This is a genomic window from Sphingomonas sp. So64.6b, from assembly GCF_014171475.1.
Classification (GTDB): domain Bacteria; phylum Pseudomonadota; class Alphaproteobacteria; order Sphingomonadales; family Sphingomonadaceae; genus Sphingomonas; species Sphingomonas alpina_A.
Genome location: NZ_CP048817.1, coordinates 2337862 through 2395532 on the forward strand (window position 1 = coordinate 2337862; position 57671 = coordinate 2395532).

The 57671-nt window shown below is 64.0% G+C and carries 46 protein-coding genes (2 of these 46 only partly in view); 23 read left to right on the forward strand and 23 right to left on the reverse strand.

The window, feature by feature from the left end; genetic code table 11:
- Together G4G27_RS11155 and G4G27_RS11160 are read right to left on the reverse strand one after the other, a co-directional pair.
- Nucleotides 1-681 carry the start of a DUF5597 domain-containing protein gene (locus G4G27_RS11155; RefSeq protein WP_183113383.1) on the reverse strand. 930 nt of this gene lie to the left of the window's left edge, so the window shows 681 of its 1611 coding nt (coding positions 1-681); the start codon lies at nt 679-681; its stop codon lies off the left edge, out of view.
- Nucleotides 681-2918 (reverse strand): hypothetical protein, encoded by a 2238-nt coding sequence (locus tag G4G27_RS11160; protein WP_244624651.1) that lies wholly within the window; start codon nt 2916-2918, stop codon nt 681-683. Before G4G27_RS11160 ends, G4G27_RS11155 begins: the two co-directional genes overlap by 1 nt.
- A gap of 208 nt (nt 2919-3126) precedes the next feature.
- Between G4G27_RS11160 and G4G27_RS11165 the strand changes: the two genes are divergently transcribed.
- From G4G27_RS11165 to G4G27_RS11185, 5 genes are read left to right on the forward strand one after another with little or no spacing between them, the layout of a single operon-like run.
- Nucleotides 3127-4149, forward strand: a complete 1023-nt coding sequence (locus G4G27_RS11165; protein ID WP_244624703.1) for a fumarylacetoacetate hydrolase family protein — start codon at nt 3127-3129, stop codon at nt 4147-4149.
- A 17-nt stretch (nt 4150-4166) separates the two neighbouring features.
- Nucleotides 4167-4952, forward strand: a complete 786-nt coding sequence (locus tag G4G27_RS11170) for an SDR family oxidoreductase (RefSeq protein WP_183113384.1) — start codon at nt 4167-4169, stop codon at nt 4950-4952.
- Entirely contained in the window at nt 4952-5812 is an 861-nt protein-coding gene (locus tag G4G27_RS11175) for an SMP-30/gluconolactonase/LRE family protein (protein WP_244624652.1), read from the forward strand. Before G4G27_RS11170 ends, G4G27_RS11175 begins: the two co-directional genes overlap by 1 nt.
- A 38-nt stretch (nt 5813-5850) precedes the next feature.
- Nucleotides 5851-7254, forward strand: coding sequence for a sugar porter family MFS transporter (locus G4G27_RS11180; protein WP_183113386.1), 1404 nt, complete (start codon nt 5851-5853; stop codon nt 7252-7254).
- Nucleotides 7251-8081, forward strand: coding sequence for an aldose 1-epimerase (locus G4G27_RS11185; RefSeq protein ID WP_183113387.1), 831 nt, complete (start codon nt 7251-7253; stop codon nt 8079-8081). The genes G4G27_RS11180 and G4G27_RS11185 overlap by 4 nt, the downstream gene beginning before the upstream one ends.
- Here the strand turns inward: G4G27_RS11185 and G4G27_RS11190 are convergent, their stop codons facing one another.
- A complete protein-coding gene (locus tag G4G27_RS11190) occupies nt 8082-9167 on the reverse strand; it encodes a LacI family DNA-binding transcriptional regulator (protein ID WP_183113388.1) in 1086 nt (361 codons plus the stop codon).
- A gap of 124 nt (nt 9168-9291) precedes the next feature.
- Here G4G27_RS11190 and G4G27_RS11195 point away from each other — a divergent pair, with 124 nt between their 5' ends.
- The 4 genes from G4G27_RS11195 to G4G27_RS11210 are packed head-to-tail and all read left to right on the forward strand — an operon-like array spanning nt 9292 to nt 15408.
- On the forward strand, nt 9292-11712 hold the full coding sequence (locus G4G27_RS11195) for a glycoside hydrolase family 3 protein (protein WP_244624653.1): 2421 nt from the start codon (nt 9292-9294) through the stop codon (nt 11710-11712).
- Nucleotides 11709-12671 carry an alpha/beta hydrolase gene (locus tag G4G27_RS11200; RefSeq protein WP_183113389.1) on the forward strand — a complete coding sequence of 321 codons (963 nt, stop codon included), beginning with the start codon at nt 11709-11711 and terminating at the stop codon, nt 12669-12671. Before G4G27_RS11195 ends, G4G27_RS11200 begins: the two co-directional genes overlap by 4 nt.
- Nucleotides 12668-13483 (forward strand): GDSL-type esterase/lipase family protein, encoded by an 816-nt coding sequence (locus tag G4G27_RS11205; protein ID WP_183113390.1) that lies wholly within the window; start codon nt 12668-12670, stop codon nt 13481-13483. Before G4G27_RS11200 ends, G4G27_RS11205 begins: the two co-directional genes overlap by 4 nt.
- A gap of 2 nt (nt 13484-13485) precedes the next feature.
- Complete coding sequence (locus G4G27_RS11210; protein ID WP_202049683.1) at nt 13486-15408, forward strand: hypothetical protein; 1923 nt, start codon at nt 13486-13488, stop codon at nt 15406-15408.
- On the opposite strand, the gene G4G27_RS11215 is transcribed toward G4G27_RS11210, so the two are convergent.
- Nucleotides 15392-16381: a cupin-like domain-containing protein gene (locus G4G27_RS11215; RefSeq protein WP_183113392.1), complete on the reverse strand. Its 990-nt coding sequence runs from the start codon at nt 16379-16381 to the stop codon at nt 15392-15394. The two genes, G4G27_RS11210 and G4G27_RS11215, sit on opposite strands and share 17 nt — an antisense overlap.
- A gap of 250 nt (nt 16382-16631) precedes the next feature.
- Between G4G27_RS11215 and G4G27_RS11220 the strand changes: the two genes are divergently transcribed.
- The 4 genes from G4G27_RS11220 (at nt 16632) to G4G27_RS11235 (ending at nt 24641) form a co-directional block, all read left to right on the forward strand.
- Nucleotides 16632-19712 carry a TonB-dependent receptor gene (locus G4G27_RS11220; protein ID WP_183113393.1) on the forward strand — a complete coding sequence of 1027 codons (3081 nt, stop codon included), beginning with the start codon at nt 16632-16634 and terminating at the stop codon, nt 19710-19712.
- 134 nt (nt 19713-19846) lie between these two features.
- Nucleotides 19847-21346: a tryptophan halogenase family protein gene (locus G4G27_RS11225; RefSeq protein ID WP_183113394.1), complete on the forward strand. Its 1500-nt coding sequence runs from the start codon at nt 19847-19849 to the stop codon at nt 21344-21346.
- Nucleotides 21347-21414: 68 nt separating this feature from the next.
- Complete coding sequence (locus G4G27_RS11230; RefSeq protein WP_183113395.1) at nt 21415-23013, forward strand: beta-xylosidase; 1599 nt, start codon at nt 21415-21417, stop codon at nt 23011-23013.
- Nucleotides 23014-23024: 11 nt separating this feature from the next.
- The gene (locus tag G4G27_RS11235) at nt 23025-24641 is read left to right on the forward strand and encodes a family 43 glycosylhydrolase (protein WP_183113396.1); all 1617 of its coding nucleotides are present in this window, start codon (nt 23025-23027) and stop codon (nt 24639-24641) included.
- 100 nt (nt 24642-24741) lie between these two features.
- Here the strand turns inward: G4G27_RS11235 and G4G27_RS11240 are convergent, their stop codons facing one another.
- The 7 genes from G4G27_RS11240 to cyoA are packed head-to-tail and all read right to left on the reverse strand — an operon-like array spanning nt 24742 to nt 31362.
- Nucleotides 24742-25275, reverse strand: a complete 534-nt coding sequence (locus G4G27_RS11240) for a response regulator transcription factor (RefSeq protein WP_183113397.1) — start codon at nt 25273-25275, stop codon at nt 24742-24744.
- 4 nt (nt 25276-25279) lie between these two features.
- Nucleotides 25280-26575 carry an ATP-binding protein gene (locus G4G27_RS11245; RefSeq protein ID WP_244624654.1) on the reverse strand — a complete coding sequence of 432 codons (1296 nt, stop codon included), beginning with the start codon at nt 26573-26575 and terminating at the stop codon, nt 25280-25282.
- Nucleotides 26572-27285, reverse strand: a complete 714-nt coding sequence (locus G4G27_RS11250; protein ID WP_183113398.1) for an SURF1 family protein — start codon at nt 27283-27285, stop codon at nt 26572-26574. The genes G4G27_RS11245 and G4G27_RS11250 overlap by 4 nt, the downstream gene beginning before the upstream one ends.
- Complete coding sequence (gene cyoD / locus G4G27_RS11255) at nt 27285-27650, reverse strand: cytochrome o ubiquinol oxidase subunit IV (RefSeq protein ID WP_183113399.1); 366 nt, start codon at nt 27648-27650, stop codon at nt 27285-27287. Before cyoD ends, G4G27_RS11250 begins: the two co-directional genes overlap by 1 nt.
- Nucleotides 27647-28273 carry a cytochrome o ubiquinol oxidase subunit III gene (gene cyoC / locus G4G27_RS11260; RefSeq protein WP_183113400.1) on the reverse strand — a complete coding sequence of 209 codons (627 nt, stop codon included), beginning with the start codon at nt 28271-28273 and terminating at the stop codon, nt 27647-27649. Before cyoC ends, cyoD begins: the two co-directional genes overlap by 4 nt.
- Nucleotides 28270-30279: a cytochrome o ubiquinol oxidase subunit I gene (cyoB, locus tag G4G27_RS11265; RefSeq protein ID WP_183113401.1), complete on the reverse strand. Its 2010-nt coding sequence runs from the start codon at nt 30277-30279 to the stop codon at nt 28270-28272. The genes cyoC and cyoB overlap by 4 nt, the downstream gene beginning before the upstream one ends.
- A 12-nt stretch (nt 30280-30291) precedes the next feature.
- Nucleotides 30292-31362 carry a ubiquinol oxidase subunit II gene (gene cyoA / locus G4G27_RS11270; protein ID WP_183113402.1) on the reverse strand — a complete coding sequence of 357 codons (1071 nt, stop codon included), beginning with the start codon at nt 31360-31362 and terminating at the stop codon, nt 30292-30294.
- 130 nt (nt 31363-31492) lie between these two features.
- Here cyoA and G4G27_RS11275 point away from each other — a divergent pair, with 130 nt between their 5' ends.
- Nucleotides 31493-32830, forward strand: a complete 1338-nt coding sequence (locus G4G27_RS11275) for an MFS transporter (protein ID WP_183113403.1) — start codon at nt 31493-31495, stop codon at nt 32828-32830.
- Nucleotides 32831-33316: 486 nt separating this feature from the next.
- Here the strand turns inward: G4G27_RS11275 and G4G27_RS11280 are convergent, their stop codons facing one another.
- On the reverse strand, nt 33317-38518 hold the full coding sequence (locus G4G27_RS11280; protein ID WP_183113404.1) for an autotransporter domain-containing protein: 5202 nt from the start codon (nt 38516-38518) through the stop codon (nt 33317-33319).
- 539 nt (nt 38519-39057) lie between these two features.
- Here G4G27_RS11280 and G4G27_RS11285 point away from each other — a divergent pair.
- Complete coding sequence (locus tag G4G27_RS11285) at nt 39058-39258, forward strand: hypothetical protein (RefSeq protein ID WP_183113405.1); 201 nt, start codon at nt 39058-39060, stop codon at nt 39256-39258.
- A 392-nt stretch (nt 39259-39650) separates the two neighbouring features.
- A complete protein-coding gene (locus tag G4G27_RS11290; RefSeq protein WP_183113406.1) occupies nt 39651-40067 on the forward strand; it encodes a YbaN family protein in 417 nt (138 codons plus the stop codon).
- 71 nt (nt 40068-40138) lie between these two features.
- Here G4G27_RS11290 and G4G27_RS11295 read toward each other — a convergent pair whose 3' ends face one another.
- Nucleotides 40139-42205 (reverse strand): M13 family metallopeptidase, encoded by a 2067-nt coding sequence (locus G4G27_RS11295; protein ID WP_183113407.1) that lies wholly within the window; start codon nt 42203-42205, stop codon nt 40139-40141.
- Nucleotides 42206-42389: 184 nt separating this feature from the next.
- Here G4G27_RS11295 and G4G27_RS11300 point away from each other — a divergent pair, with 184 nt between their 5' ends.
- On the forward strand, nt 42390-43991 hold the full coding sequence (locus G4G27_RS11300) for a carboxyl transferase domain-containing protein (RefSeq protein WP_183113408.1): 1602 nt from the start codon (nt 42390-42392) through the stop codon (nt 43989-43991).
- A gap of 20 nt (nt 43992-44011) precedes the next feature.
- Here G4G27_RS11300 and G4G27_RS11305 read toward each other — a convergent pair whose 3' ends face one another.
- Nucleotides 44012-44500 (reverse strand): endonuclease domain-containing protein, encoded by a 489-nt coding sequence (locus G4G27_RS11305; protein WP_345940683.1) that lies wholly within the window; start codon nt 44498-44500, stop codon nt 44012-44014.
- 17 nt (nt 44501-44517) lie between these two features.
- Between G4G27_RS11305 and G4G27_RS11310 the strand changes: the two genes are divergently transcribed.
- The 5 genes from G4G27_RS11310 to G4G27_RS11330 all read left to right on the forward strand — a co-directional run bounded on the left by G4G27_RS11310 (nt 44518) and on the right by G4G27_RS11330 (nt 48825).
- A complete protein-coding gene (locus G4G27_RS11310) occupies nt 44518-44994 on the forward strand; it encodes a nuclear transport factor 2 family protein (protein WP_183113410.1) in 477 nt (158 codons plus the stop codon).
- 32 nt (nt 44995-45026) lie between these two features.
- Nucleotides 45027-45512, forward strand: a complete 486-nt coding sequence (locus G4G27_RS11315; RefSeq protein ID WP_183113411.1) for a nuclear transport factor 2 family protein — start codon at nt 45027-45029, stop codon at nt 45510-45512.
- On the forward strand, nt 45509-47440 hold the full coding sequence (locus tag G4G27_RS11320) for an acetyl/propionyl/methylcrotonyl-CoA carboxylase subunit alpha (protein ID WP_183113412.1): 1932 nt from the start codon (nt 45509-45511) through the stop codon (nt 47438-47440). The genes G4G27_RS11315 and G4G27_RS11320 overlap by 4 nt, the downstream gene beginning before the upstream one ends.
- Before the next feature lie 119 nt (nt 47441-47559).
- The gene (locus tag G4G27_RS11325) at nt 47560-48021 is read left to right on the forward strand and encodes a GNAT family N-acetyltransferase (protein WP_183113413.1); all 462 of its coding nucleotides are present in this window, start codon (nt 47560-47562) and stop codon (nt 48019-48021) included.
- Between the two features lie 30 nt (nt 48022-48051).
- On the forward strand, nt 48052-48825 hold the full coding sequence (locus G4G27_RS11330) for an SDR family oxidoreductase (RefSeq protein ID WP_183113414.1): 774 nt from the start codon (nt 48052-48054) through the stop codon (nt 48823-48825).
- A gap of 407 nt (nt 48826-49232) precedes the next feature.
- On the opposite strand, the gene G4G27_RS11335 is transcribed toward G4G27_RS11330, so the two are convergent.
- The 9 genes from G4G27_RS11335 to G4G27_RS11375 form a co-directional block, all read right to left on the reverse strand.
- Complete coding sequence (locus tag G4G27_RS11335) at nt 49233-49589, reverse strand: iron-sulfur cluster assembly accessory protein (RefSeq protein WP_183113415.1); 357 nt, start codon at nt 49587-49589, stop codon at nt 49233-49235.
- Nucleotides 49590-49666: 77 nt separating this feature from the next.
- On the reverse strand, nt 49667-50131 hold the full coding sequence (locus G4G27_RS11340; RefSeq protein WP_183113416.1) for an SUF system Fe-S cluster assembly protein: 465 nt from the start codon (nt 50129-50131) through the stop codon (nt 49667-49669).
- A complete protein-coding gene (locus G4G27_RS11345) occupies nt 50128-51342 on the reverse strand; it encodes a cysteine desulfurase (protein ID WP_183113417.1) in 1215 nt (404 codons plus the stop codon). Before G4G27_RS11345 ends, G4G27_RS11340 begins: the two co-directional genes overlap by 4 nt.
- Nucleotides 51343-51571: 229 nt before the next feature.
- Nucleotides 51572-52321 (reverse strand): SufD family Fe-S cluster assembly protein, encoded by a 750-nt coding sequence (locus tag G4G27_RS11350; RefSeq protein ID WP_183113418.1) that lies wholly within the window; start codon nt 52319-52321, stop codon nt 51572-51574.
- Complete coding sequence (gene sufC, locus G4G27_RS11355; protein ID WP_183113419.1) at nt 52318-53061, reverse strand: Fe-S cluster assembly ATPase SufC; 744 nt, start codon at nt 53059-53061, stop codon at nt 52318-52320. Before sufC ends, G4G27_RS11350 begins: the two co-directional genes overlap by 4 nt.
- Nucleotides 53062-53135: 74 nt before the next feature.
- Nucleotides 53136-53543 (reverse strand): hypothetical protein, encoded by a 408-nt coding sequence (locus G4G27_RS11360; protein ID WP_183113420.1) that lies wholly within the window; start codon nt 53541-53543, stop codon nt 53136-53138.
- A complete protein-coding gene (gene sufB / locus G4G27_RS11365; protein ID WP_183113421.1) occupies nt 53540-55003 on the reverse strand; it encodes a Fe-S cluster assembly protein SufB in 1464 nt (487 codons plus the stop codon). Before sufB ends, G4G27_RS11360 begins: the two co-directional genes overlap by 4 nt.
- Nucleotide 55004: 1 nt before the next feature.
- Nucleotides 55005-55475: an SUF system Fe-S cluster assembly regulator gene (locus tag G4G27_RS11370; RefSeq protein WP_183113422.1), complete on the reverse strand. Its 471-nt coding sequence runs from the start codon at nt 55473-55475 to the stop codon at nt 55005-55007.
- A gap of 90 nt (nt 55476-55565) precedes the next feature.
- Nucleotides 55566-56423, reverse strand: coding sequence for an AraC family transcriptional regulator (locus tag G4G27_RS11375; RefSeq protein WP_183113423.1), 858 nt, complete (start codon nt 56421-56423; stop codon nt 55566-55568).
- Between the two features lie 242 nt (nt 56424-56665).
- On the opposite strand from G4G27_RS11375, the gene G4G27_RS11380 reads away from it, so the two are divergent.
- Nucleotides 56666-57671: the 5' portion of a quinone-dependent dihydroorotate dehydrogenase gene (locus G4G27_RS11380; RefSeq protein WP_183113750.1), read on the forward strand. The gene runs 26 nt beyond the window's last position; 1006 of the gene's 1032 nt are visible here — the first part of the coding sequence; it begins with the start codon at nt 56666-56668; its stop codon lies beyond the right edge, outside the window.

Below are 57671 nucleotides of genomic sequence, written 5' to 3' on the forward strand. Positions count from 1 at the left end.
TGTCCAGGTGCCGCGCTTACCGGTCCGCGCCGCGAGCACCGCCGGGATCGGCCCGGTGAACAACGCATTTGCAGCGGCCGAATAGTCACGCGGGTTGCGATAGCTGCCGGTTTCGTTCTCGGGCTGAACCAGGATCACGGTGTTTTGCGCGTCATGATCGCGCAGATATTCCATCACCTTCACGAAAGCGCGCCGATCGGCGGCAAGCGTAGCCGCACCATGGGCACTCAGCACGCCATGGTCCTTGCCATCCCTGGTTTTCATACGCGGGAAGCGGCGGTTGTCGAGCTTCACCCAGTCGGGTGTATAAGCGAAGGAAGTGTTCTTCCATGTGCCGAACCACAGCAATACGACCCGTTTGTCATGCTTGCGCGCAGCCTCGAGCAGCGTCTGGAGAAAAGACAGGTCGAACCGCCCCTCGACCGGCTCGACCTGTTGCCAGGCGATCGGCACCTCGACCGTATTGGCGTGAACCCGGTCGAGGACCGCCCAGGCAGCCTCGAGCGGCGCGGCATAGTTGCTCGAATTATTGACCTGCCCGCCGAGGATCGTGAACGGCGCGCCATCAACGATCAGCGCGTGACGGCCATTCTTCGAAACGATCTTCGGCACTGGCGTCGCCTGCTGCGCCAAAGCCGTGCATGGCAGTGCCGCGAGCAAGGCGGCCGCGACTAGCTTCATCATTTCTCTCCTCCCGCCGGGTCGCCATAGAACAGCCCCCGCCCGTCCGTGCCCAGATAGACGCGGCCCGCGATACGCGGATCGCCCGAGACTACCCGGTAGCGCCCGCCCCAGCGATGCGCGTCGTCATCGATCCGCGTCCAGTCCGTGCCCCCATCGACCGAGCGCCAGATGCCGCGCTGTATCCCCATCGTGCCGACCGCAAAGATTGCCGGCGTCGATGCACCCACCACGGCCTTGCCGAGCCCGAACAGTTCGACTTTCAGTTTGCCGCTCGCCTGCACGAACCGGCGTCCCCCATCGACACTGTGGTAGAGCACATCGCCGACATGGAACCACAAATCCCCGGCGGCGAATGGCGACGCGACCAGCCGATATTGCTGTTCGCGCCAATAGACCTTGCCGGGCCAGAGTTGCGGCGGCAGCCCTGCGCCAGCGACCGGAGCGAAGCTCTTCGCGCCGTCGGTCGAGACGAGCAGTGCGTCGTGATCGAAATCGACCGAATAGAAACGCTGAGCATCGACCTTGTCGGCAACCGGCCGGGCGTTGAGCCTCAACCCCTGCGCCAATCCCCAGGTCCGACCGCGGTCGCGCGTGACGAGCGGGACCGGCGTGCAGACGATGAAGGTCACGCCATCGGCCGAGACGATCACCGCGGCGTCGCCCTCAAGATCGTAACGCTTGCCAGGCTGACCGTCGGCCGGGCGGATCGCCGGCGCCTTGAGCGGATGCCATGTGGTTCCGCCGTCGTCCGACCAGCCGAGCGTCGCCTCGCGCGGGCGATCGGCGTAAAGGCTGCCGCTGCGAACGACGATGTTCGGCGCGCGGCCAGCATAGTCGATGTTATTGGTGTTCGACAGATAGGGATCAATAAAGGTCGGTGCTGGTGACCGATCGAGATCGGTATGGACGAAGCCGGCAAGGTCGCCGAAACCCGAGATCAGCGACGCGCCACCGGTCGGCGAAGCGAGTGTAATGATCGCGGTCTGCTCGATGGCCCTCACCCATGGTTTCCACACGATCGGGCCAGTCGGTTTCAGCGCGTCCGCCACATAGACGGTCGCACCGGTGGTATAGACGACATGATTCGCATCGAACGGATCAATCGCCAGCCCCGAGATCCAGTGGCCGAAGTCGGCGCCCTTGCCCTCATGCAGCAGATAAGGCGTCGCCGACACGTCGCGACTGCTCCGCGTGCCGACATCTTCCCACACCTTACCACCATCGTGCGAGACCCACACAGTGTCCCCGGGATTCCAGCGATCGATCGTCGAAACGGCGACCGTACCCGGCGCGCTGCGGGAAACAGCGAGACCAAGGAAGCCCCCCATCCCGTAATCGCCCGGCGTGATATCGCGCGCGGCCCCGTCGGCGGCGAAGCGCCAAACAGCGCCGGTCTTGGCGTCACTGGGGCCGATCCCGCTCGAATAACCAACATAGAGCGTGCCGTCGGCGCCGATCACCCCCTTGGCGGCCAGCAGATCGGCGGCCGGCCCCTTGACCGCGGCCCAGTTCCTGCCGCCATCGTCGGAGCGAAAGAGGTGCTCAGCACCCGGATCGGCCAGCCCCGCCCAGATCCGCTTCGAGCCCTGGCCCGCCTCGCCGCTGATCGGGTCGACAACGACGAACGCGATGCCGCCATGCGTCTGCTTCTCGGCCGGCTGCCCCAGTCCGGCGACCGGGAAACCCGTCACCTTCATCCAGGTCGCGCCCGAATCATCGCTGCGCCACAGGCCGTCATGGCGCGAGCCGAAGAACAGTGTGGATGTCCGGTTGGGATCGATCGTGAGTCGTTCGCCAAGGCCACGGCCTGGTTCGTTGCCGCCCATCGCGAACGGCACCGTCGTCGCGCGCCATGTTGCCCCGCGATCAGCCGAGCGCAAAATTGCGGCAGGCTGGCGCGCACTCATCCCGGCGGCGAGATAGACGATATTCGCATCGCGCGGGTCGGTCGCGATACTCTCGACACCCATATAGCTCGGCACCGCATTGCCATCCTGCAGCGGCATCCAGCGCCCGGCGGTCGCGTCCCAGCGATAAGCGCCGCCCATGTCGGTGCGAAGATAGGCGAGACCGCGTTCGGTCTGGCTGAAGATGATGTTAGGGGCGTAACCACCGCCGCCCACCGCGACGTTGGTCCAGCGGTAAGGGGTAGCGACATTTTCTTTGGCGACGACGGGACCGCTCCCGCAAAGGAGTGCGACGATCGCGACCATGCTCCCGATTCGGTGTCTCACCTTCTTGCGCCTCCCCTCTGTATCTCTCGGCGCATCGCTGTTCGACACGTCCCTTGACGATCCCCTATGGCATAGACGATACCGCTAACACAACGGAGGGGATCACGTGTCGATAGAACACCTGCCACTCGCCGAGGCATTGCCGCGCGACTGGCGCGCGGCCCGTTTCGTCGGGCGAATCAATATCGGGGACGGCCCCTTGCCGATCATGGTCCGCGCCGGCGCGGTCTTCGACATGTCGCGCGTCGCCCCCACCGTCTCCGCATTGATCGAAGCGAACGCGTTCGAAGGCGGCGAAGCGATCGGCGATCTCGACACGATCGACTGTTCCCATCTGCTCAGTCCAATCGACCTCCAGTGCGTCAAGGCGGCCGGAGTCACCTTTGCGGTGTCCGCGCTCGAACGTGTGATCGAAGAGCGCGCGCGCGGCGATCATAGGCGCGCCGCCGACGTGCGCGACCGCCTCGAGTCGGCACTGGGCGGCAGCATCCGCGCAGTGGTGCCGGGATCTTCCGAGGCTGCGACGCTCAAGGAAGCGCTGATCGCCGACGGCATGTGGTCGCAATATCTGGAGGTCGCGATCGGCCCGGATGCGGAAATATTCACCAAATCACCGGTGCTGTCGACGGTGGGGCTGAACGCGCCGATCGGCGTGCGGTCGGATTCGACCTGGAACAATCCGGAGCCCGAGGTGGTGCTGGTCGCCAATGCAAGCGGTCGCGCGGTTGGCGCGACTCTCGGCAACGATGTCAATCTGCGCGATTTCGAGGGGCGTTCGGCACTGCTGCTCGGCAAGGCAAAGGACAACAATGCATCCTGTTCGCTCGGCCCTTTGATCCGGCTATTCGATGACGATTTCACCATGATCGATGTGCGCGCCGCCGATGTTTCGCTGACGATCCGCGGTACCGACGGCTATGTCCTCGAAGGCTCGAGTACCATGCGAGAGATCAGTCGCGATCCGGAAGACCTGCTTGCCCAGACGATGAGCGAACATCACTACCCCGACGGATTCGTCCTGTTCTGCGGAACGCTCTTCGCGCCGACGCAGGACCGCGACGAACCCGGGCGCGGCTTTACCCACAAACCCGGCGACGTGGTGACGATCTCGAGTGCGCAACTCGGAACGCTCGTCAACACCGTCACCACGTCGCGCGATGCGCCCGCCTGGCGGTTTGGCATCGGTGACCTGATGCATAATCTGGCGGCCCGCGGGCTGCTCTCGGCGTGATGCCGACGGAGACCAACATGTTACAGCAAACGACGCCGACCGACGCCCGTGCGGTATACCCGACCTTGCGGGACAAGCGCGTGATCATCACCGGCGGCGCGTCCGGGATCGGTGCAGGGCTGGTCGAGGCATTCGTCGCGCAGGGTGCACACGTCGCATTCGTCGATATCGCCGACGGCGAAGCCGAAGCGCTGGCCACGCGCCTTTCGAACAACGCCGTTCACCCCCCCGTCTATCACCGCTGCGACCTCACCGACCTCGACCAGGTCGCGATGGTGATGGCGGCGCTGGAGGGCGCGCTCGGCGGTGTCGATATCCTGATCAATAATGCCGCCAACGATGACCGCCACACCATCGACGACGTAACACCGGCAATCTGGGAGCAGCGTCTCAACGTCAATTTGCGTCACCAGTTCTTTGCCGCCAAGGCAGTGATCCCGGCAATGAAGCGCGCCGGCGGCGGAGCGATCGTCAATTTCGGATCGATCAGCTGGCACCTCGCACTGCCCGACCTTGTTCTCTATCAGACTTCCAAGGCGGCGATCGAGGGACTGACCCGCGCGCTCGCCCGGGATCTGGGCAGGAGTAACATCCGCGTGAACACGATCGTACCGGGCAACGTCCAGACGCCGCGACAGGAACAATGGTACACGCCCACAGGCGAGGCGGAGATCGTCGCGGCGCAATGCCTGGACGGGCGCATCCAGCCCGCCGACGTGGCGGCGCTCGCGCTGTTTCTCGCCTCGGACGATGCGCGGATGTGCACCGGCCATGATTATTTCGTCGACGCCGGGTGGCGATGATGCAAGCGACGCACCTGCTTTCGGTCGGTGCCGAACTAGGCGAAGGCCCAGTATGGATCGATGGGGCATTGTGGTTCGTCGATATCAAGGGGCGTCGCGTGTATCGCCACGCGCCGGTCAGCGGTGCGCTCGACCAATGGGACGCGCCCGAACTTGTCGGCTGGATACTTCCCGCCGCCAAGGGCGACCTGATCGCAGGGCTGCAGTCCGGCCCGCACCGCTTCTCGCCCGAGAGCGGGATCTTTAACCGGATCGCCGAGATCGATCCCGATCTGCCCGCCAACCGCCTCAACGATGCCGCGGTCCATCCCTCGGGTCGACTCTATTTCGGCACGATGGACAATGACGAGACGGCGCCGAGCGGTCGCGTCTTCCTGCTCGATGGCAGCGCCGTGCGCGAGACCGGGATCGACCCGTGCGTCATCACCAACGGCCCCGCGATCGGGCCGGCGGGCGACCGGCTCTATCATGTTGATACGCTCGCGCGCCGCGTCAGCGTCCACCCGATCGACGCGGCCGGCAATGTCGGAGCTGGCGCGACCTTCCTCCATTTCACCGGCGACGAGGGCCATCCCGACGGCGCGATCTGCGACGCCGAGGGCGGCGTGTGGATCGCCTTTTATGGCGGCGGCGCGGCGCGGCGTTACGACACCGACGGGCACATGACCGATGAGATAATCTTCCCCGTCTCCAACGTCACCAAGATCGCGCTGGGCGGCCCCGACGGGCGCACCGCCTATGCGACCACCGCACGGCAAGGATTGAGCGCTGATGCGCTCGCAGCCCAGCCGTTTGCCGGCGATGTTTTCACTTTTCCGGTCAAGATACCGGGAATGCCCGTCACACGAGCCAATAGCTGAGCGCCCGCAAGAGGCGCCTGAACAGAGAGGATCATTGCGTGGAACAAGGTCAGGTCAACAAGGCGCTCATCGCGCTGGTCGTCGCGGTCGCGACGATCGGCGGATTCATGTTCGGCTATGATTCGGGCGTCATCAACGGAACGCAAAAGGGACTGGAGGCGGCGTTCGACCTTGGCCGGCTCGGCATCGGCATCAATGTCGGCGCGATCCTGGTCGGATCGTCGATCGGCGCGTTCGGCGCAGGCCGGCTCTCCGACCTGATCGGGCGCCGCAATACGATGATGGTGGCCGCGGCGCTGTTCATCTTCTCCGCGCTGTTGGCGGGCGCGGCGGAATCCTCGGCGATCTTCATCTTCGCCCGGATCATCGGCGGGTTCGGCGTGGGCGCGGCCAGCGTCACCTCCCCCGTTTATATTTCCGAAGTGACGCCGGCGAGTGTGCGCGGGCGTCTGTCCAGCATTCAGCAGGTGATGATCATTTCCGGCCTGACTGGCGCGTTCGTCGCGAACTTCGCGCTCGCGCGCTACGCAGGTGGATCGACCGCGATCCTGTGGGGCGGTTATGAGGCCTGGCGTTGGATGTTCTGGCTGCAGGTCATTCCAGCCGCGATCTATTTCATCGCCCTGTTCTTCATCCCGGAAAGTCCCCGCTACCTGGTGGTCAAAGGCCGCGATGCGGAAGCAGAAGGCGTTCTCACCCGATTGTTCGGCGCAGCCGAAGCGCGCCGCAAGGTGGCCGAGATTCGCGCAAGCCTCGCCGCCGACCACCATCGGCCCAAGCTGTCGGATCTGATCGACAAGGGCACGGGCAAGATCCGCCCGATCCTGTGGGTCGGCATCGGTCTTGCCGTGTTCCAGCAGCTCGTCGGCATCAACGTCGTCTTCTATTATGGTGCGACACTGTGGGAAGCGGTCGGCTTCACCGAGGATTATGCACTGCAGACCAATATCCTGTCGGGCGTCCTCTCGATCGGCGCTTGCCTGCTCGCCATCGCGCTGATCGACAAGATCGGACGCAAGCCCCTGCTGCTGATCGGTTCGGCCGGCATGGCGGTGACGCTCGCCGTGGTGGCCTGGGCATTCTCGACCGCGGTCACCGATGCGAGCGGCGCGGTCTCGCTGCCAGGCAATTCAGGCATCATCGCCCTTGTCGCCGCCAACCTTTACGTCATCTTCTTCAACGTCAGCTGGGGCCCGGTTATGTGGGTGATGCTGGGCGAGATGTTCCCCAACCAGATCCGCGGCTCGGCGCTTGCGGTGTCGGGCTTCGCACAATGGATTGCCAATGCCGCGATCTCGGTCAGCTTCCCGTCGCTGGTCGTCTCGCCGGGGCTGGCAGTGACCTATATCGGCTATGCCATCGCGGCTGTGATATCGTTCTTCTTCGTGAAGGCGATGGTCAGCGAAACGCGCGGACGCGAGTTGGAAGACATGGAGGGATGAGAATCGCCGCCGGCGACTGGGCCGCGACACTTGACCCCGAGGTAGGCGGCACGATCGCGTCGCTCTCCCGGCGAGGGGTCGACATGTTGCGCGCGACACCCGCAGGTGCGACAGGTCCGCTCGCCTTTGCCAGCTTCCCGCTCGTTCCCTATGCCAACCGGATCGCCGACGGCGCGTTCGCGTTCGATGGCCAAGACTATCGGTTGCCGCGCAACCATGTCAGCCAGACGCACCCACTACACGGTGTGGGCTGGCTGACAGGCTGGTCGGTCGAAACCATGGATGCGACGAGCGTAACGCTCGTCCATCAGCACCATGGCGATGCCGCCTGGCCCTGGCGCTATCGAGCGACGCAACGGTTGGCACTCGACGATGGAGGGCTGCACGTCGCATTGGCTATCACCAGTGACGATGATCGGGCGATGCCGGTCAGCCTTGGCTTCCATCCCTATTTCACCCGTGATGGTGTTCGCACGCTCGCTTTCACGGCGAAAGGCGTGTGGCGGATCGACGATGGCCTGCTGCCAACCGAACACGTCGAACCAGCAGCGTTCGGAGACTGGTCGGTCGGAGCGACGGTCATACGCAGCGACCTGATCGACAATTGCTATACCGGCTGGGCGGGCAGCGCGACGATCGCGCGCGACGACGGGGTCATCACGCTGTCGGCTACAGGCACGCCGATGCTGCATCTCTATCTACCGCCGGGGGAAGACTATTTCTGCGCAGAGCCGGTGAGCGCGATGCCCGATGCGGTCAATCGCGGCGCAGCGGATATTCTCATCCCCGGCGAGCGCCGCGAGATCACGATGACGATCCGGGGATAATCAGCCGCGCGTCCGGGCGGGTGGTCGCCGCCTTGGCGCCGCGTCGGATTGACGCCGGATCAGCGTGTAATCGAGCGTCACATGGCGCACCTCGCCACCGCCCCGCTTGGCGCGCAGCATGGCCGCGAGCAGCTCGACCGCGGCTCGCGACATGTCCGCAATTGGCTGATGGATCGTCGTCAGTTCGGGCCAGATCGTCGTCGCGAGCGCACTGTCGTCGAAGCCGCAAACAGTCAGGTCACCCGGCACATCGAGCCCCCGACGATGCGCCACCGCGACCGTTGCCGCCGCCATATCGTCGTTGCTCGCAAAGATCGCCGAGGGCGGATTCTTGCCCTCAAGCAGTTCGTCCGCCGCATCGAGCCCGGAGCGATAGGTGAACAGGCCGTCGGCCACCAGATCCTCATCGAACGGCATGCCCGCTTCCGTCAGCGCGGCCCGGTAGCCCACCAGCCGTTCGCCGCTAGCGGTCAGGTTGGGGTTGCCGGTAATGAAACCGATCCGCGCATGGCCGAGTTCGATCAGATGGCGCGTCATTGCTTGCGCGGCACCACGGTCATCGATCGAAATTGCGGCGCATTCGGGGGGGGGGCAGCCGGTCGCAACGACGACGGTTGGCACCCGGGCCGCGATCAGTACGTCGAGCACGCTACGCGAATCACACAATGGTGGGGGCAGAATAACGCCGTCGATTCCGCTTCCGATCATTCGCTCGACCACCCGGCGCTCATGATCGCCAAGCTCGCATTTCTCGACAATGAGCTGAATGTCCGATCGCCCCGCCTGATCGAGACTGCCGACGAGGAATTCGCTGAGATAGGCGGCGCTTGGGTTGGAATAGAGCAGTCCGAGCCGCAGTTGCGATGCACCGGCCAGGCTACGCGCCGCGCGATTGGGCGCATAGTTCAACTGGCCGATCGCGGCATTCACGGCCTCCCGCGTCGACGCGCGGACATTGCTCTCAGCGTTGATCACGCGGCTGACCGTCATTGTCGAAACGCCGGCGAGCGCCGCGACATCGGCGATCGTCGGTGCGCCACTCTGGCGGCCTGAGCCGGCGCGGGGCTTGCGGGGGTTCGTGACCATGGGCACGCATTTAGCAGGTGTTAGCGCGTTGCACAGCCTGTCTTAAAGCGGTCTTCGAGCAATTTATGGTAGCGCTAGCATAACAATTGGTTATGTTGCCTGAAAAGCACGTGGGAGAGTGAAGATGGGACGAGCGTACCGGGCCATGCTGGGAGCCGCGCTTTGCGGTACGGCGATTGCGGCGACCGCGCAGGAGTCGACGCCGACCGTCGCGGGAGAGGCACATCCCGCACTCTGGCCAAAGGGCAAGAGCCAAGGCCTGGTCGATGCCGCGACCGAGGCGAAGGTCACCGCGCTGATGGCGCAAATGTCGATCGAGGAAAAGATCGGCCAAATGATCCAGGCAGATATTGGCGCTATCACGCCCGAGGATTTGCGGCGCTATCCGCTCGGCTCCATCCTCGCGGGCGGCAGCTCACCGCCGATCGGCAGCCCGGATCGCTCCCCTGCCGCACCCTGGATCGCGACGAGCCGCGCGTTCAACGCGGTCGCGATGGAGCAGCGTCCCGGCCATGTCACCATTCCGCTGATGTTCGGGGTGGACGCGGTCCATGGTAACAACAACATCGTCGGCGCTACGATCTTCCCCCACAACATCGCGCTCGGCGCGACCCGCGACCCCGCCCTGATCCGCCGCATTGGCGCGGTAACTGCGGAGGAAACCGCTGCCGCCGGGATCGATTGGGCGTTCGGCCCGACACTGGCCGTGCCGCAGGACGACCGCTGGGGCCGTACCTATGAAGGCTATTCGGAAGATCCCGTCATCGTCGCCTCCTATGCCGGAGCAATGATCGAGGGGCTGCAGGGTCTGCCGGGCAAAGGCGGCATCCAGCACGGCCGTGTCGCCGCGTCCGCCAAGCATTTCCTTGGTGATGGCGGCACCACGGATGGCATCGATCAGGGCGACACGCAGGTGGACGAAGCGACGCTGATCCGTATCCACGCGGCGGGTTACCCCGACGCGATCAACCATGGCACAATGACGGTAATGGCCAGCTTCTCGAGCTGGAACGGCATCAAGATGCACGGCAACAAGAGCCTGTTGACCGATGTGCTGAAGGGCCGGATGGGCTTTGACGGCTTCGTTGTCGGTGACTGGAACGGCCATGGCCAGCTGCCCGGTTGCACCAATACCGACTGCCCTGCCACCTTCAATGCGGGGCTCGACATGGCGATGGCGCCCGATAGCTGGAAGGGCATGTACGAAACGACCCTCGCCGCGGCAAAGGCCGGGACGATCCCGAAGGCGCGCGTCGATGATGCGGTACGCCGCATCCTGCGGGTCAAGATGAAGCTCGGACTGTTCGATCCCGCGCGCCCATGGGAAGCGAAGAGCGATACGATCGGATCGGCCGCGCACCGTGCGGTCGCGCGCGATGCTGTGGCGAAAAGCCTCGTGCTCCTGAAGAACAGCGGCGTGCTGCCAATCAAGGCGAGCGCTAACATCCTGGTCGCGGGCGACGCCGCTGACGATGTCGGCCGCCAGTCCGGCGGATGGACGCTGTCATGGCAGGGTGACGGCAACACCAATGCCGACTTCCCGGGCGCCACCTCGATTTACGCCGGCATCGCCGAGGCGGTGAAGGCGGGCGGCGGTACCGCGACGCTCTCGCCCGACGGCAGCTTCACGACCAAACCCGATGTTGCGATCGTGGTGTTCGGCGAACTGCCTTATGCCGAAATGCGCGGCGACGTCCGCACGCTGGAATTCGAGGCGGGCGACAAGCAGGCGCTAGAGCTGCTCAGGAAACTGAAGGCGGCGGGCGTGCCGACCGTCTCCGTCTTCCTGTCCGGCCGTCCGCTCTGGGTGAATCCGGAAATGAACCAGTCGGATGCGTTCGTCGCGGCCTGGTTCCCGGGCTCTGAAGGCGCCGGCATCGCCGATGTGCTGATTGGCGGCAAGCGCGATTTCACCGGGCGGCTATCCTATAGCTGGCCCAAAACCGCCGGACAGTTCACGCTTAACAAGGGCGCCCTCGGCTATGATCCGCTGTTCGCGTTCGGCCATGGCCTCAGCTACGCCAAGGGGGGCAGTGTCCCCGCGCTGAGTGAGGTGGCGGGTGTCGATTCAAGCCTTGCCAATACCAGCCTGTTCTTCACGCGTGGCAAGGTACCCGCACCGTTCTCACTGGCGATCGATTCAGGTGTCGAGCGTAGCGCAGCCGACAGTGCGACCACGCAGGAAGGTGCGGTGCAATTCACCTGGACACAGGCGGGCACGGCACGAATCACCGGCCCGGAACTCGCACTGGTCCGTGAGGTCAATGGCGATCTCAACCTGCAGATCACCTACCGTACGATAAAGGCGCCGACCGGGCCGGCCATGCTGTCGCTCGGCGGCGGCAAGGTGGATATCGCCCCCATCATCTCTGCCACGAGCGGGTGGCAGGTGTTGCGCGTGCCGCTCAAATGCTTCCGCGACAAGGGTGCGAACATGGCAGCAGTGACCGAGCCAATGGCGCTGACGGCCACCGCGCCGTTTTCGATCGCGATCTCGGACCTTCGGCTCGCGACTGATCCCGCTGGCGCGGTGTGCCCGAAATGAGCGGCCCCACGCGACGCACCGTGATCACCGGGCTTGCCACGGCGGCGCTTGCCGCCCCGCTACTTGCGCAGGACAAGCCCGAGGAAACGATCGCGCTATGGCCCGGCACCGCGCCCGGGGCGCCCGCGAAGCTCCCGATCCGCAAGATCGAACAGCGTTCGACCAAGGCGGACTTCAATGATCGCTGGATCACCGGCGTCGATCGACCGATGCTTACCGTCCGCCGCCCGTCAACACCTAACGGCAGCGCGGTCATGCTTATTCCCGGGGGCGGCTATGCCTTTCTCTCGTGGGATAATGAAGGCGAAGAACAGGCTCGCTGGCTGACCGCACTTGGCGTCACCTGCTTCATCCTCACTTATCGCCTGCCCGGCGAGGGTTGGGCGAATCGTGCGACCGTACCGTTGACTGATGCGCAGCGCGGCGTGCGGCTGATCCGCGCCCATGCCGCCAGCTATGGGGTCAATCCGAAACGCATCGCAGTGCTCGGCTTTTCGGCCGGTGGACATCTCGCCGGGAGCCTCGCGACGCGGCATGCGGAAACGGCATATGCGCCGATCGACGCCGCCGACCGCCTTTCGGCGCGACCCGATCTGGCCGGCCTGATCTATCCCGTGGTGAGTCTGGCGGCGCCCTTCACCCATGGCGGCAGCCGCGACATGCTGTTCGGCCCGGCGCAGAACGAGGCAGCGCTCCACGCCGCTTCGGTCGAAACACGCGTCACCGCTGATACGCCGCCAATCTTCCTGACCCATGCCAGTGACGACGGGCTCGTTCCCATCGCCAACAGCCTCGCGCTCTATCAAGCGATGCTTGATGCCAAACGCCCCGCCGAACTGCACGCGTTCGACCAGGGCGGTCATGGTTTCGGCGCGCGGCTCCCCAAGACGGTTCCGGCTTCGGCTTGGCCATCCCTGTTCGCCGCCTATGCCAAACGCAGCGGCGTGTTTCCGGCATGAAGCGCGCGGGACTCTTCCTGCTTGCCGCCATGCTGATCGCGGCGGATGCGCCACCTTATCAGAGCAGCCCGGCGCGCCATGCCGTCGTCGAAACGCGAGACTGGGGACCTTGGGGCGGACCGTTTCGGGCGAAGTTGATACCGGCACTGATGCAGGATTTCGGCGAGCGTTATATCTACGCTCCTGCCAACGCCACGCTACCGCCGCCGGCACGAGGCGAGCGGCGCATCGTCTTCCTCGGCGATTCGATCACCGACCTGTGGAATCTGTCGTCGGCATTCCCCGACAAACCCTATATCAATCGCGGCATCGGCGCGCAGGTGACCGCGCAGATGCTGGTCCGGTTCGAGCCCGATGTGGTCGCGCTCAAGCCCGCCGCGGTGATCATCCTCGCCGGCACCAACGATGTATCGGGGTTCCTTCAGGTCGAGACACCCGCGACGATCCTCGCCAGCATCACCGCGATGGCGGACATCGCCGATGCGCGCGGTATCCGCGTCATTTTGACGTCGATCCTGCCAGTCAATGATTACACCGACAATGCGCGCCATGTCGTGAAGGAACGCCCGCCCGAAACGCTCCGCGCGATCAACGCCGCCTTGCGCGATCTCGCCCGCCACCGCGGTTATTCCTATGCCGATTATGCGGCGTCGCTCACCGATGCACGCGGGTTGCTGGAGGCGGATCTGACGCGTGACGGCCTCCACCCAAATGATATGGGCTATGCACGAATGGCACCGGTCGCCGCCGCCGCCATCACTCATGCCCTTCGATCGCCACCGCGAAGCCGCGGCTACCAGCCTGGAGAATGATCATGCGCCTTCGCACCACGGCGTTCGTCGCGCTCCTCGTCGCGTCGTCCGTCGTTCCGGCCTTTGCTCAGACCGCGCCGGCATCAATTGCGGTTCCACCCAAGTACAAGAATTTCCGCGCCGCCATCTACATCGCGGTCGGCGATGCGCGACGGCTGGCGGATCGCACGACGTTTGACCGGCAATATGCCCGCGCCGCCAGCCAGCTCCATTTCGACAAGGTGTATATCGAGGCGTATCGCGACCGGAACTTCGCGACCAGCGAAGAGCTGGAGCGCGTGAAAGGCTATTTTGCCGAAAAGGGCGTCGCAACGGCCGGCGGCATTACATTAGCGGCAGGCGGCGATGGCGGTCAGTTCGGCACCTTCGACTATGAAAAACCCGCCGACCGTGCCGAATGCGAAAAGGCGGTGCGCCTCGCTGCGGCGCATTTCGACGAAGTGATCCTCGACGACTTCTTTTTCTACACCTCCAAGAGCGATGCCGACATCGCCGCTAAGGGCAAGCGCAGCTGGACGCAGTACCGGCTGGAAACGATGCGCAAGGTGACGCGTGATCTCGTCCTCACGCCCGCTCATGCCGTCAATCCGCGCGTGAAGATGGTGATCAAATACCCGAACTGGTACGAACATTTCCAAGGGCTGGGCTATGACCTCGATCAGCAAGCGCAGGCGTTCGGCGGCATCTATACCGGCACCGAGACACGCGACCCAACGCTCACCGACCAGTTGCTGCAGCAATATGAGAGCTACGGGATCATCCGTTATTATGACAATATCCGCCCCGGCGGTAATGGCGGTGGCTGGGTCGACACCTTCTCGACGCGCGACCTGGATCGCTACGCCGAGCAGCTGTGGGATACGCTGTTCGCCAAGGCGCCGGAAATCACCTTGTTCAACTGGCATCCAATGTCCGAGGACGGCGCCGCTGAAGCGGGGCAGCGCCCCTGGGCGAATGTGCGGACGAGTTTCGACTGGGAGGCAGAACAAGGCCGGTGGCGCGCAACCGGCGCTCGCCTCCCCGCCGGCTGGGGCCGCGCGGCGGGCTATGCGCTGGAGACGGTCGACAGCGTGCTCGGTGAGCTCGGCAAGCCGATCGGCATTGCGAGCTACAAGCCGTATCAGTCGAGTGGCGAGGATTTTCTGCACAATTATCTCGGCACCATCGGCCTGCCGATCGAACTTTCCCCGCGCTTTCCCGAAGCTGCAAAGACGATGTTGCTGACCGAAGCCGCAGCCGCCGACCCAATGATCGTCGCGAAAATCCAGCGCGCGCTGAAGCGTGGCGCGACCGTCATCGTCACGTCGGGGCTGGTCGAAAAACTGCAGGATCGTGGCTTTCGCGACCTCGTGGAATGGGCACCGACCGGGCGGCACGTACTGATCGACCAGTTCGTTCAGGGCTATGGCGCGGGCAACGGCACTCCGCTTAACGCGACCGAAGGCACGCAGAAGCCGATCCTGTTCCCCGACATCCGCTTCTATACCAACGATAGCTGGGCAATCGTGCGCGGTGTGGCAGGCGCAAAAGGCTTCCCGCTGATCCTGATGAACCGCTATTCTGCAGGCACTCTCTATATGCTGTCCATGCCCGAGAACCCGGCCGACCTCTATGCCATGCCGCCAGCGATGTTGGCGCAAATCCGCAAGGTAGCGAGCAGCGATATGCCGGTAATGATCGACGCGCCCGCGCAGGTATCGTTGTTCGCCTATGACAACGACACGTTCGTCGTGCAGTCGTTCCGCGGCGAGACGGCGCCGGTCGCCGTGCACGCAACAGGACGACAACTTGTCGAGCTGCCATCGGGCACAATGGTTTCGGCGACCACCCCGATTGCCGGCAGCGCAACAGCCGCCCCCGACCGGGCGGATTTCGCGCTCACGCTTCCACCACACTCGTTCCGCGTCTTCAGGATCGTTCGCTGAGTTGCTTTGCCAGATGCGCCGCGAGCGCGCGGCGCTCCGCGTCGGATAGATCGCCGAGTACGCCGCGCGCCGATTTCGGGAGGTGGGCGGCGGGTGCATCGTCGAACACCAGATGGTCGAACAGCGGACGCCACGCTGCTCGCCGACTCGCCGATAATGCGCGCATTGTCGCGAGCGCGTGAAGGAGCGCGTCGACCGGCCAAAGCGGCTCGGACTGCGGATTCCACCAGTAATTGATAAGCACGCTCAGCGGATCGAGTGACCGGACCGAATGCCACCACAAATATGGGATGTAGATCGCGTCGCCGGGCGCAAGTTCGGCTGTTTCGGCTACCGCCAGCGCATCGGCGAAGCGTGGGTATCGCGCGAGATCCGGCGCATCGACGCGGACCATGCTGACCGGCGTGCCGGCCGGTGTCACTTCGAGCGGGCCGATATACATGTTTGCCGCCTGATCGGGCGGGAACAGCGTGAAGTGCCGCCGCCCGCCGACCACGCAGGCGATATTGTCGCTCGAATCATAATGGGTCGCGACACGGATGTGGTTGCCGATCCAGAGTCGCGGTCGGATCGATTCGGGGAGCAGGGACAGGACATTGGCTTCCGCAAAGCCCGGCAGTACGACGTCTGTCGGCGCGGATTGCATGGCGAGCGCAAGCGTCGGCATCGTGTCCTTCTGCTGCGCGAGCTGGTCGAGTACATCACCCAGCGGCGCATCGCGCCGGCCGAAGTTCATGCCCCCCATATCCTCGCGATAGAAGAAATACCCTCCGATCGAGGGTAGACCGACGACACATGACGCGGGGTGCGCACTGGCGCCATCACGCAGATAGGCATCGAGCCGCCCTGCCCGCTCCGCCGCGACTGACGGCCAATCCGAAACCTGACCACGCAGCACCACCGGGCGTGCTGCCGCGACGATTCCGTCCAGTTCGTCCGCTGTCGCGGGTCCGCGTTCGGGAACGGTGCGCATCGGGCAATTCTCCTGCCGCCGCGATATATGGCGCTTCATGTTAGCGGTCCACATATTGTTGTATATTGCTGTTGCTACCGGTTCGGCCCAATGCTAACAATCTCACGCCTGTTGATTTAGGTGGACAGGCAGCATAAGAGCCGATCCATCGCGTCAAGTTGTGATAGCGCTATCATGACACAGGCGCGGGCAGGATTGCCGGGTAATAAACACCGTCCCTGATTGAGGACGGTTCAGGAGGGGAACTGAAATGAGGGCTGTCACCACTATATCTGCGGGCGTCGCACGCCGGCTTGAAATTCGCGCCCTGCGCACCGGAACATCCGTTGCCGCGCTGGCCATCATCGCCTTGTCCGCTCCCGCCTTTGCGCAGGAACAGGCCGCAGCGAACCAGTCTGCTGACCAGAACATCAACCCCGCCGGGGTCGGCGATACGGAGGGCGATATCGTCGTCACCGGCATTCGTGCCTCGCTCGAAGGTGCTCGCGACCGGAAGCGCAACGCCGAACAGCTCGTCGACTCGATCACGGCACAGGATATTGGCGCGCTTCCCGACCGTTCGGTATCCGAAGCGCTGCAACGCATCCCGGGCATAACGCTCCAGCGCACCAACGAGAATCGCGACCCTGCACGTCTCTCGGCCGAAGGCGGCGGCGTGTTCATCCGCGGCCTTTCCTTCGTTCGTTCCGAGCTCAACGGGCGCGACGTGTTTTCCGCCAATAATGGCCGCGGCCTTTCTTTCGAAGACGTCTCGGCCGATCTTCTCGGCGGCGTTGACGTTTACAAGAACCCCTCGGCGGACCTGGTCGAAGGCGGCATCGGCGGCATCGTCAATTTGCGCACGCGCAAGCCGTTCGACACCAGCGGTTACCTCTTCGCCTTCTCCGGCGACTCGACCTATGGCGACTTGCTCAACAAGAGCTTCCAGTCCGGCAACATACTGGGCAGCGGTCGTTGGAAAACACCGATCGGTGAGATCGGCGTGCTGCTGTCCTACTCGATCGGCAATGTCGGCAATCGGACCGACAGCATCAGCGCCGGACGTTATGATCGCGCCGAGCTCGACAATGCGCAAGACGGTCTTCCCGTTGGGGCGAACGTCTATGTACCCGCCGGCATGGGTTTCCGTCGTATCGACTGGAAGCAACGGCGCACCGCCTTTGACGGATCGATCCAGTGGAAGCCGAGCGACACGCTGCTGATCACCGGTGAAGCGTTGATCTCGAAAGCCACTCCGCAAGACATTGAATATGCGGTGGGCGACTATGATACGCCGAATCCCAACCTTCGAGACAACAATGGCCAGTTGGTGAACACTGGCCTGCGCTACAATGACGACCACGTTCTCGAAGCCGGCACGCTCAACAACCGCAACCTGAACTTCGACACGCGCTCGGGCAAGCAGGTCAAGAAGACTCGCGACTATTCGCTCAATTTGCGCTGGACACCCGACGATCATTGGTCGTTCGGTGCGGATGTACAGTATGTGAAGTCGACGGCACAAGTATACAGCATGACCGCGTTCACCCAGGTGGGTACGCCATCGACGATCAATTTCGATTTCAGCAGCGGCAACCCTTCGCTCACCATTTCTCCGACCGCTGCCAATGGTTCGCTAACCAACCGCAGCCTGTACTGGTGGGCTGCGGCGATGGACCATATCGAGGACAACGAAGCGCATGAATGGGCAGAGCGCGCCGATGTCGAATACACCTTTACCGATAGTGATTTCCTGAAATCGTTTCGGGTCGGCGGACGGGCTACCGATCGCAACGCGATTACGCGCCAGACCGGTTACAACTGGTCGTTGCTGTCAGCCCAATATTGGGGTGGCGGTCCCCAGATCTACCTCGACCAGACCGGCCTCACCGGTCCGAACGGACTTCCTGTTCCAGGCGCGCCGCAGAACCCCGGGCTGCCTAATCAGACCACCTTCCAGCCGTATAATAATTTCTTCCGCGGGAACGTACCATCGATCGGGCCGGGTTTCTGGTTTCCAAGTGCCAGTCTGGTCAGCAATGGCACCGCCAACGCCTATAGCTATTTGCGTGCGACCGAAGCCGCCGGCTGGGGCTGGGCTCCGCTGTCCGGCGATTACTCGCTGGCTGCGCCAGGCGGCGACAATGTCTCCGGCGGCATCAACAACCAGAGTGAAAAGACCTATGCCGGCTATGCGCTGCTGCGCTTCGGTCAGCAGGCCGGCATGCTTGGCCATTTCGATGGTAATATCGGCGTCCGCGTGATCAAGACCGAGACCGGCGCAACCGGATCGGCGCTGCGCGTCGGCAACATCACCAACCCGACCTGCGTCGTTAGTCCCGGAGGTGCGACGCAGGCCGATTGCAACCTGCTCGCCCAAGCCATTGCCTTCACCCAAGGCAATATCGGTGCACTGACGCAGGATTCGAGCGGCAGCTACACCGACACTTTGCCGAGCCTGAACCTGCGTTTCTTCCTGAAGGATAATCTCCAGCTGCGCTTTGCCGCGGCCAAGGCGATCGTCCGTCCGACCTTCGCACAGCTTAATCCGTTCACATCGCTGAGCTTCTCGTTCGATGCGAACGGCATTGCCAACGGCGTCGGCGTCAACGGGCGACGTACAGCGTTCACCGGCACCGCAGGCAATCCCGACCTGAAACCGACCCGGTCGGATCAGTTCGATACCAGCCTGGAATATTATTTCGGGCGGTCGAACAGCCTGACATTCGCTGCCTTCTACAAGCGGATCAGCAATTATATCTTCGCCGGCACGACGCAGCAGACCTATACCAGTAACGGTCAAACCGTCACGTTCGACGTAACCCAGCAGACCAACGGCTCACGCGGCACGATCAAAGGCTTCGAAGTCGGCTACACCCAGTTCTTCGACGGTCTGCCTGGAGCGCTGAGCGGGCTCGGCTTCCAAGGCAACTTCACCTTCGTCGATTCGACCGGCGGCAAGAACACCGCGATCAACGTGTTCGACGCCAATCAGACGAACCAGGCCGCGAAGGCGTTGCCACTTGAAGGCCTGTCGAAATACTCCTTCAACGTAACCGGCATCTATGAGAAATACGGTATCTCGGCACGCCTCGCCTATAACTGGCGATCGACCTATCTGCTGACCACCTCGGCCGCGAACATCAACTTCCCGGTCTGGTCGGAAAGTTATGGCCAGCTCGATGGATCGATCCTCTACGCCGTCGACAAACACTTCAAGATCGGCGTGCAGGGCACCAACCTGCTCAATTCGCGAACATTCCTGGATGTCGGCGATCCGGATCTGAAACCGCGCTATAGCTGGACCGACTCAGACCGCCGCTTCTCGATCCTGGTGCGCGGCGTCTTCTAGGCGCTGCCCATCTCGCGCCCCGGTCCACCCAGGGCCGGGGCGTTTTGCTATCGGCGGAAGCACCACGCGAGAACCGATATTGACGGCGCTCGAAACAAACGATCCTTTAGGCATTCGCTAGTGGGAGAAGCTCCGTGACCGCCACGCAACGCATCGTAATCGTCGGTGGCGGAACTGCCGGATGGATGGCCGCCGCCTTGCTCGCACGGTTCCGCCCTGCCCCTCACGCGCAGATCATTTTGGTCGAGTCCGACGCGATCGGCACGATCGGCGTCGGCGAAGCGACCGTGCCGCTAATCCAGCATTTGAATCAGGTGCTCGGCATCCACGAGCCGGATTTCGTCGCGGCGACACAAGGTACGTTCAAGCTCGGCATCGAATTCGTCGATTGGTGCCGGGTCGGCAACCGCCACTTCCACGGCTTCGGCGATTATGGCGAGGACATTGATGGCGTCCCCCCGCACCATCACTGGCTGCGCCTTCACCAAGCCGGGATGCCCGATCCGATCGAACATTGGTCAATGCCCTGGGCCGCCGCCTCGCGCGACCGGTTCGCGCCGCCGCAGGCGATGAACGGCGCCGCCGCCGCCTTCAAACATGCCTATCATTTCGACGCCGGGCTCTATGCGCAGTTGCTGCGCCGCCATGCCGAGGCCAACGGTGTGACCCGCGTCGAAGGCCGGATCACCGAGGTTCTGCGTAACGGCGAGAGCGGCGACGTAACCGCCCTCAGCCTCGACGGCGGACGCGAGATCGCTGGCGATGTGTTCATCGACTGCTCGGGCTTTGTCAGCTTGTTGCTCGGCCGCACGCTCGGGGTGGATTTCGTCGACTGGACACACTGGCTGCCCTGCGACCGCGCTATGGCGGTCGGGTCGGCCCGCGGCGGGCGCTTCACGCCTTTCACTCGCTCGACCGCGCGCGCAGCCGGTTGGCAATGGCGCATCCCGCTTCAGCATCGCTCCGGCAACGGCATGGTCTATGCAAGCCGCCATTTGTCCGATGACGAGGCCGCGGCGACCCTGCTCGCCAATCTCGACGGCGCACCATTGGGGGCCCCTCGCCCGCTCAAATTCACCACTGGCCGCCGCGCGCGGTTCTGGGAACATAATGTCATCGCGATCGGGCTCGCCGCGGGGTTCATGGAGCCGCTCGAATCGACGAGTATCCAGCTGATCCAGACCGGGTTGGCACGATTGATCGAGCTGCTGCCATCAGGTGTGATCGACCCGGCGATCGCCACCGAATATAATCGCCAGACGATCACTGAATATGAGCGGATCCGGGATTTCCTGATCGCGCATTATTGCCTCACCCAGCGCGACGAGCCGCTATGGCAAGAGTGCCGCGCGATGACGCTGCCTGATACGCTCGCACATAAGCTGGCGACCTGGGACGCATCGGCGCGGGTACCGCTCTATGATCTCGAATCGCATCAGGAACCAAGCTGGGTCGCGATCCTGACCGGCCAGGAGCGTTTACCACGCGGATGGGACGCGACCGCCAGTCAGGCCGATGCGACCCGGCTCGCGGCGCTCTTCGCCGAACGTCGCGACACCCTGGCGCGTGCTGCTGAAACGATGCCGCCTCACGATCGCTTCATTGAACGAACCTGCATGGCCAAGGCTGCATAAGGATTGCTGGATCGCAGGGTAACCGCGTCTGCGCTGCGTTGAGGCAATACTCCATTGAAAGTCGATCGATGACAGCTTCTCACACCCCGGCATCCTGGGTCCGGCACATATTGCTCGCCGGAGCATTCGCGATCGCGGGCCTCGCTCCGGCGGCAACGTTCGCGCAGACGCGCACGATCGATGTTGACCTTGCCCGTGCCGGAGCCCCGCTGGACCAGTCGTTCAAACTTTCGGTGGGATCCGATTTCCCGGGCACGCTCGCTCGCCCGGACAGCTTGGCGCAATTGAAGACCGCAGTGGACGAACTCGGCTTCCGTTATGTCCGCTTCCACGCGCCGTTCCACGACGTGCTCGGCACGGTGAAGCTGCGGGATGGGCGCATCGTTTACGACTGGACTGGACTCGACCAGCTGTTCGACGCGTTGCGAGCGCGCCGTATCAAACCGTTCGTCGAGCTGGGCTTCACGCCCGAGGCGATGGCGACGTCAAAGCAGACGATCTTCTACTGGAAGGGCAACACGTCGCACCCCAAACCGAAGGAATGGGCAGCGCTGGTCGATGCGTTCGTACGGCACATGCAGGCGCGCTACGGCAAGGCCGAGGTGCGGACATGGTTTTTCGAAGTGTGGAACGAACCAAATCTCGACGGCTTCTGGGAGAAGGCGGACAAACAGGCCTATTTCGAATTGTACGAATCCAGCGCCCGGACGATCAAGGCGATCGACCCGGCGCTACGCGTCGGCGGGCCTGCCACTGCGGGCGCGGCGTGGGTGCCCGAATTCCTCGACCGCGCGGCGAAGCGCCGCATCCCGGTCGATTTCGTGACGACGCACACCTATGGCGTCGATGGCGGTTTCCTCGATGAAAGGGGCGAAGACGACAACAAGCTGTCGACCAATCCCGATGCGATCATCGGCGATGTGCGTAAGGTTCGCCAAGAAATCGACGCGACCGGGTTCAAAGGCCTTCCGCTCTACTTTACCGAATGGAGCGCGAGCTACAATCCGCGCGATCCGGTGCACGACAGCTATATCAGCGCCGCTTATATTCTGACCAAGCTGCGCGGGACGCGCGGTCTGGCGCAGGGTATGAGTTACTGGACCTATAGCGACCTGTTCGAAGAGGCCGGGCCACCACCGACGCCGTTCCACGGCGGCTTTGGGCTGATGAATCGTGAGGGAATCCGCAAGCCTGCCTGGTTCGCCTACAAATATCTCAATGCGCTGAGGGGTCGCGAGATCGCCACCCGCGACGCTTCCTCGATCGCGGCGACGGCGGGCGGCAAGACCGGCGTGCTGCTGTGGAACTGGCGACAGCCGGTACAAGGGACCAGCAACCGGCCGTTCTTTACCAGAATATTGCCCGCGACCGACGGCCCGGCGACCACGCTCCGCTTCGCCGGGCTGACGCCGGGCCGCTACCGCGTGACGCTGCACCGCACCGGGTTCCGCGCCAACGACGCGCACACGCGCTATCTGGAAATGGGATCACCAGCGTCGCTCAACGCGAAGCAGCTCGCCGAATTACAGGCGCTGACCCGCGACCTGCCCGAAACCAGCAGTATCGTGCGAGTTGGCCGCGATGGGCGCCATGCACTGGATGTGCCGATGCGAAGCAACGACGTCGTGCTGGCGACGATCGAACCCATCCGCCGCGGCAAGAAATAGGCGAGAAGGAGATGCACCCGACTCGTCGCCAGACCCTCGCTCTCGCGCTTGCCTCCGCCGGCGCTGCGCTGCCACGAGCTGCATCCGCCGCGCCGCAATCCGGCGGGCGCGTCCCCTGCCCCGCGCCCGCCGCGCGCTGGCGCGCAGGGGCAGAAGGTCAGCGGCGCGCCGATCTGGGCGACGGGCGCTATCTCAACCCTGTTCTCGCCGGCGATCATCCCGACCCCACAGTGCTGAAGGATGGCGCGAACTATTACGCCGCTTTCTCATCGTTCCAATATTATCCTGGCGTGCCGATCTGGCACTCGCGCGATCTGGTCAACTGGATGCCTGTCACCGCCGCGCTAACGACCAATATCGGCACCGTATGGGCGCTCGACATCGCGAAACACGGCGATCGCTACTTTATCTACATTCCCGTCCTCGCGCCGGACGGCGACGCCCGCCCATTGCGCACCTATGTCATCCACGCGCAGTCGATGCGCGGGCCGTGGAGCGAGCCGATCGACATGAAGATCGACAACATGATCGATCCCGGTCACGCTATGGGAGAGGACGGCAAGCGCTATCTGTTCTTCAACGGCGGCAAGCGGGTACGCCTCAGCGACGACGGTCTCGCCGCCGCCGGACCGATCGAGCATGTCTATGACGGCTGGCCGATCCCCGAAGACTGGATCATCGAAGGCTTTGCGATGGAAGGGCCGAAGGTCCTGCGCAAGGACGGCTATTTCTACCAGTTCGTGGCGCAGGGCGGCACAGCCGGGCCGCCGACCAGCCACATGGTGGTGGTCGCGCGATCGAAATCGATCAATGGCCCTTGGGAGAATTGCCCGCACAATCCGATTGTCCGCACTGCGCACCATGACGAGCCGTGGTGGTCGCGAGGCCATTCCACTGCCGTGGAAGGGCCCGACGGGCGCTGGTGGCTGGTCTATCACGGCTATGAGAACGGGTTTCGTACGCTCGGACGACAGATGCTGCTGGAACCGATCATATGGACCGCGGACGGCTGGCCGCGAGCGACAGGCGGCGACCTGTCGCGCCCGTTGGCAATGCCAGCGCCCGGCGCCACGCCAAGCGGTCAGATTTTGTCCGGCTTCGGCGCGGATTCGATCGGAAACAAGCTCTCCTTCTATGCCCCGCGGGACAATTATCTGAAGCGGGCGCGGATCGCTGCCGATACCTTGCAGCTGGCGGGTCAAGGCACGAGTCCCACCGATTCCTCACCGCTGCTGTTCGTGGCAGGCGACCGCTCCTACCAGATCGACGTCGAGGTGGAACTTGACGGTGACGTCGAGGCCGGGCTGTTGCTGTTCTACAACGAGAAATTGTTCTGCGGCCTCGGCCTCGGCAAGGATCGCTTCCAGGCTTATCGCATCGGCCAGCGTGAGCGCTGGCCCGAAGGTGCCGTGACAAGCGCTCGTCGCGCTCGCCTGCGGCTCGTCAACGATGAGAATATCGTCACGTTCTTCCACAGCGCCGACGGCCGCAAATGGACAAAGGAGCGATCGTTCGAGGTCGCTGGCTACAACCATAACGTCGCTGATGGCTTCCTGAGTCTGCGGCCCGGCCTGTATGCGGCGGGTGGCGGACGAGCGACATTTCGCAGGCTTAGCTATAGCGCATGACGGCGCGCGGCAGGCGCGGCCGACTCCAGCCCGACCTTTCCGCCACCTTCGAAATGCATGATTGCCCGCTGACCTTCCGCTCACCGATGAGCGATCATCGCTATCGCAGCGGCCGTTTCTCCAGTTTCCGCGCCAGCGTCCGCCGGTGCATGCCGAGCCTGCGCGCGGTCTCCGATACGTTGAAATCGCTCTCGGCCAGCGTCTTGTGGATCCGTTCCCACTCCAGCGTTTTGATCGAGGTCTGCCGTCCGCCGATCGGTGTATCGACATCGCCCCCGATCTTCCCGAATGCAGCCTCCAGATCATCGGTATCGGCCGGCTTGGCGAGATAGGATGTCGCGCCCAGCTTGATCGCCTGGACCGCCGTCGCAATACTGGCATAGCCGGTCAGGACGACGATCACGATATCGGGATCATGGTCGTGCAGCGTCTGCACGCAGGCGAGGCCCGATGCCTGGCCAAGCTTCAGATCGACAACCGCATAGTCCGGCGTTTCGGCGACCAGCAGCTGGTCGAGTTCCGCCGGATCGGCGGCCAGCGCGACACGATAGCCGCGCCGTTCGAATGAGCGCTGCAGCGTGCGGGCAAAGGCCGCATCATCCTCGACCAGGAAGAGCAAGGGCTCGGTCGCCATGATGCTATTCCGTCAGTTCGAGTGCGGAGAGCGGCAAGCGCAGGACCACCTCGGCTCCGCCGTCCCGCCGGTTGCGCGCTTGCACCGTGCCGCCGAGCTTGCGCATCACATTGGTAACAAGGAACAGACCCAGCCCGGCCCCGGCGGTCCGTTTGGTGGAATTATAGGGCGCCCCGATCGCGTCGAGCGTCGCCGCGGCAAAACCGCTGCCGCGATCGGCAACGGTGACGGCGAGGATATCACCATCGCGTGCCAAGTCGACGCGGATTTCGTCGGATGAAGCCTCGGCGGCGTTGTCGAGCAGGTTGAAGAGCATTTGCTGCAGGACGGTGTCGGAAACGATCGGTACATCCGCCCCGAAGGCGTCATCATAGTGCAGCCCGGTAAAGCCACGTGCAGCCTGCCAGTCCGCGACGACCCGGCCGAAAAAGGCGCGTACGCTGGTCACGGTCGAGGCTTCGCCCCGCGCCTCGCCCGCCGCGAGCAGGATGCCTGTCACGATCGCCTTGCAGCGCTGCACCTCAGCCTGCATCTCGCCGAGTTCATTGACGAGATCGGGATCGCCGGCGATGCCGGGCGCTCTGCGCCAATCGCCGAGGATCACCGACAGAGACGAGAGCGGCGTGCCCAGTTCATGCGCCGCGCCCGAGGCAAGCAGGCCGATGCGAACGATATGATCCTCCTCCGCCGCCTGGCGCTGCATCGCGGCGAGATGCGCGTCTCGCGCGCGCAGGTTGCGGTTGATGCGCGTGACGAACATCACCAGCAGCACCGCGACCAGCGCGAAACAGACCCACATACCCTGCACATGGAGCTGGAAAAGCGAGGTGCTGTAATCGCCCGGCAGCACGATCGGCCGGTAGATTATGGTCAGCAGCGCGAAGGCGATGCTGGTCACCACTACCACGACCCAGGTCGATCCCTGCTTGAGCAGCACCGAGCCCAGCACGACCTGAAGCAGGAACAGCGACACGAACGGGTTGGTCGCACCGCCGCTGAAATAGAGCTGCACCGACAGGCACAGCACGTCGAGCAGCAGTGCGACGAGCAAGGCGCGGTTGTCGATCGGCCGACCGGAGCGAAGCCACAGCATGCTGATCGCGTTGAGCAAAGCGAGTCCGGCAAGCACGGCGAGCATCGGCACGATCGGCAGCGCGATGCCGAAGGCGTAATGGGTGAGCAGGATCGTCACGCATTGCCCGGCAATCGCCAGCCAGCGCAGCTGCACCAGCTGCAGCATGTTCTGCGACGCGGTGGCGTCGGCCGGGGCGATCGCCCTTGGGCTGACGAGCGCGGTCATTGCGGCGCCGCGCGGCGATCCGCGCGCAGGAAGATGACAAGGGCACCGGCGACCATCATCGCCAGTACATACCATGTGATCGCGTAGACGAGATGATTGTTCGGAAAGGCGATGATCGTCAGCCCGCCGATCGGACCGCCCGGTGGCGAGGAAGCCGCATCCAGGTCGACGAAATAGGGCGCAACGACACCGAGCCTGCGTGCTGCGGCAATGGCGGCGACGTCGCGCGAATACCAAGCGTCGCGCGCCGGGTCGTTCGAGCGCAGGAAGCCGCCACCCGGCTCTGCGACACGCAGCAGCCCGGTCAGGATGACCGGCCCCAGGGGCGGTGGGGCGGCGGCGCGCGTCGGCACGAAGCCGCGGTTGGCCAGCACGACAAACCCCTGCCCCGTCCGCAACGGCGCCATCACCCACCAGCCCGCGCCATGGACAGTGGCGGCCTGCACCAGCGCCGGCGGTACCGGCAGGAACCGACCGGTGAGTCGGACGCGGCGATATTGTGCGCGCGGGCCATCAATCTCCGGCCAGGCCGTGGGTCCGGGTACGGCGACGGGCGCGGCGTGCACGCGGGCGTCCACCTGCGCGATCAGGTCGCGCTTCCAGGCCAGTCGCTTCACCTGCCAGGTGCCGAGCCCGAGCAGCGGCGCGATGAGCAGCAACGCCACCAGGCCCGCAATAACGCTGCGCGCGGAGGTAGCGCGCGGCGTCATTACATTGAATCCATGGCCTGCGGCATCGGCATCATATTGGCGTTCATATGATACATGACCCAGAGCGACCCGCTCAGCGCGATGCCGACGATCACCACGGTGAAGAGCAGCGCCATCATCGACCAGCCGCCTTCCGCCCGCCGGTTCATGTGCAGGAAGAAGATCATGTGCACGACCATCTGCACAGCGGCAAACACTATGACGATCAGCGCGATCACCGACTTCGAGAACGGCGTGGTCATCACCAGCCAGAACGGGACCGCGGTCAGGATCGCGGCGAGCACGAAGCCGATGACATAGCCCTTGCGGGTACCATGGCTTTCCTCGTCGTCATGTTGGCAATGCGTGTCGGCGGAGGCGCTCATCGCAGCTTTCCCATCAGATAGACGAAGGTGAAGACGCCGATCCAGATGACGTCGAGAAAGTGCCAGAACAGGCTGAGGCACATCAGTCGGCGGCGATTGGCCGGGATCAGCCCCTTCATCCGCACCTGGACCATCAGGGTCACCAGCCAGATCAGCCCGAAGGTGACGTGCAGGCCGTGCGTGCCGACCAGGGTAAAGAAGGATGACAGGAACGCGCTGCGCTGCGGCCCCGCCCCTTCATGGATGAGATGCGCGAATTCGTACATCTCGATGCCGAGAAAGGCGAGACCGAACAGGCCGGTGACCGCCAGCCAGGCTTGAGTCCCCCGCACCTTACCCTCGGTCATCGCCAGCATCGCGAAACCATAGGTGATCGAGGAGAAGAGCAGCATCGTGGTGTTGAGCGCGACCAGCGGCAGGTCGAACAGCTCGCGTGGGCCAGGCCCGCCGGCATAGCTCGCGCCGAGCACGCCGTACGTCGCGAACAGCATCGCGAAGATCAGGCAGTCGCTCATCAGATAGATCCAGAAGCCGAGCATGGTGCTCGACCCTTCCGGATGATCATGTTCGTCGACTAGATAGAAGGCGTCGCGGCCCGGCGTGTCGGTCAGAGTCGCGCTCATGCTGCCGCTCCCGCCGCGAGCAATCGCGTGCGCTTGTCCTCGGTCGCGATCACCTCCTCCACCGGAATGTGGAAATCGCGGCAATAGTTGAAGGTGTGGCCGATCGAGACAGCGAGGATCGCGACGAAGCTGAGCGCCGCCAGCCACCAGACATACCAGATCATGCCGATCGAGAAGGTCACGCTGAGCGCAGCGATGATCACGCCGGTGCCGGTGTTGCTCGGCATATGGATCGATTTGAACCCTTGGGTCGGGCGCACATAACCGCGCTGCTTCATGTCCGCCCAGGCATCGCCATTATGCACCACCGGCGAGAAAGCGAAATTATAGTCGGGCGGCGGCGATGAGGTCGCCCATTCGAGCGTGCGGCCATTCCACGGATCACCGCTATCGTCACGCAGCTTCTCGCGGTCGCGGATGCTGACATAGAATTGCACCAGCATCGCGCCGATGCCGATCGCGACCAGCACCGCGCCGAATGCGGCGATGCCGAACCAGATCTGCAGGCTCGGGTCCTCGAAGGTGCGCAGGCGGCGCGTCACGCCCATCAGGCCGAGGATATAGAGCGGCATGAAGGCGAAATAGAAACCGAGCACCCAGAACCAGAAGGACACTTTCCCCCAGAATTCGTTGAGCCGGAAGCCGAACGCCTTGGGGAACCAGTAATTGATCCCGGCGAACAGACCGAACAGCACGCCGCCGATGATCACATTGTGGAAATGCGCGACGAGGAACAGCGAGTTGTGCAGCACGAAATCGGCCGGCGGCACGGCGAGCAGCACGCCGGTCATGCCGCCGATGACGAAGGTGATCATGAACGCGATCGTCCACATCATCGGCAGCTCGAAGCGGATGCGACCGCGGTACATGGTGAACAGCCAGTTGAAGATCTTCGCGCCCGTAGGGATCGAGATCACCATCGTGGTGATGCCGAAGAAGGAATTGACGCTGGCGCCCGACCCCATGGTGAAGAAATGGTGCAGCCACACGACATAGGCGAGCAAGGTGATCACCGCGGTGGCATAGACCATCGAGGTATAGCCGAAGAGCCGCTTGCCCGAGAAGGTCGAGGTCACTTCGCTGAAGATGCCGAACGCGGGCAGGATCAGGATGTAGACCTCCGGATGGCCCCAGATCCAGATCAGGTTCACATACATCATCGGGTTGCCGCCAAGCGTGTTGGTGAAGAACGCCGTATCAGCATAGCGGTCGAGCGAGAGCAGCCCGAGCACTGCGGTGAGCACCGGGAAGGCCGCGACGATCAGGATATTGGTGCACAAGGCGGTCCAGCAGAAGATCGGCATGCGCATCATGGTCATGCCCGGCGCGCGCATCTTCACGATCGTCGCGATGAGATTAACGCCAGAGAGCAACGTGCCAACGCCGGCGATCTGCAGCGACCAGATATAATAATCGACCCCAACCCCGGGGCTGTAGCTGATCCCCGATAGCGGCGGCATGGCGAGCCAGCCGGTCTGCGCGAATTCGCCGACGAACAGGCTCATCATCACCGTGATCGCGCCCGCCGCAGTCATCCAGAAGCTGAAATTGTTGAGGAACGGGAAGGACACGTCGCGCGCGCCGATCTGCAGCGGCACGACATAGTTCATCAATCCCGTGACCAGCGGCATCGCCACAAAGAAGATCATAATCACGCCGTGCGCGGTGAAGATCTGATCATAATGATGCGCGTTGAGATAGCCTTCCGACCCGTTGAACGCCATCACCTGCTGCAGCCGCATCATGATCGCGTCGGCAAAGCCGCGCAGCAGCATGACCAGCCCGAGGATCATGTACATGATGCCGATGCGCTTGTGGTCGACGGTGGTGAACCATTCGCGCCACAAATAACCCCAGAGCTTGAAGTAGGTCAGCGCGCCAAGCAGCGCGATGCCGCCCAGCGCAACCCCGGCAAAGGTCGCGACGACGATCGGTTCGTGCAGCGGCAGCGATTCCAGCGTGAACCGACCGAAGATCGGGCTGACGGAAGAGGATGAGATCTGCATCGGAATGGCCAATTAGAGGGCAGGCTGCTTGGGCGGCACCGCGTCGGACGGCGCACCGTGCGAGCGGTGATCGACATGCGAAGGGTCAGCCGGCGGCGGGCTGCCCGGCGCAGCGGTGGTCAGCGGGGATTCGGGCTCTTTCGCCGACGGGGCCATATGGTCCATCCCCGCCATGCCGGCGTCCTTCATCATAATGTCGGCCATGCACGGCGTGCCGGGCTTGACGCATTGCCCGACCGCCGCGTCGAATAGGCCGGGCGCGACAGTGGCGAAGCGCATCACCGGCACTTTCTCGGTTGGCTTTTCGAGCTGCAGGTAGCTTGCGCGGCTGAGTTCGTTACCGGCCGCCTTGTTGCGTGCGACCCAGGCCGCAAAGTCCGCATCGCTCAGCCCGTGGAAGCGGAAGCGCATGCCGGAAAAGCCTGCGCCGCTATAGTTGGACGAGAAGCCCTCATAGTCGCCGGCCTTGTTGATCACGGCGTGGAGCTTGGTCTCCATCGACGGCATGGTGTAGATCATGCCGGCAAGCGTCGGCACGTAGAAGGCGTTCATCACTGAAGATGAGGTGAGCCGGAACATGATCGGCCGATCGACCGGCGCGGCAAGTTCATTGACCGTCGCGATGCCATATTCGGGATAGATGAAGAGCCATTTCCAGTCGAGCGAGACGACCTGCACCTCAAGCGGCTTGACGTTCGGCGCAACCTTGCGACCCGGCGCGATGCGCTCGATCGGGCGATAGGGATCAAGCAAATGCGTGCCGGTCCAGGTCACCGCGCCAAGGCAGATGATGATCAGCAGTGGTGCTGCCCAGATGACCAGTTCGAGCTCGGTCGAATGATCCCAGTCGGGCTCGTAGCGCGCCTCCTTGTTCGACGCGCGGTAGCGCCAGGCGAACAGCCCGACCAAGGCAAGTACCGGCACGACGATGAGCAGCATCAGCACCGTGGCGATGATCACCAGGTTGCGCTGCTGAACCGCGACATCGCCCATCGGGTTCATCACGACCCAGTTGCACCCGCCGAGCAGCAGGAGCGCGGCGGTCGCGGCAGACAGGCGGACGATGCGGGAAAGCTTTGGCATGCTCGCCCGCTACGCCTTCGCGCTGCAGCGCAACATTGGACATTTTGTCCAATCCCCAAAACGATCGGATGAGCGCATAAGAGTGCCTGATCGGCATTCTCCACCCGCCGCCCATCAGGAAGTATGGTTCATGACCGCGCATATCGCCCCGACATCCAGGGCCCCGACATCCGGTACGGCCGAACGCGACGCCCGCGCAATCAATGCGCGGCACGGAGACGTCGCGCCGGGCGAGATCGCCATCGGCGTGATCATCGGGCGGACATCCGAATTCTTCGACTTCTTCGTCTATGCGATTGCCTCAGTGCTGGTCTTCCCCAGCCTGGTCTTCCCCTATGTCGACCGGCTGACCGGCACGGTCTATTCCTTTGCGATCTTCGCGCTCGCCTTTGTCGCGCGGCCGCTCGGGTCGCTGGCTTTCCTGTGGATCGACGAAGCGATGGGGCGCGGCACCAAGCTGACCATCGCGCTGTTCCTGCTCGGCGGGTCGACCGCAGCGATGGCGTTTCTGCCCGGCTATGAGACGATCGGCATCTGGTCGGCGGTGCTGCTTGCGCTGTTCCGTCTCGGCCAGGGCATCGCGCTGGGCGGGGCGTGGGACGGGCTTGCCTCTTTGCTCGCGCTGAACGCACCGGCCAATCGGCGCGGCTGGTATGCGATGATCCCGCAACTCGGCGCACCGCTCGGCCTGATGGTGGCGAGCGCGCTGTTCGCCTTTTTCGTGACCACCCTGTCCACTGCCGACTTCCTCGACTGGGGCTGGCGCTACCCCTTCTTCGTCGCCTTTGCGATCAACGTCGTGGCGTTGTTCGCGCGGCTCCGCATCGTTTCCACGCCGCATTACGCCAATCTGTTCGAGAGCCGCGAGCTGCAGCCGTCACGCGTGATCGACACGGTACGTGGCGACTGGCGCAACATCATCATCGGCGCGTTCGCGCCACTCGCCAGTTTCGCGCTGTTCCATATGGTCACGGTGTTCCCGCTGTCCTGGGTGTTCCTGTTCACCGACGAGAACCCCGCACGATTCCTGGTGATCGAGATTATCGCCGCCGCCTTCGGAGTCGCTGCGGTGGTCGCCTCGGGCGTGATCGCCGACCGGTTCGGACGCCGGACGGTACTGGGGGCGTCCGCCGCCGGGATCGCGGCGTTCAGCGGCTTCGCACCGCAATTGCTCAACGGCGGCGACGCGGGCGAGCTGGCCTTCATGATCATCGGCTTCGTGCTGCTTGGCCTCGCCTTCGGCCAGTCCTCGGGTTCGGTGTCGAGCAATTTCTCCTCCGCGCACCGCTATACCGGCGCAGCCTTGACCTCCGATCTCGCCTGGCTGGTCGGTGCCGGATTCGCGCCGCTGGTCGCCTTGCTGCTCGCTGCCAATTTCGGGCTGCTCGCGGCTGGCGGGTATCTGTTGTCGGGCGCGATCGGCACCTTGGTGGCGCTGGGCATCAACAAGGAACTGGCCGGACGCTGAACGGCCAGCTCTGGGGCGGAAGCAGCCGTTGGCGGCGACCTCAGAAAATGACCGCTATTTTCCGTAGCGACCGTACTGCTTTCGGCCATTGGTGCGGCCGCGTTGGGCGCGGAATCCTGGAAGTCGACACTCGCGTGGGGGTCGTCGCGGTTGGCAACTAACCCGCCAGCCGGTCACGGCAGCCGCTCCGTTCAGGCGCTCACTGGCGACGAACCGACGCAAACGTCAAAGGGGCGGCATCAACGTGCTCACAGCGGTTCCTGCAACCACTAGCCAGATCCTGGTGGAGTTGGATGATCGCCTCGCGTTTTTTTCGCGGGTCTGACCTCATTATCGACGGTCAGTTGGCCGACAAGTCCGGACGCATAACGCAGGAAACGAGCATCTGAGGCCAAGCCCGGCGCGCGCCAATCTCCCCGGGTGGCATGTGCGCCACCCGGGGAGCCGGACAGGTTCAGGAACGGACCTGCCCGCCGGTGCCAATCGTCAGAAGACGATCTTGAAGGCCCCGGTGATTGCGTGGTCGGCGTTCCCGGCGCCGAGGACGCCGTTATAGCCGATGCTCAGGGTGACCTTCGGGGAGAGCCGGTACCGGGCCTCCGCGTCGAACACGCCTGCATTCTTTGATCCGGCGGTGCCGAGGACAGTGAATGGCGCGCCGCCGGCAAATGCGTGGCGGCCAACCGGATCAAGATCGCCCCAGCCGTGGCGCCACCCTGCGGTGCCGCGTAGCGAGAAGGCGCCGGCCGGGCTCGTCTCGAATCGTGCGCCCAGCGTGGAGCTCATCGTCTTCTCGCTGATCGCGGCGCCCGACAGGGCCGCCGGTCCGTTGGCCTCGGTGAAGGCGTCGGTCTTCGCGCGAATGGCGGTCAGGCTGGCGAACGGCTCGACATGTCCTCCTCCCACCGGCACCCGATAGCCCGCCTCGACAAAGCCCTGCAGCACCGAACCGTGATAATCGGCGGTCGGCGAGGCGCTGAAGCCCGGGAACGCGATATGGCGCATCGTCTCGGTCGAGGTGCGGGCATAGCCCACCCCGCCGCGCAGCCCGAACTGGCCGAAGCGCCCCCCGGCATAGACCATGCCGTGAATGCCCTTGATCGAGCCGCTGCTGTCGCGGCGCGCGATACGGAGCGTCGTGTCGGACCAGCCCCCGGCCAGGCCGACGGTCACCGAGCCGATGCTGCGGTCCACCCCGATCACGCCACCCTTGGTATCGCGATCGAGTTCGGCAGCGTTGTAGTCACCGTCGCTGATGCCCGAGGTACCAAAGATGCGACCCCAAACGTCCGTTCCCGGCTCGCCATCGACAAGGCGGTCGAGCACGGCATTGCGGACCAGCCGGCTGTCCTCGACCATTGAGTTGCGCGCGGAGGGATGGATCTCGCCCGAAAGCTGATCGAAGGCGGCCTGTGCCGCAGCATCGTTGGGCAGCAGGAGCAGCGCGTCTTTCACCACGTTCCCGTCGGGCAGACTGTCGGCACCCGCCGCCGCCGCCTTCTGGTTGGGCGTGAGCCCGGCGCTGTCCAGCGACCTCATCTGGGCGAATTCGATGAAGGCCGAGGTCGCGGTATAGCCATCGCGCAGCCCGGCAAAGGCAGTCAGAAACTGGTCCTCGAAGGCGAACTGCCCGGTAAGACCGCCATCAGCCTGGACCACGACATGTTTGCCATGGAGCACGAGCGGCTGCGTGGTGGCTGCCTGCAGCCTGCTGCCCGCCTCGATCGTGACCTTGCCGGTGGTGCGGAAGCTGTCCGCGGCATTCAGCCCGGCAATGTCGACGCTTAGCACCGAGCCGTTGGTGAAGGTCGTGGCCGCCGAGGTCTGGATAACGTCGCCGGTACCCCCGTCCTGAAGCCTGAGCACGCCTTGATTCTGAAAGCGCTCGAGCCCCTGCCAGATGGTCGCCTGCGCGACCGCCGCCAACGTGCCGCCGACGATCGTCCCGGTCGCGCCGTTGAACAGCTGGTCATCGACGGTCGCGAAGTTGCTGATGCCGCCGATGCTCTGCCAGTTGCCGAGGTTGAGCAACACGCTGCTGTCGCCGGCGATTTCGACCGTGCCGGTCAAGGTCGCGGTATTGGCTATGCCGACCGATCCGCCGCTCGCGCTGACCGCCCTGCTCGAGCCCAGCCCGGATGCATTACGGATCGTGCCGTTGTTGACGATGACTACGCCCTGGTTGCCGTCGGAAGCGGCCTCGACACCCCTTGCGCTACCCTGCACCACGCCGCTCACGGTGATGCGGGTATCGCCGAGGCCATAGTTGATCGTCGAGATGCCGCTAAGGCCGCCCGATACATTGCCCGCTTCGACGGTGATGTCGCCCGCAGAGGTGCCGCCGAAGACGAGGATGCCCTCCTTGGCGTGCGAAACCACGGTCCCGGTCGTGACGACGCTGGTATCGCCGGTGCCGAGCGCCTCGACGAAGATCGCATTGCCGTTGCTCTGGACGTCGGTCGCGCGGATCGTGAGGTCGGTCGCCGCGATGCCGTTCTCGGCGCGGATGCCGAATTCCCCGCCGGAGACGAGGCCGGTCGTGGCGATGAACGTCTCGCCTGACCCGCCATTGACGGTGCTGATGCCGCGCGTGCCGCCGGCGACGCTGACCGCCGCGACACGGAGGTCGGTCGAACCGGTGCCGCCGACCATGGCGATGCCGGTGCCGGTGGCATTCGTGCCGGTAACGGTTCCGCTCGCATTGACGCTCGCTGATCCGTGGCCGAAATTCTGTACGGTGATGCCGTTGCCGCCGGAAACCTCCGCGGTGTCGACCGTGACGTCAAGCGCCGACACATCGGCTCGAACATCGATCCCTGCGACGCTTCCACCGGTGACGGCACCGGCTGTGCGCACCCACGTCGTTCCGATGCCCTGGTTGACGGCGAGGATGCCGGTGGTGCCGCCCTGCACCGCAGCTGCGTCGATCAGAATGTTGCTCGCCGTCGCGTCGTTGCGGACGATCATCCCGCCGCCGATCCCGTTGACCAGCCCGCTGGCGAAAACGGCGGTGTTGCCCGTGCCGCTGTTCTGAACCGCGATGCCATAGGTCTCGCCGCTGACCTGCGCGGCATGAAGTTCGATGCCGGTAGTCGCGCCACCATTCTCGATCGCGATGCCGCCTTCAGCGATGCCCGAAACCATGCCGGTGGTTTCGACCGTGGTGGTGCTCGTCCCGAAATTGGTGACGAGCACGCCATAGTCGCCACCGCTCGCATCGCCGATCGCCAAATCGACCGCTCCGGCCGCGCCGCTCGCATCGACGCGCACGCCCGTCCCGTTGGCGCCCGCGGCACTATTGGCCACGACGGTCGTCGTCCCCGATCCAAGATTCTGGGCGGCGATGCCGTCGCCGGTACCCGTCACCGTGACCGCGCGAACCGCGATATCGGTCGCACTGGCCTCATTCCGGGCGAGAATCCCGTACGCGCCGCCCGTAACCGAGCCGGTGGCATCGATTGCGATCAGCCCGCTTCCCTGGTTGGTCGCGTCGATACCGGCGTAGCCGCCAGCGACGTCCACCGCGCCGATACGAAGGTCGCTGGCACCGCCGCCCGCGCGGACGACGATACCGAACCCGTCGGGCGCCGCCGCAGAGACCGGGCCGGTGGCGTTCACGCCGACCGATCCAGTGCCGTCATGCTCGATCGAGACTCCGGCGATGCTGCCAGTCACCTGGGCTACCGCGACGCTCACGTCCTGTGCGCCAGTCCCGGTGATGATGTGCAACCCGCTGTCGGCATGCCCGGTCAGCGCGCCGGTGACATGGACCACGGTGGTGCCCTGACCATAGTTCACCAGATCCACGCCGCTGATCCCGCCGGTCACATCGACCGCGTCGATCGTAATGCCCTGCGCGCCGAGTCCAATCTCGGCCTCTATGCCATTCAGAGTGAAGCCCGTAACGGTGCCGCTAGCCCGGATGCTGGTCGAGCCGGTTCCATCGTTGAGGACCCGCATACCGCGTTCGTCGCCCTGGACAACATTCACATCGACCCGCAGATCGGTCGCGGTCGGGGTGTTCCCGACGCGCAGGCCGTCGGCCGAGAAGCCGATCACGGTTCCCGTCGAGACGATCTCGGTCGCGCCGGTGCCGAAATTGCTGGCACTGATGCCATAGGCGCCGACCACGTCCAAAGCGGTGACCGACAGGTTCTTCGAGGTCGCCGCGTTCACTGCGACAATGCCGTAGAGATCACTGGTGGCGACCATGCCGGTCGCTTCGATCGTGGTGTTGCCGGTGCCGTTGTTGAGCGCCTGAATTCCCGCGAAATAGCCGCCGTTCACATTGTTCGCGTGGATCTCGATATCGGTGGTGCCGACGCTGTTGGTGACCGAAATGCCGCGGTCGCTGAGCCCCGTGACGGTGCCCGTCGCATTGACCAGCACCGAGCCGATGCCCGAATTGCCGACCACGATGCCGAACTCGCCGCCGGTCGCATTCCCGACGGTAAGATCGACCGAGCCTGCCGACATGTCGGCGAGCACCCGAATGCCGCTCTTGTTCTGGCCCGTCACATTCCCGGCGACGATGGTCGTCGTGCCCGAACCGGAATTCTCCGCTTCGATGCCATAGCCGGCGGCGCTGACGTCGCCGGCCTGAATGGTCAGGTCAGTGGATCCGCCCATATTTTGCGCGATGATTCCAAAGTCGCCTCCCGATACGAAACCCGTGGCGGCGATGGCGGTGGCGCCGGTGCCTTGGTTGAAGCTGCGGATCCCGTAAAAGCCGGAGACGTCGGTGGCGGCGATCGAAATGCCTTGCGCGGACGCGCCGTTGACCGCGAAAATGCCATAGCCATCGCCGGTGACCGGGCCCGTCGCGGCGATCACGGTGTTGCCCACGCCCTGATTGTCGGTCTGGATCCCAGCGACTGCGCCTTCGACCTGATTGGCACGGATATCGATCCCGGTGGTGTTAGTACCTGCTACGACTGCGATGCCCGCTTCGCCGAGCCCGGTCACAACACCGCTCGCGTCGACCTTGACGGTGTCGCTACCCTGGCTGTCAATGATGATCCCCCAGCTGCCGCCGGTAACGTCGCCCACTGTCACGTCGATATCGTCGGCCGCGGCTCCGGCGTTGATCCGCAGGCCCGCGCCGGTGTGTCCCGTGACAGGCCCGACCGCGGTGATCGTGACTGAGCCGTTCGCACCATATTGCGCCCAGATGCCGTCGTCGCGCGCGGCGACGTCGTCGACGATCAGGCTGAGGTCGCCCGCGCCGAAGGCGCTGCCGGCATAGACTCCGTTGCCGGCGATATTGTTGATCGATCCGACCCAGACGGCGGTGGTGTCGCCACCGCCGGCATTATCGAGGCGCAGCCCGTTCGCGCCATTGGCGAAGATGTTTCCGTTTGAGAATATGGAGAGCTCGCCGGCCGACAGGCCGCTGCTGCCCGTCGTCGAGAAGCGCGCGCCCGCGCCGGTCAGGTCGGGGGATCCTTCGAAGCTGATCAGCCCGGCGCCGGAGACTTGCAACGCGATGCCGTTGCCGTTGTTGCTGGTGTCGACTTCGAAGCCGGGATTGGTGGTCACCGTCGCGTCGTCGGCGGTGATGATTTGCGGCACGTTGGTCTGGCCCGAACAGGTGAAGGTGTTCGGTGGACCTTCGACGCACTGCGCATAGGCGGGCGCAGCCATCGCCGCGAAGCTGACCGATGCGGCTAGGGCCGCCAGCCGGGACATCCTGTGACGCTGCGAGCCGTTGCCGCGCGGTCGGGGAGGGGCGAGTTTCGAGCAAGATGCGTTCATGATGCGGGTTCCACTGTTCCTGATTGGCGCCCGACACGGCTGGCCGACATCCACCGGGGGTGACGCGGCAGCCAATGCCTTGCAGCGGCTCGATTAAACTGGGACGGCCTCGCGATCAGGTGCAGGGAGCGTCGCCGAACGCTGCTCCAAAATGCAACGGGTTGCATTTGATCCGACGACCGGTCAGGCCCGGAACCGGAGGACGCCGATGTCTAACAGCTGGATCGCGGACTCAATAAGGCCATACCAGCCAGGCCCCAGATAGGTTTCGGTGCGCAGAGCGACCGAGGAGCACGACTTTCCCACCGAATACTGTGTTCGAGCACCTCTTGGCTGGTCTTGGCATTACGGCGTCACGCGCGATAAACCCTTAATTCGGCTGCGACTTGACTGGGGACTATTGCTCAGCCCATCACGCGCTTTCGGTAGCTCTGCGCTTACCCGGAACGCCAGCGAGCGAAGCGCCGGCGCTATTGTCGATCATCGCCTCGACGACCGGCTGGGCCGTCGTGTCGCTCGCGGTACTCGCGATAATGGCGTATTTTCGGGTGGAGGCGTGGCTGCTTCGCCGCGATCCGTCGATTGCGGACAGCGGTGATGAAGAGAATGCGCGGCTCGGCAATGTCGTCGGTCGTGCGAGAGGGCCGCTCGTCGAACGTCATCCATCGGCATGAGCGACGAGACGAGGACGGTGACCCGTCTCGATGTAGAAACGCCGTTTGGTGCAAGGTTGTAGCGAACGCCGCTTTCAGAAAATCGGCATTCGGCCTCGAACGACCTGAATAGGCGCGTTGCTGTCCGTCCGGTTCGTGCGGCGCGAACGACTGGTTCTGTCGTCCGCAGCCGTTCGCCCGCTGACGTGCGAACGACCGAACCTGGTCGTCATCTGCCGATAGACGAACAGGTACCAAGCATGTGATTTTCACCACCAGCCCTATCCTGACGGCCGCCCCGAACTGACTCGAATTCGCGAACGCGCTCGATACACTTGCGTCCGCGCCAGGCGGGGAGACACGTGGGACGACAGCCGCTAAAGCGGCCTTCATGTATTTCCTTGAGCCGATCGATGCCAATATCGGGTGAACAGCCGCCCGACAGAACGCCGGTCGCGAGCGCCGTTCGGACGGGCTGGCTTCTGCTCGGTCTATTCTGTGTCGGGCTCGGACTGATCGGTGCGATCGTGCCGCTCATGCCGACGACGATCTTCATGATCCTGGCCGCAGGCTGCTTCGCCCGATCCTCGCCCAGGCTGGAGGCGTGGCTGCTCGATCATCCGCGCTTCGGGCCGGTGTTGCGCGCCTGGCGCCTGGAAAAAGCGATTCCGCGCCCGGCGAAGATCGCTGCCTGTGGCGGGATGGCGCTGGGCTTTGGCCTGTTCCTGCTCGGCGCTCACCCGTCGCTCAGGCTTGCGCTGGTCGTAGCGCTGCTGCTCGGCGGCTGCGCCGCCTATATCGTCTCCCGGCCGCCACCGCATCGATCATGAAACGGCGCCAAGCATGACCCGGCCGACGGCGCGTCCACCCGAAATCGGGTGAACCGCGCCGCCGGATCGGATCACCAGACCTTCACGCGCTTGTCCGGCGTGAGGTACAGTTTCTGGTCGGGTTTCACATCGAACGCGGCATACCATGCATCGAGATTGCGCACGGTCTGCACCCGCCATGGCGCCGGAGCATGGACATCGGTCGCGATGCGCGCACGGAGCGCCTTTTCGCGCATCTTGGTGCGCCAGCTCTGGCCAAAGGCGAGGAAGAAGCGCTGGTCGCCGGTCAGCCCGTCGATCACCGGCGCTTCCTTGCCGCCAAGCGAGGCGCGGTACGCTTCATACGATGCGGTCAGGCCGGCGACATCGGCGATATTCTCGCCCAACTCCTGCTTACCATTGAGGTGCAGGCCGGGCAGCGCTTCATAGGCGTCATATTGCGCGGCCAGCGCCGCCCCGGCGGCTTCGAAATGCTTGAGATCGGCGGGCGTCCACCAATTGTGCAGCCGGCCGGTCGAATCGAAATCGGCGCCAAGATTGTCGAAGCTGTGGCTGATCTCGTGTCCGATCACGGCACCGATCGCGCCATAATTCGCCGCCGCGTCGAACTTCGCATCGAAGTACGGCGTCTCGAGAATCGCGGCGGGGAAATTGAGCGCGTTCTGCACCGGCAGATTGACCGCATTGACGGTCTGCGGCGTCATCCACCATTCGCTACGATCGACCGGCTTGCCGATCTTGGCGATCTGGTGCTGATATTCGGCGAGGCGCGCACGCTGCAGATTGCCGACCGGGTCGTCAGCCTTGATCTCCAGCGCCGAATAGTCGCGCCATTTGTCCGGATATCCGACGCCGACGATCAGCACCTGGAGTTTCTTGCGCCCCTCCGCCTTGGTTGCGGGGGAAAGCCATTCGAGCTTGGCCAGGCGATTGTCGAACGCCGCGACGATGTTCTTCACCATCCCCTGGATTTCGGTCTTGGACGAAGCGGGGAAATATTTGCCGACATAGATCTGGCCGACCGCATCGCCGAGCTGCGCATTGACCGACGCGATCGCGCGCTTGTCGCGCGGTTGCTGCTGCGGCGTGCCGTTGAGCGTCCGGTTGTTGAAATCGAACGACGCGTCGTCGATCGCCTTGGGCAGCGCCGCCGTCACCTGATTGATGGTGTGGAAGGTCAGCCAGTCCTGCCATGCCTCCATCGGTTCGCTCGCGACGAGCGCCGACAGCTTGGTGATCGCGCCGGGCTGCCACAGCGAGAAATCCTGCTGCGATGGCAGCGACGCCGAGTTCCAATAGGCGTTCCAGTCGATACCCGGCGCCTTTTTCGCGAAGTCGTCGCGTTTCCACGACGTTGCCTGATGCGCGTCCTGGCTGGTCAGGATGTCGTAATGCGCGGTGGCGATCTTCGTTTCGAGTGCGATGATCCGGTCGGTGCGGGCAGCGGCATCGCTCACGCCGGCCAGGGTCAGCAGCCTCGCGACATAGGCCTTATAAGCGGTGCGCAGGCTGGCCATTTCGGGCGTCGTGGACAGGTAATAATCGCGGTCGGGCAAACCGATCCCGCCCTGCATCAGATACGGCACCGTCACATCAGGCCGATTGAGATCCTGCGTCACGAACAGGCCGAACAGGTTTTCCGTATGGAAGTTGCTGGCGTTCAGCGGGTCGGTATCGGCACGCATGGTCGCACCGAGCAGCGCCGACAAAGCGCCCTTGTCCCTGAGCGCGGCGATCGCGTCGAGCTGACCCTTGAGCGGCGCCATGCCGCGCTGTTCGATACCCGTCATGTCGGTGAAGGCGGTGTAGTAATCCGCGATCCGCCGCTCATCTGTGCCCGCCGCCGCATTGGCCTTGAGCGCAGCCTGAATCAGGCCGGCATTGCGCGCTTCCGCGACCTTGAACACGTCGTAGCCGACACCGGTGCTCGACCGATCGGCGGGAATCTCGGCCTTGTCGAACCAGGCGCCGCTGGCATAGGTGTTGAAGTCGTCGCCGGGTTTCACGGCCTTGTTGATCAAGGCCTGGTCGACACCGGCAAGGGTGCCGCTGGCGGATTGGGTCGTCGTGCTGGTGGTTGACGAGGGCGAGCAAGCCGCGTTGGCAAGCAGCAGGGCGAGAACGATCGAACGCTTCATGGGGGCACTCTCTCCGGTATTGCTGTATGATGACAGAGCTACACCCGGCGTTCGCGACGCGCCAGCCCATCGACGAACAGTCAATCAACGAACGATCGGCACAGCGATCCACCCGGTCGGTCCACTTCCCTTCGCGCACTCCCGTCGCTAGTCACCATCTAAATCATAAAGGGATGTCGGCCCTATGAGCGCCCCGGTGCTCGATACGAAATTGTCGCCCGAGAGCGAAACCTTCCGCGCCAATGCGGTGCACAACCGTGCATTGGCGGAAAAGCTTCGCGCCGATGTTGCGACAGCGGCGCTGGGTGGTTCGGAGAAAAGTCGCGAACGGCATGTTTCGCGCAACAAGCTGCTCCCTCGCGACCGGGTCGAGCGGCTGCTCGATCCCGGCTCGCCCTTTCTCGAGATCGGCCAGCTCGCTGCCAATGATCTGTATGACGGCGAAGTGCCCGGCGCAGGCGTCATCGCCGGCATCGGCCGCGTCTCCGGACGGCAATGCATGATCGTGTGCAACGATGCGACGGTGAAGGGCGGGACCTATTTCCCGATGACCGTGAAGAAGCATCTCCGCGCGCAGGAGATCGCCGAGGCCAACCGCCTGCCCTGCATCTACCTCGTCGACAGCGGCGGCGCGAACCTGCCGCACCAGGCCGAGGTGTTTCCCGACCGCGACCATTTCGGGCGAATCTTCTTCAACCAGGCGAATATGTCGGCGCTCGGAATCCCGCAGATCGCCTGTGTGATGGGCAGTTGCACGGCGGGCGGCGCCTATGTCCCCGCGATGTCGGACGAGACCATCATCGTGCGTAACCAGGGCACGATCTTCCTCGCGGGTCCGCCGCTGGTGAAGGCCGCGACCGGCGAGGTAATCTCGGCCGAGGAACTGGGCGGCGCCGACACGCATGGCCGGCGTTCGGGCGTGGTCGATCATGTCGCCGAGAATGACGAACATGCACTGACCATCGTGCGCGACATCGTCTCCACGCTGCAGCCGCAGGCGGCTGGCGAAGTGAACCTCAAGGACCCGCGTCCGCCGAAGTTCGACGCGGAGGATCTGTACGGCATCGTGCCGAGCGATGTGCGCGCGCCCTATGATGTGCATGAGATCATCGCCCGCCTCGTCGACGGCAGCGAGTTCCACGAGTTCAAGTCGCTCTACGGCACCTCATTAGTGTGCGGCTTCGCGCATATCTGGGGCATTCCGGTTGCGATCCTCGCCAATAACGGTGTGCTGTTCAGCGAGAGCGCGCAAAAGGGCGCGCACTTCATCGAGCTCGCCTGCCAGCGGCGCATCCCTTTGCTGTTCCTGCAGAACATCTCCGGCTTCATGGTCGGCGGTAAGTATGAAGCCGAGGGCATCGCGAAGCATGGCGCCAAGCTGGTCACCGCCGTCGCCACCGCGACCGTGCCCAAGATCACCGTGCTGATCGGCGGCAGCTTTGGTGCAGGCAATTACGGCATGTGCGGCCGGGCCTATTCGCCGCGCTTCCTGTTCAGCTGGCCCAACAGCCGCATCTCGGTGATGGGCGGCGAGCAGGCGGCAAGCGTGTTGGCCACGGTTCATCGCGACGCGGAAAGCTGGACCGAGGAACAGGCCGAGGCATTCAAGGCGCCGATCCGCCAGCGTTACGAGGATGAGGGCAATCCCTGGCACGCGACCGCGCGGCTGTGGGACGACGGGATCATCGACCCGGCCCAGACCCGCGACGTGCTCGGCCTCGCCTTCGCCGCAACGCTCAACGCCCCGATCCCCGAACGCCCGGCGTTCGGTGTGTTCCGGATGTGAGGGAAGAAGCGGCGCCCTTCTCAATCCTCCCCGAGCTTGTCTCGGGGAGGGGGACCGCCCGGCGCAGCCGGGTGGTGGAGGGGCAGGCGCAACCTCACATGTTCGACGACATGCGCCACTACCGCGTCGAGATCATCAAGGACGTCCATCGCCCGGACACGCAAGGTCATGACACCTCTGCGTACGAACCAATCGTCGCGTTCGGCATCCCGCGCCGGCTGATCGCCTCGCCCGTGCGCTTCTCCATCGACTTCGATCGCGATCATGGCGTCGCTGCAATAGAAGTCGATCGTATAGGGACCGGCGGGGTGCTGTCGCCGAAACTTGATGCCGGATGGCCTGCCGCGCAGCACCGCCCACAAAGCGACTTCAGGCAACGTCATCACGCGCCGAAGTCTGCGCGATTGCCTGATCGCCTTACCCGGACCACTCAGTACAGCGCCTGCCCCTCCACCACGCTTCGCGCGGTCCCCCTCCCCGTTCCGGGGAGGATTTGCGTCGCGCATCATCGCATCGGAAGCCCGCTATGTCATTGCTGATCGCACTCCTCCTCGCAGCCCAGACCACGCCGGTACAGCCTTTGCCCAAGGGCACCGGCCTGCCCCCTCCCGGGACCGATGAGGGCGCGGTCATGGCGCCGATCCTCGCCGCCTTTGCCGGGATCACCGCGCGCGACAGTGCGGCGATCCGCGCGCAGTTGCGGCCGAGCGGCAATGCGACGGTGATCATGGAGAAACCGGACGGCACGCGCACCGTCAAGAATGTCGAACTGGCCGCCTATGCCGAGGCATCGCCCGGCCCCGAACGCTATGAGGAACGGATGATCGATCCGGCGATCGAGATCGACGGCGCAATGGCGATGGTCTGGGGGCCGTACAGCTTCTCGATCGACGGCGTTGTCCGGCATTGCGGCTTCCAGCATTTCGATCTCGTCAGCGACGGAGGAAGCTGGAAGATCCAGAACGTCACTTGGTCGGTCCGGACCACCGGCTGCGCGGGCTGAACACCCGTCCAATCAGTTCCTGGGAGCATGACATGAAGCACGCACGCCTTTTCGCGACCGCCCTTTTCTTCGCCACGCCGGCTGCCGCGCAACAGGCGCCGGCGACCGACCATGGATCGAAGGAGGATGCCGCCGCGGTGCTCGCGACGATCGACACCATGTTCAAGGCGCTGGCCGCAAAGGATGCGGCCGGCATCATCGCCGTCACCGTGCCCGAGGGCCGCGCGACCGGCACGGGAGTGACCGATACGGGCGAGCATCGGGTGACGTCGAGCGACTGGGCCGGCTTCGCCGCGCGTCTCGCCAAAATTCCCGGCAAGCCGGTCGAGCGCAACATCGATCCGCACGTCCATGTCGATGGCGACATCGCGATGGTGTGGACGCCCTATGTCTTCACACTGGACGGTAAATTCTCGCATTGCGGGATCAATCATTTCGACCTGATCCGCGTGCAGGGCGCGTGGAAGGTGCAGAACGTCACCTGGACTCAGCGCAAGACGGGATGCCCGGGCCAATGATCAAATCGCTGCTCATCGCCAATCGCGGCGAGATTGCGTGCCGGATCATCCGCACCGCGCGCGAGATGGGCGTGCGCACGGTGGCGGTCTATTCCGATGCCGATGCCAAGGCGCTGCATGTCAGGCAGGCGGATGAGGCGGTGCATATCGGCCCAAGCCCGGCGCGCGAAAGCTATCTGGTGGCTGAGAAGATCATCGCCGCCGCCAAGGCAACCGGCGCCGAGGCGATCCATCCCGGTTATGGCTTCCTGTCTGAGAATGCCGACTTCGCGCAAAGCGTGATCGACGCCGGCATCATCTGGGTGGGGCCGAACCCCGACAGCATTCGCGCGATGGGCCTGAAGGACGCCGCCAAGCAACGCATGATCGCGGCCGGCGTGCCGGTCACGCCGGGCTATCTCGGCGAGGACCAGTCGCCCGAACGCCTTGCCGACGAAGCGGCCAAGGTCGGCTATCCGGTGCTGATCAAGGCGGTCGCCGGCGGCGGCGGCAAGGGCATGCGCCGCGTCGACGATCCTGCCGACTTCGCCGATGCACTGCTGTCGTGCCAGCGCGAGGCGACGTCGAGCTTCGGCAATCCCCAGGTGCTGATCGAGAAGTACATTCTCTCCCCACGCCATATCGAAGTGCAGGTGTTCGGCGACACGCACGGCAACGTCGTCCACCTGTTTGAGCGCGACTGTTCGCTGCAGCGCCGCCACCAGAAAGTGATCGAGGAAGCCCCTGCCCCCGGCATGGATGAGGTCACGCGCGAGGCGATCTGCGCTGCCGCGGTCAAGGCGGCCAAGGCAGTCGACTATGTCGGCGCGGGCACGATCGAGTTCATCGCCGACGCAAGCGAGGGCCTGCGCGCCGACCGCATCTGGTTCATGGAGATGAACACGCGGCTACAGGTCGAACATCCGGTGACCGAGATGATCACCCAGCAGGATCTGGTCGAGTGGCAATTGCGCGTGGCCTCCGGCGAGCCACTGCCGAGGCAGCAGGATGACCTGTGGATCCGCGGCTGGGCGATGGAAGCCCGGTTGTACGCGGAGGACCCAAGCAAGGGGTTCTTGCCATCAACCGGTCGGCTCGAATCATTCTATATTCCGCATGGCGCACGCGTCGAAACCGGCGTTGCTTTGGGATCGAATATTTCACCATTTTACGATCCGATGATCGCCAAGATCGTTACGCATGCCAACTCCCGAAGCGAAGCATGCGCCGCATTATCCGACTATTGCGCAGGGACGCGAATACGCGGCGTAAGAACAAACGCGGAGTTCCTGTCGAGAGCGGCCAGCCACCCCGATTTTGTGGCCGCCGAAATCGATACGGGGTTCATCGAACGCAATCTCGAAGCACTGACGAGCGTCGAGCCCGCGACTGACGCCAATTGTTCGGCCGCCGCGCTCTTGCTGCTGGCGGACGAAGATCTGACGCGGCAGCCAATCCTGAATGGCGCTGGCGAGCGGGAATGGGTGGTTGGACCGTCCACTGTATGGAATTCCTTGTTCGGTTTCCGTGCCAATGCTTTGCCGGCGCGCAAACTGAGACTGACCGTTGATGGCGAACCACGTATTCTCGATATCGCCGCCGTTGGGCCGGTGGAAACCGATGCCTATGACTATGATGGCAAAGGCGTTTGGGTCGATGGCAAAACTCGATCGCACTTTATCGAACGCGAACGTCGTCTCGATGGGGTTGCAGTGGGCGGTGCCGGCGACGGCGCGATCCTGTCGCCGATGCCGGGGCGGATCATTGCGGTCGAGGTCGTGGCGGGCGATGTCGTGACCAAGGGGCAGAAGCTGGTCACGCTCGAGGCGATGAAGATGGAGCACAGCCTGGTCGCGCCGTTTGACGGGACGGTGGCCGAACTGAATGCCGAGACTGGCGGGCAGGTCAGCGAGGGTGCGGTGCTGGCGCGGATCGAGAAGGCGGAGTGATCTCTCCAATCCCGTTCATCCTGAGATTATCGAAGGACCGCTCTTCTTCGTCCAACGTGGAGAAGAAGAACGGTGCTTCGACAAGCTCAGCACGAACGGATTTGAGGTGATCCGGGATAATGATCATCATTCTCCGCCCCGCCACCCTCGCCGACCTCCCCGCGATCGTCGCTTTGCTCGCTGATGATGATCTCGGCATCGGTCGCGAGAACCCGAGCTTGCCGCTCGACCCGCACTATATCGCAGCGTTCGAGACGATCACTGCCGATCCGAACCAGGAAAGTATCGTCGCCGAGCTGGAAGGCCAGATCGTCGGCACGATGCAGCTGAGCTACATTCCGGGCATCGCCTTTCGCGGCGCATGGCGCGGACTGATCGAAGCCGTGCGGGTATCGAGCGACCTACGCGGCCGGGGGATCGGCGCGCAAATGATCGCATGGGCCAATACGCGCTTCGCCGCGCGCGGATGCCGCATGGCGCAGCTCACCTCGCACCGCAGCCGGACCGATGCGCACCGCTTCTATGAGCGGCTCGGCTGGGATAAGAGCCATTACGGGTTCAAGTACAAGCTCGCCGACTGAGCGGGTCCGGATCAGCCAGGGAGAGAGACGATGGCATTCGATTTCAGCGGCAAGACCGTAATGGTCTTCGGCGGCACCAGCGGCATCAACCTGGGCATCGCCAAATCCTTTGCCCGCGCCGGCGCGAAGCTGGCGGTGGCGAGCCGCAGCCAGGACAAGGTCGATGCCGCCGTCGAAGCCCTAACGCACGACACGCCGGCGCTGGGATATGCGCTCGACGTGCGCGATTTCGATGCGGTGCAGGCGGCGATCGTCGACTTTCGCGACAAGCGCGGCACGATCGATGTGCTGATCTCCGGCGCCGCCGGCAATTTCCCGATCCCCGCCGCGATGCTCAGCCCCAACGGATTCAAGACCGTCACTGACATCGATACGCTGGGCACCTTCCATGTCATGCGCGCGGCGTACGAGCATCTGACCAAACCCGGCGCGAGCATCATCAACGTCTCGGCGCCGCAGGCGTGGATTCCGATGGCGATGCAAATCCATGTCTGCGCGGCAAAGGCGGGCGTCGACATGATCACCAAAACGCTGGCGATCGAATGGGGCCGCGAGGGCGTGCGGGTGAACTCGGTCTCACCTGGCCCGATCGATGGTACCGAAGGAATGGAGCGGCTTGCGCCAACCCCCGAGGCCAAAGCCGCATCGGCGCGGGCGGTCCCGCTCGGGCGGCTCGGCACGGTCGACGACGTGGCGGATGTGTGCCTGTTCCTGGCGTCGGATTATGCCCGTTATGTGAGCGGCGTGGTTATCCCGGCCGATGGCGGGTGGACCGCCGGGCGCGGGTTTGGGGGATTGGGTTAAGGCGAGTCGCGACCCGCCAGTCATGCTGTTCCTGCTGTTCCTGCTGTTCCTGCTGTTATTTCGACGTAATTTTTTTCACGCTGTTAAGTTGGATCAACAGGCAACAATTCCGCCCTGTTTTCATATACTTTCGGCGAACCATGCTGTTATCGAATAACAGCATGATAACAGCACGGACCAGCATGCTGTTTTCAGCGGGAACAGCATGCGGACGCCCCCCCGTCCGATATCAACGACGATGAGAAAGAGCGGAAGGATTGCAGACAGCATTCCCTCCGACTCTGCGCTGTCACAAGCGCGGCTGGCGTTGAATCGGCCGATTACTGTTGAAGCGCTCCGCTCTCCCAAACGTCATCCCGAAACGAATCCGGGGTGACGATGTCTTTTAATTGGGAGCAACGCCCACCCTATACCGTGAAGCTCTCCCCGCACCCGCATTCGCCCTTGGCGTTCGGGTTCTGAAAGACGAAGCCGGCGGCGAAATCATCCTCGGCCCAGTTCATCGTCGATCCGATCAGATACAGGATCGACCCGCCATCGACGAACAGCGTACCGCCGGGCGTGTCGATGCGTTCGTCGAACGGCTTGGCCTCAGTCACATAATCGACCGAATAGGCCAGGCCGGAACAGCCGCGGCGCGGCGTCGACAGTTTGACGCCGATCGCATCCTCGGGCGCCTTGGCCATCAATTCGGCGATCCGCGCCTCCGCCGAAGGCGTCAATAAAAGTGCCGCCGGGCGGTTACGGGTTTTCACATCTGACATCGTCTACTCCATGCCCCCGAACGAGAAGCCGGGGCGGAAGCAAGTCCCCCTTGACCGCCCTGGCTTCTCAAACCGCATCACAGCATGCCCAGTTCGAGCTTCGCATCGTCGCTCATCTTCTGCGGATCCCAAGGCGGATCCCAGACGAGATTAACTTCGGCACTACCGACGCCAGGCACCGCGCCGACGCGCAATTCAACCTCCATCGGCATCGATTCCGCGACCGGGCAATGCGGCGTGGTCAGCGTCATCGTCACGACGGCATGGCCGTCATCGGTGACATCAACGCCGTAGATCAGGCCGAGATCGTAGATATTGACCGGGATTTCCGGATCGAAGATTTCCTTCAGTGCATCGACCACCGCCTCGTACAGCGCCCCGCCCGGCTCGCCCGCGGTAAGACCCTGCGGTTTTTGCGCAAGGAAACCCTCAAGATAGTCGCGCTTGCGCTCGAGCGTCTCGGCGGGCGCCTCGACACGCGCACGCGGCGGTGTTTCGACAGTTTCCACTTCTTCGACCGCAATCTTGCGTTCTTCGTTCATCCGAAGATCCTCGTCACTCGTTCGATACCTTTGACCAGCGCGTCCACGTCCGCGGCACTATTATAAACCCCGAAGCTCGCCCGCGCGGTTGCCGGCACGCCCAGCGCCTCCATCAACGGTTGAGCGCAGTGATGCCCGGCGCGGATCGCGACCTTCGCTTCGTCCAAGATGGTGCCGATGTCGTGCGGATGCACCCCCTCGATCGAAAAACTGACGATCCCCGCCGAGTCCTCCGGGCCATAGAGCGTGACCGAATTGATCCGCGACAGCGCCTCGCGGGTTTTCGCGACCAGGGCCGTTTCATGCGCATGGATCGCGTCGAGCCCGATGCTCTCGACATAGTCGATCGCCGCATGGAGCCCGAGCGCGCCGACGATGTGCGGCGTCCCCGCTTCGAACCGCGCCGGCGGCGGGGCATAAGTGGTGCGGGCAAAGGTGACCTTGTCGATCATCGCGCCACCGCCCTGATAGGGCGGCATTGTGTCGAGCAGCTCCGCTTTACCCCACAGGATGCCGATGCCGGTCGGGCCGTAGAGCTTATGGCCGGAGAAGACATAGAAGTCGCAATCGAGAGCCGCAACATCGACCGCCATGCGCGGCACCGCCTGACAGCCGTCGAGCAGGATCTTCGCGCCGACCGAATGCGCGATCTCCGCAGCACGCTTCGCATCGAGGACCGAGCCGAGCACGTTCGAAACATGAGCGAGCGCGACCAGCTTGTGATCGGGCGTGATCATCGCCGCCATCGCATCGAGATCGATGCGATGATCGGCAGTCAGCGGCACGACATCGATCGATGCACCGACGCGCTCCGCGACGAACTGCCACGGCACGATGTTGGAGTGATGCTCAAGCGTGGAGAGCAGGATGCGGTCGCCGGCTTTGAGCTGAGTCCCGGCCCAGCATTGCGCGACGAGATTGATCCCCTCGGTGGCGCCGCGCACGAACACAATCTGGTCCGACGAGGTCGCGCCGATAAAGCCGGCGACACGCTTGCGCGCCGCTTCATAGGCGAGCGTCATATCGGCCGAGCGCTGATACACGCCGCGGTGCACGGTTGCGTAGGTCGTATCGTAGCCGCGCGTGATCGCGTCGATCACGACCTGCGGCTTCTGCGCGGTCGCGGCGGTATCGAGATAGGCCCAGCCGGCGGGAATCGCGGGGAAATCGGCGAGACGGTCGAGTGGGCGGGTATCGGTGAGAATGGTCATACTGCCCTTCTCCCCTTGTGGGAGAAGGTGGCCGAGCGCATCGAGGTCGGATGAGGGGGAGTTTGAGGCGACACGCTTGTCTGCGTCCCCCTCACCCTTCCCATCGCTCCGCAATGGGCCCAGTATCGGGTGAACAGCACCCCGTGCTGTTCAGGCCATGCCGGGGGCATGGCCGACCCGATGCTCCTCTCCCACAGGGGGAGAGGGAGAATAAGGTTCGACCCCTCACTCACAACATCCGCTCCAGCGCGATCTGCGCCGCCGCTTCGATCGCCTCACGTTCACCAGCATCCTCAATGCCGGCAAAGGCGCTGGCCACGAACGCCTGCAGCAACAGCACCTTCGCCTCGGCCGGCGCAATCCCGCGGCTCGCCAGATAGAAGAGCGCCATCGCATCGAGCTCGCCGACCGTCGCACCATGCGCGCACTTCACGTCGTCGGCGAAGATCTCAAGTTCGGGCTTGGCATTGGCGGTCGCGGTGCGGGTCAGCAGCATCGCCTTGACCGACTGGCTGGCGTCGGTCTTCTGCGCGTCGCGTGCGACCGCGACCTTGCCGAGATAGCTGCCGGTCGCCCTGCCGCCGAGCACCGAGCGGACCAGCTGGTTGGAGGTCGCATTGGGCTCGATATGATTGAGCGTGGTGACGATCTCGAGCGTCTGCTGGCCGCCGCCAAGCATCGCGCCACCGAGTTCGAAATGCGACCCTTCATGACAGGTCACGTCCATCGCGATGCGGCCGAGCTTGCCGCCGATATTGAGCACATGAAAGGTCGCGGTCGCGCCCTTGTGCAGCACGACGCGAAAATCGCGGATCGCGACCGCGTCGAGGCCTGCGTCCTGCACGATCACGCGCGACACGGACTCGCCCGCCGCGACCTCGACCAGCTCGGGCGCCGGCACCGGCCAGACCGAGGCGACCGCTTCCAGATCCGAATAGCGCCAGACTTCGTCGCGCCGAGTGGGCAGAGCAAGTGTCACGCCGCCACCGCTCCATAGCCTTCGGCTTCGAGTTCATGCGCCAGTTCTGCCCCGCCCGAGCGGGTGATCCGCCCGCCGCTCAACACATGCACGAAGTCCGGCTTCACATAATCGAGCAGCCGCTGGTAATGCGTGATCAGGACCACCGCCTTGTCTGCGCTGCGCATGATGCGGTTGATGCCGTCGCCGACGACGCGCAACGCATCGATGTCGAGCCCGGAATCGGTTTCGTCGAGGATCGCCAGCTTCGGGCCAATGATGCCCATCTGGACCATCTCGTTGCGCTTCTTCTCGCCGCCCGAAAAGCCGACATTGACCGGGCGCTTGAGCATTTCCTGATCCATCGACAACAGATCGGCCTGCGTCCGCGCCAGCTTGAGGAACTCGCCACCCGACAGCGGCGCTTCGCTACGCGCCTTCCGTTGCGCATTTAGCGCTTCGCGAAGGAACTGCACGTTCGACACGCCGGGAATTTCGATCGGATATTGGAAGCCTAGGAACAGGCCGGCTGCGGCGCGCTCGTGCGGTGCCATTTCCAGCAGGTCTTGGCCAGCGAAGGTCACCGATCCAGCGGTCACTTCATAACCGGGCCGACCGCCCAACACATAACCAAGCGTGGACTTGCCCGCGCCGTTCGGGCCCATGATTGCGTGCACCTCGCCCGCATTCACGTCGAGCGAAAGGCCCTTGAGAATTTCCTTGCCGTCGATTTCGGCGTGGAGGTTAGTGATTTTCAGCATTAAAATCTTTCAGTGTTCTCAATCAGATGTGCGTGGAATCGATGTGGCGTGGCTTGTTCCGTCGTGGCCGTCGCTCACGAGGTCTTTTCCTTCGCACCGGCCATCGCGCCACTCATCACTTCAGCGAAATCGTCGATGCTCTTCAGCGTCTCTTCAATCGTCGCCGCGCGATATGAATCGTCCTTGCCGGCCTTGGCCAGCAGCGCGTCGGCGTCGGCTGCAGCCCTCGTCCGAAGCGCCAAACAGTCACCGCCCTTTGTTACAAGCGGCTTCACCCGCTTGCCATCCTTGCCGCTGATCGTAGCGCCAAGCGACTGCAGTCGGCAGGCGAGATAGGGTTCGACCGCAGGTGCGACCTCATCGGGTATGTGGAGGCTGTGTGTCTCAGACTTTTCAACCTTGTTGGTCAGCTCGAGCGCTGCCGCTTGCGTCGCCGAAACCGTCACCATTCCGATCACGCCAAGTATAATGAGCTTCCTCACCCCACGCTCCCCTCAAGCGAGATTCCCAACAGCTTCTGCGCCTCGACCGCAAACTCCATCGGCAATTGCTTCAGCACCTCGCGCGCGAAGCCGTTAACGATCAGCGCGACCGCCGCTTCGCTGTCGAGCCCGCGCTGCATCGCGTAGAACATCTGGTCATCGCTGATCTTCGAGGTGGTCGCCTCATGCTCGATCTGCGCCGACGGGTTGCGCACCTCGATATAGGGCACGGTATGCGCGCCGCACTGGTCGCCGAGCAGCAGGGAATCGCACTGGGTAAAGTTGCGCACCCCTTCCGCGGTGGGCGCGACGCGGACCAGGCCGCGATACGTATTGTCCGAGCGCCCGGCCGAAATGCCCTTCGACACGATGGTCGATCGGGTGTTCTTGCCGAGATGGATCATCTTGGTGCCGGTATCGGCCTGTTGCCGGTTGTTGGTCACCGCGACGGAGTAGAATTCGCCGACGCTATTCTCGCCCGCCAGCACGCAAGAAGGATATTTCCAGGTGATCGCGCTGCCGGTCTCGACCTGGGTCCAGCTGACCTTGCTATTCTTGCCCTGGCAGAGCGCGCGCTTGGTGACGAAATTATAGATCCCGCCCTTGCCGTTCTCGTCGCCCGGATACCAGTTCTGCACGGTCGAATATTTGATCTCGGCATCGTCCAGCGCGACCAGCTCGACCACGGCGGCGTGCAACTGGTTCTCGTCGCGCATCGGCGCGGTGCAGCCTTCGAGATAGGAGACATAACTGCCCTTGTCGGCGATGATCAGCGTGCGTTCGAACTGGCCGGTATTCTCCGCATTGATGCGGAAATAGGTGCTCAGCTCCATCGGGCAGCGCACGCCCTCCGGGATATAAACGAAGGTGCCGTCACTGAACACCGCGCAGTTGAGCGCGGCGAAGTAATTGTCGTGCTGCGGCACGACCTTACCGAGCCATTTGCGCACCATGTCGGGATAGTCGCGGATCGCCTCGCTGATCGAGCGGAAGATCACCCCGGCGCTTTCGAGCTCCGCGCGGAAAGTGGTCGCGACCGAGACGCTGTCGAACACCGCATCGACCGCGACTTTGCGCGCACCTTCGACCCCGGCGAGCATTTTCTGCTCCTCGATCGGGATGCCGAGCTTTTCATAGACGCGCAGGATTTCGGGATCGACCTCGTCCAAGCTGCCGAGCTTCGGCTTGGCCTTGGGTTCGGCGTAATAATAAGCGTCCTGATAATCGATCGGCGGCACGTTGAGCTTGGCCCACTCGGGCGGCGTCATGGTCAGCCACAGGCGATACGCCTTGAGCCGCCAGTCGAGCATCCATTCGGGTTCGTTCTTCTTGGCCGAAATGAAGCGGACCGTATCCTCGCTCAGCCCCTTGGGCGCGAATTCCTGTTCGATGTCCGAATGGAAACCCCATTCGTACGTCTTGTTGGCGGCGGCATGCGCTTCGGCGTTCTTGGTGGCCATCTTAATTCATCACCTCGGCGCCGAGCGCCATATCGACCCTGGTTTCGGTCGGATTGGTTCGGAGTGGCGTGCTGGACAAGGTGGCCAGGCTGACGCCCGCCAACGCCCCGCGCACCGCGCCGTTGACGGTGTTCCAGTGCGGCTTCACCCGGCAATTATCTTCATGTCCGCAGTCGTGCCGTCCGGCCTCGACACAGGCAGTCATCGCGATTGGCCCCTCGACCGCCTCAATGATATCGGCGAGACTGATCGCCGCCGCCGGCCGTGCAAGGCGGAAACCGCCGCCGGTGCCGCGCGTGCTTTCGATCAAGCCCGCCGACGACAGACGGCTGACCAGCTTCTGCACGGTTGGCAGCGGCACACCGGTTTCCTCGGCGAGCAAAGTCGCGTTGAGCCGCGCCGCGCCACCACAATGACGCGCGGTCGCGCTCATCATCACGACAGCATAATCGGCGAGGCTGGAAAGGCGCATGAATTCCTAATCGGATTGATTCGTTCCGATTGGCATGTGGGGGCGCGAGAGGTCTGGGTCAACCACTAATCCTCCCGGCGCGGAGAGGATTTACGTCCCGCTGATCAGCGGACTCACCTGCCCGTCCAGCGCGGTGCGCTGACGCATCGTCAGTCGCTGCAATATGCCGGGTTCAGCCTTGATCTGGCGCGGGGTCAGGCCGGTGAATTGCTTCACTTCGCGGATCAGGTGAGACTGGTCGTAGAAACCGCGCGCGATGACATCATCGACGTCCTCATTGTCCGAAGCCAGAGCGACCGCTGCGCGCAGCGCACGATATTTGCGCGCAAGGAGTTTTGGCGGCGCACCGTACATCGCGTTGCATTTGCGCTCGACCTGGCGTCGCGACAGGCCAGTGGTCGCAACCAGATCGTCCATCTCGGGGGAAGGGCTTGCCGCCAGCCAGCCATCGACCTGGCGCACGAACTGGCACGCCTGTTCATGCCCGCCACACACGAGTTCGCGCACCAGCGCCTCGCCGATCGCGACGCGGGCCGGAACATCGGACGCCGCGCGCATCGCATCCGCCGCCGTGCGCAGCCGGGCGGCGCCGAACAGGCCATTGGCGTCGATCGCCCGGTTAAGCACCGACGATGCCTCGCTGCCGATCATCGCGGCCCATCCAGCGGCGGTCACGCCCATGCCGAACACCAGCAAGGGCCCTTTGGCGCGCACCTGCATCGCACCGCTGGTCGGGCCAATAACATGGAAATCGGGGACCGACTGGATCGATCCGTCGGGGAATCGGTATTCCGCGTCGCCAGGCGACAATCGGATACGGAACTGCGCATGATCGGCGCGTTCGCTGTCTTCGAAAACGGGAACATCCGCCCGAAAATGGTAGAAAAGCGTGATGTAGTCGGTCAGGTCCGCTGCCGGGACCGCATAGTCCAGCTGAATATCCGACAATGTTTGCGCCCCCATTATCTTATGAGGGGCAAGGTAACGCTTTGTCACCGAAAAGAAAAGCGGCCCGGACGGAGAACCGCCCGGGCCGTAAGTGAAAGAACCCCCTGTTGCGAAAGGGCTCCTTGGGTCGCACTGCTCTTTGAGCAAATTCCAACCCGCCTGTATTGGACGAAAGCGCCATTTTGGTGAGATTCCGTAACGAAATTTTTGACCATGCGGCTTGCCGATGCCATGTCGCGCCGATGCTCTACCCGTTGATCCGCCCCGCCCTTTTCGCCATCGATGCCGAGCGCGCGCATGGCCTGACCCTTGCTATGCTGTCGCGATGGCCGGGACGCCCGTTGCTCCAGTCCAATCCAGTCCTCCGCACGACGGTCGCAGGGCTCGATTTCGCCAACCCGCTGGGTCTCGCCGCAGGCGTCGACAAGGACGGCCGCGCGATCGACGGTTTCTTCTCCCTTGGCTTCGGCAGCGTCGAGATCGGCACGCTGACCCCCCTGCCCCAGCCCGGCAATCCACGCCCGCGCGTGTTCCGGCTGCGTGAGGACCGCGCGGTGATCAATCGCATGGGGTTCAATAATGGTGGCATCGATGCCGCTTTGCCGCATGCCGCCGCAGCGCGGCGCCAGGGCAAGCTCGGCATCAATGTTGGCGCGAACAAGGACGCGACCGACCGGATCGCCGACTACCGCATCGGCGTGGAAAAAGCCGCGCAGGTCGCGGATTATGTCACGATCAATATCAGTTCGCCCAACACGCCGGGACTGCGCGATCTGCAACATGGGTCGGCGCTGGCCGAACTGCTCGCCGCCGCCGATGAGGCGCGGCGCATTCCGATCCAGCGTCCGCCCCTGTTCCTGAAGGTCGCGCCAGATCTCAACGCGCGCGAGATCGACGGAATCGCACGTGCGGCGATCGAAAACCGCATCGATGCGCTGATCGTCAGCAACACGACCCTGTCGCGTCCGGCGTTGCAATCCGCGCGGGCGGTCGAGACCGGGGGCTTGTCCGGTGCTCCGCTGGCACGACTTGCGCGACAGCGGCTCGCTGATTTTCGCAGGGCAACCGATGGCGCGCTGCCACTGATATCGGTCGGCGGAATCGGCAGCGCGGAAGAAAGCTACGCGCGAATCCGCGCCGGGGCGAGCCTGGTGCAACTCTATACCGCCCTGGTCTATGAGGGCCCGGGGCTCGCGCGCCGTATCACGGACGGGCTCGCCAAGCTGTTGGAGCGTGACGGTTTCGCGA

What these genes read in the sequence shown, in the direction of transcription:
- G4G27_RS11165 (WP_244624703.1), top strand. Translation starts at nt 3,127, where the DNA reads ATGGTCCGCGCCGGCGCGGTCTTCGACATGTCGCGCGTCGCCCCCACC.
- G4G27_RS11170 (WP_183113384.1), top strand. Translation starts at nt 4,167, where the DNA reads ATGTTACAGCAAACGACGCCGACCGACGCCCGTGCGGTATACCCGACC.
- G4G27_RS11175 (WP_244624652.1), top strand. Translation starts at nt 4,952, where the DNA reads ATGCAAGCGACGCACCTGCTTTCGGTCGGTGCCGAACTAGGCGAAGGC.
- G4G27_RS11185 (WP_183113387.1), top strand. Translation starts at nt 7,251, where the DNA reads ATGAGAATCGCCGCCGGCGACTGGGCCGCGACACTTGACCCCGAGGTA.
- G4G27_RS11190 (WP_183113388.1), bottom strand. Translation starts at nt 9,167, where the DNA reads ATGGTCACGAACCCCCGCAAGCCCCGCGCCGGCTCAGGCCGCCAGAGT.
- G4G27_RS11195 (WP_244624653.1), top strand. Translation starts at nt 9,292, where the DNA reads ATGGGACGAGCGTACCGGGCCATGCTGGGAGCCGCGCTTTGCGGTACG.
- G4G27_RS11200 (WP_183113389.1), top strand. Translation starts at nt 11,709, where the DNA reads ATGAGCGGCCCCACGCGACGCACCGTGATCACCGGGCTTGCCACGGCG.
- G4G27_RS11205 (WP_183113390.1), top strand. Translation starts at nt 12,668, where the DNA reads ATGAAGCGCGCGGGACTCTTCCTGCTTGCCGCCATGCTGATCGCGGCG.
- G4G27_RS11210 (WP_202049683.1), top strand. Translation starts at nt 13,486, where the DNA reads ATGCGCCTTCGCACCACGGCGTTCGTCGCGCTCCTCGTCGCGTCGTCC.
- G4G27_RS11215 (WP_183113392.1), bottom strand. Translation starts at nt 16,381, where the DNA reads ATGCGCACCGTTCCCGAACGCGGACCCGCGACAGCGGACGAACTGGAC.
- G4G27_RS11220 (WP_183113393.1), top strand. Translation starts at nt 16,632, where the DNA reads ATGAGGGCTGTCACCACTATATCTGCGGGCGTCGCACGCCGGCTTGAA.
- G4G27_RS11230 (WP_183113395.1), top strand. Translation starts at nt 21,415, where the DNA reads ATGACAGCTTCTCACACCCCGGCATCCTGGGTCCGGCACATATTGCTC.
- G4G27_RS11235 (WP_183113396.1), top strand. Translation starts at nt 23,025, where the DNA reads ATGCACCCGACTCGTCGCCAGACCCTCGCTCTCGCGCTTGCCTCCGCC.
- G4G27_RS11240 (WP_183113397.1), bottom strand. Translation starts at nt 25,275, where the DNA reads ATGGCGACCGAGCCCTTGCTCTTCCTGGTCGAGGATGATGCGGCCTTT.
- G4G27_RS11245 (WP_244624654.1), bottom strand. Translation starts at nt 26,575, where the DNA reads ATGACCGCGCTCGTCAGCCCAAGGGCGATCGCCCCGGCCGACGCCACC.
- G4G27_RS11250 (WP_183113398.1), bottom strand. Translation starts at nt 27,285, where the DNA reads ATGACGCCGCGCGCTACCTCCGCGCGCAGCGTTATTGCGGGCCTGGTG.
- cyoD (WP_183113399.1), bottom strand. Translation starts at nt 27,650, where the DNA reads ATGAGCGCCTCCGCCGACACGCATTGCCAACATGACGACGAGGAAAGC.
- cyoC (WP_183113400.1), bottom strand. Translation starts at nt 28,273, where the DNA reads ATGAGCGCGACTCTGACCGACACGCCGGGCCGCGACGCCTTCTATCTA.
- cyoB (WP_183113401.1), bottom strand. Translation starts at nt 30,279, where the DNA reads ATGCAGATCTCATCCTCTTCCGTCAGCCCGATCTTCGGTCGGTTCACG.
- cyoA (WP_183113402.1), bottom strand. Translation starts at nt 31,362, where the DNA reads ATGCCAAAGCTTTCCCGCATCGTCCGCCTGTCTGCCGCGACCGCCGCG.
- G4G27_RS11275 (WP_183113403.1), top strand. Translation starts at nt 31,493, where the DNA reads ATGACCGCGCATATCGCCCCGACATCCAGGGCCCCGACATCCGGTACG.
- G4G27_RS11280 (WP_183113404.1), bottom strand. Translation starts at nt 38,518, where the DNA reads ATGTCCCGGCTGGCGGCCCTAGCCGCATCGGTCAGCTTCGCGGCGATG.
- G4G27_RS11290 (WP_183113406.1), top strand. Translation starts at nt 39,651, where the DNA reads ATGCCAATATCGGGTGAACAGCCGCCCGACAGAACGCCGGTCGCGAGC.
- G4G27_RS11295 (WP_183113407.1), bottom strand. Translation starts at nt 42,205, where the DNA reads ATGAAGCGTTCGATCGTTCTCGCCCTGCTGCTTGCCAACGCGGCTTGC.
- G4G27_RS11300 (WP_183113408.1), top strand. Translation starts at nt 42,390, where the DNA reads ATGAGCGCCCCGGTGCTCGATACGAAATTGTCGCCCGAGAGCGAAACC.
- G4G27_RS11305 (WP_345940683.1), bottom strand. Translation starts at nt 44,500, where the DNA reads ATGATGCGCGACGCAAATCCTCCCCGGAACGGGGAGGGGGACCGCGCG.
- G4G27_RS11310 (WP_183113410.1), top strand. Translation starts at nt 44,518, where the DNA reads ATGTCATTGCTGATCGCACTCCTCCTCGCAGCCCAGACCACGCCGGTA.
- G4G27_RS11315 (WP_183113411.1), top strand. Translation starts at nt 45,027, where the DNA reads ATGAAGCACGCACGCCTTTTCGCGACCGCCCTTTTCTTCGCCACGCCG.
- G4G27_RS11320 (WP_183113412.1), top strand. Translation starts at nt 45,509, where the DNA reads ATGATCAAATCGCTGCTCATCGCCAATCGCGGCGAGATTGCGTGCCGG.
- G4G27_RS11325 (WP_183113413.1), top strand. Translation starts at nt 47,560, where the DNA reads ATGATCATCATTCTCCGCCCCGCCACCCTCGCCGACCTCCCCGCGATC.
- G4G27_RS11330 (WP_183113414.1), top strand. Translation starts at nt 48,052, where the DNA reads ATGGCATTCGATTTCAGCGGCAAGACCGTAATGGTCTTCGGCGGCACC.
- G4G27_RS11335 (WP_183113415.1), bottom strand. Translation starts at nt 49,589, where the DNA reads ATGTCAGATGTGAAAACCCGTAACCGCCCGGCGGCACTTTTATTGACG.
- G4G27_RS11340 (WP_183113416.1), bottom strand. Translation starts at nt 50,131, where the DNA reads ATGAACGAAGAACGCAAGATTGCGGTCGAAGAAGTGGAAACTGTCGAA.
- G4G27_RS11345 (WP_183113417.1), bottom strand. Translation starts at nt 51,342, where the DNA reads ATGACCATTCTCACCGATACCCGCCCACTCGACCGTCTCGCCGATTTC.
- sufC (WP_183113419.1), bottom strand. Translation starts at nt 53,061, where the DNA reads ATGCTGAAAATCACTAACCTCCACGCCGAAATCGACGGCAAGGAAATT.
- sufB (WP_183113421.1), bottom strand. Translation starts at nt 55,003, where the DNA reads ATGGCCACCAAGAACGCCGAAGCGCATGCCGCCGCCAACAAGACGTAC.
- G4G27_RS11370 (WP_183113422.1), bottom strand. Translation starts at nt 55,475, where the DNA reads ATGCGCCTTTCCAGCCTCGCCGATTATGCTGTCGTGATGATGAGCGCG.